The organism is Sphingosinicella sp. YJ22, assembly GCF_011320075.1.
In the GTDB taxonomy this organism is placed as follows: Bacteria; Pseudomonadota; Alphaproteobacteria; order Sphingomonadales; family Sphingomonadaceae; genus Allosphingosinicella.
In genome coordinates this window covers 1-40,764 of sequence record NZ_JAANPA010000031.1, presented here as the reverse complement: position 1 = coordinate 40,764, position 40,764 = coordinate 1, and the positions used below count along the sequence as shown (strand labels likewise).

The 40,764-nt window shown below is 67.0% G+C and carries 33 protein-coding genes, 1 tRNA gene and 2 pseudogenes; 13 read left to right on the top strand and 23 right to left on the bottom strand.

The genetic code is table 11. From position 1 onward, the window contains the following. Both G7B71_RS11530 and phhA read left to right on the top strand, forming a co-directional pair. On the top strand, positions 1-398 hold a 398-nt coding region (locus tag G7B71_RS11530), incomplete at its 5' end, for an energy transducer TonB (RefSeq protein WP_166041008.1). 226 nt (positions 399-624) lie between these two features. Beyond that, on the top strand, positions 625-1,470 hold the full coding sequence (phhA, locus tag G7B71_RS11525; protein WP_166041006.1) for a phenylalanine 4-monooxygenase: 846 nt from the start codon (positions 625-627) through the stop codon (positions 1,468-1,470). A 65-nt stretch (positions 1,471-1,535) separates the two neighbouring features. Here phhA and rpoC read toward each other — a convergent pair whose 3' ends face one another. Both rpoC and rpoB read right to left on the bottom strand, forming a co-directional pair. Beyond that, on the bottom strand, positions 1,536-5,810 hold the full coding sequence (rpoC, locus tag G7B71_RS11520) for a DNA-directed RNA polymerase subunit beta' (RefSeq protein ID WP_166041004.1): 4,275 nt from the start codon (positions 5,808-5,810) through the stop codon (positions 1,536-1,538). Positions 5,811-5,880: 70 nt separating this feature from the next. Next, positions 5,881-10,041, bottom strand: coding sequence for a DNA-directed RNA polymerase subunit beta (gene rpoB, locus G7B71_RS11515; protein ID WP_166041002.1), 4,161 nt, complete (start codon positions 10,039-10,041; stop codon positions 5,881-5,883). Between the two features lie 447 nt (positions 10,042-10,488). Here rpoB and G7B71_RS11510 point away from each other — a divergent pair, with 447 nt between their 5' ends. Beyond that, positions 10,489-15,156 carry a cadherin domain-containing protein gene (locus tag G7B71_RS11510; RefSeq protein ID WP_166041000.1) on the top strand — a complete coding sequence of 1,556 codons (4,668 nt, stop codon included), beginning with the start codon at positions 10,489-10,491 and terminating at the stop codon, positions 15,154-15,156. A gap of 129 nt (positions 15,157-15,285) precedes the next feature. Here the strand turns inward: G7B71_RS11510 and rplL are convergent, their stop codons facing one another. The 8 genes from rplL to G7B71_RS11470 form a co-directional block, all read right to left on the bottom strand. After that, entirely contained in the window at positions 15,286-15,666 is a 381-nt protein-coding gene (rplL, locus tag G7B71_RS11505) for a 50S ribosomal protein L7/L12 (protein WP_166040998.1), read from the bottom strand. A gap of 83 nt (positions 15,667-15,749) precedes the next feature. Next, positions 15,750-16,265: a 50S ribosomal protein L10 gene (rplJ, locus tag G7B71_RS11500; protein WP_166040997.1), complete on the bottom strand. Its 516-nt coding sequence runs from the start codon at positions 16,263-16,265 to the stop codon at positions 15,750-15,752. Positions 16,266-16,867: 602 nt separating this feature from the next. Further along, positions 16,868-19,168 (bottom strand): EAL domain-containing protein, encoded by a 2,301-nt coding sequence (locus G7B71_RS11495; RefSeq protein WP_166040996.1) that lies wholly within the window; start codon positions 19,166-19,168, stop codon positions 16,868-16,870. A gap of 203 nt (positions 19,169-19,371) precedes the next feature. Then, positions 19,372-19,701: a beta/gamma crystallin-related protein gene (locus G7B71_RS11490; RefSeq protein WP_166040995.1), complete on the bottom strand. Its 330-nt coding sequence runs from the start codon at positions 19,699-19,701 to the stop codon at positions 19,372-19,374. A gap of 150 nt (positions 19,702-19,851) precedes the next feature. After that, positions 19,852-20,460 (bottom strand): DUF1190 domain-containing protein, encoded by a 609-nt coding sequence (locus tag G7B71_RS11485; protein ID WP_166040993.1) that lies wholly within the window; start codon positions 20,458-20,460, stop codon positions 19,852-19,854. 13 nt (positions 20,461-20,473) lie between these two features. Further along, positions 20,474-20,890, bottom strand: a complete 417-nt coding sequence (locus G7B71_RS11480; protein ID WP_166040991.1) for a DUF350 domain-containing protein — start codon at positions 20,888-20,890, stop codon at positions 20,474-20,476. 20 nt (positions 20,891-20,910) lie between these two features. Beyond that, positions 20,911-21,519, bottom strand: a complete 609-nt coding sequence (locus tag G7B71_RS11475) for a DUF2491 family protein (RefSeq protein WP_166040989.1) — start codon at positions 21,517-21,519, stop codon at positions 20,911-20,913. Further along, on the bottom strand, positions 21,519-22,478 hold the full coding sequence (locus tag G7B71_RS11470; RefSeq protein WP_166040987.1) for a potassium channel family protein: 960 nt from the start codon (positions 22,476-22,478) through the stop codon (positions 21,519-21,521). Before G7B71_RS11470 ends, G7B71_RS11475 begins: the two co-directional genes overlap by 1 nt. Before the next feature lie 137 nt (positions 22,479-22,615). On the opposite strand from G7B71_RS11470, the gene G7B71_RS11465 reads away from it, so the two are divergent. Continuing rightward, positions 22,616-23,779 carry a glutathionylspermidine synthase family protein gene (locus G7B71_RS11465; RefSeq protein ID WP_166040985.1) on the top strand — a complete coding sequence of 388 codons (1,164 nt, stop codon included), beginning with the start codon at positions 22,616-22,618 and terminating at the stop codon, positions 23,777-23,779. Here the strand turns inward: G7B71_RS11465 and G7B71_RS11460 are convergent. After that, a complete protein-coding gene (locus tag G7B71_RS11460) occupies positions 23,776-24,087 on the bottom strand; it encodes a hypothetical protein (protein WP_166040982.1) in 312 nt (103 codons plus the stop codon). The two genes, G7B71_RS11465 and G7B71_RS11460, sit on opposite strands and share 4 nt — an antisense overlap. Before the next feature lie 225 nt (positions 24,088-24,312). On the opposite strand from G7B71_RS11460, the gene G7B71_RS11455 reads away from it, so the two are divergent. The 3 genes from G7B71_RS11455 to G7B71_RS11445 are packed head-to-tail and all read left to right on the top strand — an operon-like array spanning position 24,313 to position 27,420. After that, positions 24,313-25,053, top strand: coding sequence for a Crp/Fnr family transcriptional regulator (locus tag G7B71_RS11455; RefSeq protein WP_207774780.1), 741 nt, complete (start codon positions 24,313-24,315; stop codon positions 25,051-25,053). Positions 25,054-25,084: 31 nt separating this feature from the next. Next, on the top strand, positions 25,085-27,055 hold the full coding sequence (locus G7B71_RS11450) for a PAS domain-containing protein (RefSeq protein ID WP_166040981.1): 1,971 nt from the start codon (positions 25,085-25,087) through the stop codon (positions 27,053-27,055). A gap of 8 nt (positions 27,056-27,063) precedes the next feature. Beyond that, complete coding sequence (locus G7B71_RS11445) at positions 27,064-27,420, top strand: response regulator (protein ID WP_166040979.1); 357 nt, start codon at positions 27,064-27,066, stop codon at positions 27,418-27,420. A gap of 83 nt (positions 27,421-27,503) precedes the next feature. On the opposite strand, the gene rplA is transcribed toward G7B71_RS11445, so the two are convergent. From rplA to G7B71_RS11430, 3 genes are all read right to left on the bottom strand, one after another. Further along, positions 27,504-28,202 (bottom strand): 50S ribosomal protein L1, encoded by a 699-nt coding sequence (rplA, locus tag G7B71_RS11440; protein ID WP_166040977.1) that lies wholly within the window; start codon positions 28,200-28,202, stop codon positions 27,504-27,506. Between the two features lie 5 nt (positions 28,203-28,207). Further along, positions 28,208-28,636 (bottom strand): 50S ribosomal protein L11, encoded by a 429-nt coding sequence (gene rplK, locus G7B71_RS11435; RefSeq protein ID WP_166040975.1) that lies wholly within the window; start codon positions 28,634-28,636, stop codon positions 28,208-28,210. A 183-nt stretch (positions 28,637-28,819) separates the two neighbouring features. Continuing rightward, positions 28,820-29,839: a hypothetical protein gene (locus tag G7B71_RS11430; RefSeq protein ID WP_243406220.1), complete on the bottom strand. Its 1,020-nt coding sequence runs from the start codon at positions 29,837-29,839 to the stop codon at positions 28,820-28,822. 791 nt (positions 29,840-30,630) lie between these two features. Between G7B71_RS11430 and G7B71_RS11420 the strand changes: the two genes are divergently transcribed. Further along, the gene (locus tag G7B71_RS11420; protein ID WP_166040969.1) at positions 30,631-31,545 is read left to right on the top strand and encodes a hypothetical protein; all 915 of its coding nucleotides are present in this window, start codon (positions 30,631-30,633) and stop codon (positions 31,543-31,545) included. A gap of 213 nt (positions 31,546-31,758) precedes the next feature. Here G7B71_RS11420 and G7B71_RS11415 read toward each other — a convergent pair whose 3' ends face one another. Next, positions 31,759-32,154 (bottom strand): UrcA family protein, encoded by a 396-nt coding sequence (locus G7B71_RS11415; RefSeq protein WP_166040967.1) that lies wholly within the window; start codon positions 32,152-32,154, stop codon positions 31,759-31,761. A gap of 212 nt (positions 32,155-32,366) precedes the next feature. Here G7B71_RS11415 and G7B71_RS11410 point away from each other — a divergent pair, with 212 nt between their 5' ends. After that, positions 32,367-32,822, top strand: coding sequence for a hypothetical protein (locus G7B71_RS11410; protein WP_166040965.1), 456 nt, complete (start codon positions 32,367-32,369; stop codon positions 32,820-32,822). A gap of 37 nt (positions 32,823-32,859) precedes the next feature. On the opposite strand, the gene nusG is transcribed toward G7B71_RS11410, so the two are convergent. The 4 genes from nusG to G7B71_RS11390 form a co-directional block, all read right to left on the bottom strand. Continuing rightward, positions 32,860-33,396 (bottom strand): transcription termination/antitermination protein NusG, encoded by a 537-nt coding sequence (gene nusG, locus G7B71_RS11405; RefSeq protein ID WP_166040963.1) that lies wholly within the window; start codon positions 33,394-33,396, stop codon positions 32,860-32,862. A 20-nt stretch (positions 33,397-33,416) separates the two neighbouring features. Next, the gene (secE, locus tag G7B71_RS11400; protein ID WP_166040961.1) at positions 33,417-33,614 is read right to left on the bottom strand and encodes a preprotein translocase subunit SecE; all 198 of its coding nucleotides are present in this window, start codon (positions 33,612-33,614) and stop codon (positions 33,417-33,419) included. A 251-nt stretch (positions 33,615-33,865) separates the two neighbouring features. Then, positions 33,866-33,941, bottom strand: a tRNA-Trp gene (locus G7B71_RS11395). Positions 33,942-33,989: 48 nt separating this feature from the next. Next, positions 33,990-35,762, bottom strand: a complete 1,773-nt coding sequence (locus G7B71_RS11390; protein ID WP_166040959.1) for a fatty acyl-AMP ligase — start codon at positions 35,760-35,762, stop codon at positions 33,990-33,992. A 100-nt stretch (positions 35,763-35,862) separates the two neighbouring features. On the opposite strand from G7B71_RS11390, the gene G7B71_RS11385 reads away from it, so the two are divergent. The 4 genes and pseudogenes from G7B71_RS11385 to G7B71_RS15840 all read left to right on the top strand — a co-directional run. Continuing rightward, complete coding sequence (locus G7B71_RS11385) at positions 35,863-36,402, top strand: RecX family transcriptional regulator (RefSeq protein ID WP_166040957.1); 540 nt, start codon at positions 35,863-35,865, stop codon at positions 36,400-36,402. A gap of 68 nt (positions 36,403-36,470) precedes the next feature. Continuing rightward, positions 36,471-37,064: a cold shock domain-containing protein gene (locus tag G7B71_RS15790; RefSeq protein WP_279338404.1), complete on the top strand. Its 594-nt coding sequence runs from the start codon at positions 36,471-36,473 to the stop codon at positions 37,062-37,064. A gap of 41 nt (positions 37,065-37,105) precedes the next feature. Further along, a complete protein-coding gene (locus G7B71_RS11375; RefSeq protein WP_166040955.1) occupies positions 37,106-37,486 on the top strand; it encodes an NADH:ubiquinone oxidoreductase subunit NDUFA12 in 381 nt (126 codons plus the stop codon). Positions 37,487-37,503: 17 nt separating this feature from the next. Continuing rightward, positions 37,504-37,890 (top strand): annotated as a pseudogene (locus G7B71_RS15840) (DUF2155 domain-containing protein); the annotation flags it as partial. 35 nt (positions 37,891-37,925) lie between these two features. Here the strand turns inward: G7B71_RS15840 and aat are convergent. From aat to G7B71_RS11350, 4 genes and pseudogenes are all read right to left on the bottom strand, one after another. Beyond that, the gene (gene aat, locus G7B71_RS11365; RefSeq protein WP_166040953.1) at positions 37,926-38,654 is read right to left on the bottom strand and encodes a leucyl/phenylalanyl-tRNA--protein transferase; all 729 of its coding nucleotides are present in this window, start codon (positions 38,652-38,654) and stop codon (positions 37,926-37,928) included. A gap of 80 nt (positions 38,655-38,734) precedes the next feature. Beyond that, positions 38,735-39,070 (bottom strand): arsenate reductase (glutaredoxin), encoded by a 336-nt coding sequence (gene arsC, locus G7B71_RS11360; protein WP_166040951.1) that lies wholly within the window; start codon positions 39,068-39,070, stop codon positions 38,735-38,737. Positions 39,071-39,081: 11 nt separating this feature from the next. Next, on the bottom strand, positions 39,082-40,431 hold the full coding sequence (gene accC, locus G7B71_RS11355) for an acetyl-CoA carboxylase biotin carboxylase subunit (protein WP_166040949.1): 1,350 nt from the start codon (positions 40,429-40,431) through the stop codon (positions 39,082-39,084). A gap of 1 nt (position 40,432) precedes the next feature. After that, positions 40,433-40,684: pseudogene (locus tag G7B71_RS11350) on the bottom strand (acetyl-CoA carboxylase biotin carboxyl carrier protein subunit); the annotation flags it as partial. Positions 40,685-40,764 lie beyond the last annotated feature (80 nt).

The following is a 40,764-nucleotide window of genomic DNA, read 5'->3' as shown; positions in this document are numbered from 1 at the left end:
CCGGTGGCTCGGGCGCGGGCGGCAGCGGCGGCGGCGCCAGCCGGGCGCGGCACATGTCCGGGCAGATCGTCCGCCGCGACTATCCCCGCGCCGCGGTCGAGGCGCGCGCCGAGGGACGGGTGGAGACCCGCTTCACCGTCGGCACCGATGGGCGGGTCAGCAATTGCCGGGTCACGCGAAGCAGCGGCAACGCGGCGCTCGATCAGACCACCTGCCGGCTGATCGAGCAGCGCTTCCGCTGGACTCCGGCGCGTGACGCCCAGGGCCGGCCCGTCGCCGAGGAGCGCGGCTGGCAGCAGACCTGGTGGCTCGAGCGCCGCACCCCCGCCCCGGCGCGGCCGGCCGAGCCGGCGGACAAGGCCGAACCGCGCAGCGAGACTCCGCGGGACGTCGAATGATCCCGTTCATTGACAGGTCAGCCGGTCGCCCGCATCTTTAGGGCAATGGCGCACGATCTCACTCGCCAGGCCTCAGCCGCTCTGCCGCGCGTCGCCGCGGCCGCCCTCTATTACGCCTATGGCACCGCACGGGCGGGACCGGGCTGACGCGTCTTTAACAAGACCGTTTTCACCGACCCCGTCCGGACCCCGGGCGGGGTTTTTCTTTGCGCGAAAGGAAGACCCGATGTTCACCGAGTTCGAAGCAGCCCCGCCGCCGGACGGGCCGCAGCTCCCGCCGCACGTCCATCTCGTCCGCCCGCCGGGCACCGCCGAGGACTGGACGATGCCGCAGGACTGGGAGCGATTTACCGACGAGGAGCACCGCGTCTGGGACCTCCTGTTCGCGCGCCAGCAGGAGCGGCTCGCCGGCCGCGTGGTGCGGGCGTTCGCGGAAGGGCTCGAAATGCTGCGCCTGTCGCGGCCCGGCATCCCGGAGCTCGGCGAGCTCAACGACCGGCTGCACAGGCGGACGGGGTGGGAGGTCGTCGCGGTGCCCGGCCTGCTTCCGGACGACGTCTTCTTCGCTCATCTCGCAGCGCGGCGCTTCCCCGCCGGCAATTTCATCCGCCGCGCCGACCAGCTGGATTACATCGAGGAGCCGGACGTGTTCCACGACGTGTTCGGCCACGTGCCGATGCTCGCCAACGCGGCGGTCGCGGACTTCATGCAGGCGCTCGGCGGGGCGGGGCTGAGCGCGCTCGCCAGCGGCGACATCCACCGCCTGTCACGGCTTTACTGGTACAGTGTCGAGTTCGGCCTCGCCCGCGAGGACGGCGCGCTGAAGATCTACGGCGCCGGCCTCGCGTCCAGCTTCGAGGAAGCGGGCTATGCGCTCGACAGCCCGCTGCCGCGCCGCAAGCCGTTCGACCTGCGCACTGTGCTGCGCACCCGCTACCGCTCCGACGCGCTCCAGCAGGGCTATTTCATCGTCGACAGCTTCGACGGCCTGCTCGCCGAGATCGAAGCGGCGGATCTCGACGGGCTTTACGAAGAAGCGGAAGGCCAGCCGGACCTGTCGCCGGCCGACTGAGCCCAAACGAAAACGCCCCGCCGGTCTGCCGGCGGGGCGCTTCGTTGTCAGGACAAGGCCAGGCCTTACTCCTGGTTCAGATACTCGCCGGCATCCTCGTCGGTGCCGTGGCCCGAGGGGACCACGTCGCTCAGAGGATCGGCCTGGATCGCGGCTTCCGGACCCTGGGCGAGCTCCGCCTTGTGCTCCTCCTCGGCCGTGTTGGCGGCGATGAGGGCCTCCTGCATGCGACGCTGGGTCGCGCGCAGAGCGGCGTCGCGGCTCGAGGCGGCGATGCGCATGCGGTTCATGCCCGCGCCGGTGCCCGCCGGGATGAGGCGGCCGACGATGACGTTCTCCTTGAGACCGTCCAGCGTGTCGATCTTGCCCTGCACCGAAGCCTCGGTGAGGACCCGGGTCGTCTCCTGGAACGAGGCGGCCGAGATGAACGAGCGGGTCTGCAGGCTCGCCTTGGTGATTCCAAGGAGGACCGGCTTGCCCTGCGCCGGCTGCTTCTTCGCGGCGACGAGCTTGGCATTGGCCTCGCGCATCTCCGCGAGGTCGACCTGCTCGCCCTTGAGGAAGGTGGAATCGCCGTCCTCAGTGATCTCGACCTTCTGCAGCATCTGGCGAACGATCACCTCGATGTGCTTGTCGTTGATCTTCACGCCCTGCAGTCGATAGACCTCCTGGATCTCCGACACGAGATACTCGGCCAGCGCCTTGACGCCGAGCACTTCGAGGATGTCGTGCGGATCCGGGCTGCCGCCGATCAGATTGTCGCCGCGCTTGACGAAGTCGCCTTCCTGCACGTCGATGACCTTGGACTTGGGCACCAGATACTCGACCGGCTCGCCCCCGTCCTCGGGGATGATCGCGATCTTGCGCTTGGCCTTATAGTCCTTGCCGAAGGCGATTCGGCCGGAGACCTTCGCGATGATCGCGTTCTCCTTCGGCTTGCGCGCCTCGAACAGCTCCGCGACGCGCGGCAGACCGCCGGTGATGTCGCGGGTCTTGGCGGACTCGCGGCTGACACGGGCGATGACTTCACCCGCGGCCACCGTCTGGCCCTCCTCGACCGAGAGCATCGCGCCCGGAGCGAGCATGTAGCGCGCGGCCTCACCCGAGCCCTCGTCGAGCAGGGTGATGCGCGGACGCAGATCCTCCTTGCTCCGGCCGGTGGCGCGGAACTCGGTGACGACGCGCTGGGCGATGCCGGTGGCCTCGTCCGTCTGCTCCGCCAGGGTCTTGCCCTCGATCAGGTCCTGGAACGCGACCTTGCCGCCCTTTTCGGTGATCACCGGCATCATGAACGGATCCCACTCGGCCAGGCGATCGCCCTTGTTCACGATGTGACCATGCTCGACGATCAGGTGCGCGCCGTAGGGGATGCGGTGCGACGACAATTCGCGCCCGTCCATATCCTCGATCACCAGCTCGCCGTTGCGCGCCATCGCGACGTGACGGCCGCGCGGATCGGTGATGACCGGCAGGTCCTTCAGCTTGATCGTGCCGTCGACCGGGGCTTCAAGGCTCGACGTCTCGTTGAGCTGAGCGGCGCCGCCGATGTGGAAGGTCCGCATCGTCAGCTGGGTGCCCGGCTCGCCGATCGACTGCGCCGCGATGACGCCGACCGCCTCGCCGATGTTGACCGGCGTGCCGCGGGCGAGGTCACGCCCGTAGCACTTGGCGCAGACGCCGTTCTCGCTCTCGCAGACCAGCGGCGACCGGATGTGCACCGCCTGGACTCCGAGCTCGTCGATCATCCGCGCGCCGTTCTCGTCAATGAGCTCGCCTTCCTTGGCGATGACGGTGCCGGTCTTGCTGTCGACCACGTCCTCGATCGGCGTGCGGCCGAGGATGCGCTCGCCGAGCGAGGCGATGGTGGCGCCGCCCTGGACGATGGCGCGCATCTCCAGGTTGTTCTCGGTGCCGCAATCCGGCTCCACGACGACGCAGTCCTGCGACACGTCGACGAGACGGCGGGTCAGGTAGCCGGAATTCGCCGTCTTGAGCGCGGTGTCGGCGAGACCCTTGCGGGCGCCGTGGGTCGAGTTGAAGTACTCAAGGACGGTCAGGCCTTCCTTGAAGTTGGAGATGATCGGGGTCTCGATGATCTCGCCCGAGGGCTTGGCCATGAGGCCGCGCATGCCGGCGAGCTGCTTCATCTGGGCCTGCGAACCACGGGCGCCGGAGTGAGCCATCATGTAGATGGAGTTGATCGGGGCCATGCGCCCGGACTTGTCCTTCGGCTGCGCCTTGATCTTATCCATCATGGCGTTCGCGACCTGGTCGCCGCAACGGCTCCAGGCGTCGATCACCTTGTTGTACTTCTCCTGCTGCGTGATCAGGCCATCCTGATACTGCTGCTCGTAATCCTTCACGAGGCTACGGGTTTCGTCGACGAGGCCTTCCTTCTCGTGCGGGATGACCATGTCATCCTTGCCGAACGAGATGCCGGCGCGGAACGCGTGGCGGAAGCCGAGCTGCATGATCGCGTCGGCGAACAGCACCGTGTCCTTCTGGCCGGTGTGGCGATAGACCTCGTCGATGACGTCGCCGATGTCCTTCTTGGTGAGCAGTCGGTTGACGGTCTCGAACGGGACCTTGTGGCTCTTCGGCAGAGTCTCGGCGAGCAGCATTCGGCCCGGCGTCGTCTCGAAGCGCTTCATGTAGGTCTTGCCGCTCTCGTCCGTCTGCGGGACTCGGCTGACGATCTTCGAGTGCAGAGTCACCGCGCCGACGTGGAGGGCCTGGTGGACCTCCTGCATGTCGGCAAGCAGCATGCCCTCGCCGGGCTCGCCCTCACGCTCCATCGACAGATAGTAGAGGCCCAGCACCATATCCTGCGACGGCACGATGATCGGCTTGCCGTTGGCGGGCGACAGGATGTTGTTGGTCGACATCATCAGGACGCGCGCTTCCAGCTGCGCCTCGAGGCTCAGCGGGACGTGCACGGCCATCTGGTCGCCGTCGAAGTCGGCGTTGAACGCGGCGCAGACCAGCGGGTGAAGCTGGATCGCCTTGCCCTCGATCAGCACCGGCTCGAACGCCTGGATGCCGAGACGGTGGAGCGTCGGCGCGCGGTTGAGAAGGACCGGGTGCTCGCGAATGACTTCGTCGAGGATGTCCCAGACTTCCTTGCGCTCCTTCTCGACCCACTTCTTCGCCTGCTTGAGGGTCATCGACAGACCCTTGGCGTCGAGGCGCGAGTAGATGAACGGCTTGAACAGCTCGAGCGCCATCTTCTTCGGAAGGCCGCACTGGTGGAGCTTCAGCTCCGGACCGGTGACGATGACCGAGCGGCCCGAATAGTCGACGCGCTTGCCGAGCAGGTTCTGGCGGAAGCGGCCCTGCTTGCCCTTGAGCATGTCGGACAGCGACTTCAGCGGACGCTTGTTAGCGCCGGTGATGGTGCGGCCGCGGCGGCCGTTGTCGAACAGGGCGTCGACCGCCTCCTGAAGCATGCGCTTCTCGTTGCGGACGATGATGTCCGGAGCGCGAAGCTCCATCAGCCGCTTCAGTCGGTTGTTGCGGTTGATGACCCGGCGGTAGAGGTCGTTGAGGTCCGAGGTCGCGAAGCGGCCGCCGTCCAGCGGGACGAGCGGGCGCAGCTCGGGCGGGATGACCGGCACGACGTCGAGGATCATCCACTCCGGGCGGTTGCCGGACTCGAGGAAGCTCTCGACGACTTTCAGGCGCTTGATGATCTTCTTGGGCTTCAGCTCCGACTTGGTCTCGGCCAGCTCCTTCAGCAGCTCTTCCTTCTCGCCCTCGAGGTCGAGGTCGATGAGCATCTGCTTGACCGCCTCGGCGCCGATGCCGGCGGTGAAGGCGTCCTCGCCATATTCATCCTGCGCGTCGAGCAGCTCGTCCTCGGTGAGGAGCTGGAACTTCTCGAGCGGGGTGAGGCCGGGCTCGGTGACGATGTAGCTCTCGAAGTAAAGGACACGCTCGAGCTGCTTCAGCTGCATGTCGAGCAGAAGGCCGATGCGGCTCGGAAGCGACTTCAGGAACCAGATGTGGGCGACCGGCGCGGCCAGCTCGATATGGCCCATGCGCTCGCGGCGGACCTTCGAGACAGTGACCTCGACGCCGCACTTCTCGCAGACGATGCCCTTGTACTTCATGCGCTTGTACTTCCCGCACAGGCACTCGTAATCCTTGATCGGACCGAAGATGCGCGCGCAGAACAGGCCGTCGCGCTCGGGCTTGAACGTGCGGTAGTTGATCGTCTCAGGCTTCTTGATCTCGCCGAACGACCAGGAGCGGATCCGCTCGGGCGAGGCGATGCCGATCTTGATCTGGTCGAACGTCTCCGGCTTGGCGACCGGGTTCGCGAAATTGGTCAGTTCGTTCATTTCTTTTTCCCTCTAAGGGGTCAATTTCTCTGGAGCGGAGGTGAGGGGCGCCCGAAGGCGCCCCGTCAGATCACTCCGCCGCCTCGGCCAGCCCACCGTCCTCGTCGGTATCGACAAGGCTGTTGAGCTCCACGTTGAGGCCCAGCGAGCGCATCTCCTTGACGAGCACGTTGAAGCTCTCGGGGATGCCGGCCTCGAAGGTGTCGTCGCCCTTGACGATCGCCTCATAGACCTTGGTGCGGCCGATCACGTCGTCCGACTTCACCGTCAGCATCTCCTGCAGGGTGTAGGCGGCGCCGTAAGCCTGAAGCGCCCACACCTCCATCTCACCGAAGCGCTGGCCGCCGAACTGCGCCTTGCCGCCCAGCGGCTGCTGGGTGACGAGGCTGTACGGGCCGATCGAGCGCGCGTGGATCTTGTCGTCCACGAGGTGGTGGAGCTTCAGCATGTAGATGTAGCCCACCGTCACCTTGCGGTCGAAGGCGTCGCCGGTGCGGCCGTCGAACAGGGTGACCTGGCCCGACGGGTCGAGACCCGCCTTCTCCAGCATCGCCGCGACGTCGGCTTCCTTGGCGCCGTCGAACACCGGAGTGCCCATCGGCAGGCCGCCGGTGAGGTTGGAGGCGAGCTCCATCACGTCCTCGTCGGTACGGGCGTCGATGTCCGCGTCGTAATTGGGGCCGTACATGTCCTTGAGCTTGGCGCGGACGGCTTCGACACCCTTGCCTTCGAACTCCTGGCCGTTGTCGTGCATCTGCTCGAGCATGGCCTTGATCTGCTGGCCGAGGCCGCGGGCGGCCCAACCGAGATGAGTCTCGAAGATCTGCCCGACGTTCATGCGCGACGGCACGCCCAGCGGGTTGAGCACGATGTCGGCATGGGTCCCGTCCTCGAGGAACGGCATGTCCTCGATCGGCAAGATGCGCGAGATGACGCCTTTGTTGCCGTGACGGCCGGCCATCTTGTCGCCCGGCTGAAGCTTGCGCTTCACCGCGACGAACACCTTGACCATCTTGAGCACGCCCGGCGGCAGCTCGTCGCCACGCTCCAGCTTCTCGACCCGGTCGTCGAGGCGCCGCTTGATGGCGCCTTCGGCCTCGTCATACTGAGCCTTGACCGCCTCGAGGTCGGCCTGGACGGAGTCGTCCTTCACCGCGAACTTCCACCATTCGTGCGGCTCGACGCTGTCGAGAGCGGCGGAGTCGATCTCGGCTCCCTTCTTGACGCCCTTCGGCGCCGCGGTGGCGACCTGACCGACCAGCATCTCGCGCAGGCGGGCATAGGTCGACCGCTTGAGGATCGAGCGCTCGTCGTCCGCGTCCTTGCGGAGACGATCCTTCTCCTCGGTCTGGATCGCGCGGGTACGGTCGTCGATGTCGATGCCGTGACGGTTGAACACGCGCACCTCGACCACCGTGCCGGACACGCCCGGCGGCAGGCGGAGCGAGGTGTCGCGAACGTCCGACGCCTTCTCGCCGAAGATGGCGCGGAGGAGCTTCTCCTCCGGAGTCATCGGGCTTTCGCCCTTCGGCGTGATCTTGCCGCACAGAATGTCGCCCGGCTCGACCTCGGCGCCGATGTAGACGATGCCGGCCTCGTCGAGGTTCCTGAGCGCCTCTTCACCGACGTTCGGGATGTCGCGGGTGATGTCCTCCGGACCCAGCTTGGTGTCGCGGGCCATCACCTCGAACTCCTCGATGTGGATCGAGGTGAAGACGTCGTCCTTCACGATCCGCTCGGAGATCAGGATCGAGTCCTCATAGTTGTAGCCGTTCCACGGCATGAACGCGACGAGCACGTTCCGGCCGAGGGCGAGCTCGCCCATCTCGGTCGAGGGACCGTCGGCGATGACGTCGCCCTTGCGGACCAGGTCGCCCTTCTTCACCAGCGGGCGCTGGTTGATGCAGGTGTTCTGGTTCGAGCGCTGGAACTTCATCAGCGTGTAGATGTCGACGCCCGACTTGCCGGCCTCGACGTCCTCGGTCGCGCGGATGACGATGCGGGCCGCATCGACCTGGTCGACCACGCCGGTGCGGCGCGCCGAGATGGCCGCGCCGGAATCGCGCGCCACCGTTTCTTCCATGCCGGTGCCGACGAACGGCGCCTCGGCCTGGACCAGCGGCACCGCCTGGCGCTGCATGTTCGAGCCCATCAGCGCGCGGTTGGCGTCGTCATTCTCGAGGAACGGAATGAGCGAGGCGGCAACCGAGACCAGCTGCTTCGGCGACACGTCCATCAGGGTGATCTGGTCGCGCGGCGCCATGAGGAAGTCGCCGGCCTGGCGGCTGGAGACGATTTCCTCGACGAAGCGGCCCTCGTCGTCGAGCTCAGCGTTCGCCTGGGCGACGGTGTGCTTCTGCTCCTCCATCGCGGAGAGGTAGATGACCTCGTTGGTGACCTTGCCGTCGATGATCTTGCGATACGGAGTCTCGATGAAGCCGTACTTGTTGACCCGCGCGAAGGTGGCGAGCGAGTTGATCAGGCCGATGTTCGGGCCTTCCGGAGTCTCGATCGGGCAGATTCGGCCATAGTGGGTCGGATGGACGTCGCGGACCTCGAAGCCCGCGCGCTCGCGGGTGAGGCCGCCCGGCCCGAGCGCCGAGACGCGACGCTTGTGCGTCACTTCGGAGAGCGGGTTGGTCTGGTCCATGAACTGCGACAGCTGCGACGAACCGAAGAACTCGCGCACCGCGGCGACCGCGGGCTTGGCGTTGATCAGGTCGTTCGGCATCACGGTCGACACGTCGACCGAGCTCATGCGCTCCTTCACGGCGCGCTCCATGCGGAGCAGGCCGACGCGATACTGGTTCTCGAGCAGCTCGCCGACCGAACGCACGCGGCGGTTACCGAGATTGTCGATGTCGTCGATCTCGCCCTTGCCGTCCTTCAGGTTCACCAGCTCCTGGACGACCGCGACGATGTCCTCGGTGCGCAGGGTGGTGACGGTGTCCTCGGCGTCGAGGCCGAGGCGCATGTTGAGCTTCACGCGGCCGACGGCCGAGAGGTCATAGCGCTCGGAATCGAAGAACAGGCCGTAGAAGAGCGCCTCGGCGGTCTCCTTGGTCGGCGGCTCGCCCGGACGCATGACGCGGTAGATGTCGGCGAGCGCGCTGTCGCGGTCCTCCGACTTGTCCGCCTTCAGCGTGTTGCGCATCCACGCGCCGGTGTTGACGTGATCGATGTCGAGCAGCTCGATGCGGTCGATGCCGGCCTTGTCGAGCTTCTCGAGATTCTCGGGGGAGACCTCGTCGCCGGCCTCGATGTAAATCTCGCCGGTCGACTCGTTGATGAGGTCGTAGGCCGAATAGCGGCCGAAAATCTCTTCGGTCGGGATGAGGAGGTTCTGGAGGCCGTCCTTCTCCGCCTTGTTGGCGGCGCGCGGCGTGATCTTGGTGCCGGCGGGGAAGACGACCTCGCCGGTGTCGGCATTGACCACGTCGTAGAGCGGCTTCTGGCCCCGCCAATTGTCCTTCACATAAGGAACCTGCCAGCCGTTCGGGCCGCGGACGTAGGTCACGCGGTTGTAGAAGGTGTTGAGGATTTCCTCGCTGGTGAGGCCCAGCGCGTGCAGGAGGGCGGTGACCGGCAGCTTGCGCTTGCGGTCGATTCGGACGTTGACGATGTCCTTGGCGTCGAACTCGAAGTCGAGCCACGAGCCGCGATAGGGGATGACGCGGGCGGCGAAGAGATACTTGCCCGAGGCGTGGGTCTTGCCGCGGTCATGGTCGAAGAGCACGCCCGGCGAGCGGTGCATCTGCGAAACGATTACGCGCTCGGTGCCGTTGACGATGAACGTGCCGTTCTTCGTCATCAGCGGCATGTCGCCCATGTAGACGTCCTGCTCCTTGATATCGAGCACTGAGCGGGTTTCGGTATCGGGATCGACCTCGAATACGATCAGGCGAAGGGTGACGCGCATCGGCGCGGCATAGGTCATGCCCCGCTGGCGGCACTCGTCGGTGTCGTACTTGGGATCCTCGAGCTCGTAATTGACGAAGTCGAGCTCGGCGGTGCCGGCGAAGTCGCGGATCGGGAAGACCGAGCGAAGGGTCTTCTCGAGGCCGGACACATAGCCGTCCGCGGGCCGCGAACGGAGGAATTGCTCATAGCTTTCGCGCTGAACCTCGATGAGGTTCGGCATCTCGCTGACTTCGTGGATGTTGCCGAAAATCTTGCGGATGCGCTTGGACGCGGAAGAGCGCGTCTCGGTCGCCGGAGCTGCAGTCGCCATAAATGTGTATCTCGCCTTCCCAGAACAGGAGCGCTCCAGACGCAAAAAGCCGCGGCTCCGAGGGGTGTGGAGACGCAGCTGATAGCGGCCTGGCAATCCCTTCCAGCCAATGCGTGCGATGCGCTGCGCGACGGCGCATCCTGTTCCGGCGGGAAAGGGTGAGAGCGCCATGTAGGTAAAGAGGGTGGCGATGTCAAACCGCGTGGCAAAAGAAAATGGGCTTTTCGCCGCGCCCCGCGTCTCGTCCCGAAATGGGCTCTTGCCGCTGAATTGTCACGGAAACTTCTTGCACGCCGGCTAGTGCGGCGGGCGCGGCTTGCTTACGGATAGCAACAACTCGGATTGGGCCGATTCGCGGGAATCGGCCTTGCCGACCTGACCGACGGGGGGACGGGTTCGCGGATGGGCGCGAGACGGCTTCCTGCAACTCTTGCCGGAGACGCCTCGATGACCTGGACTCCTCACGCCCTTCGCAACAGCAAGTTCATGCAGAACTGGACCGGGACCGCGGGCCAGCTCACGACCGACAATTGGGGCGTTCCGAGCATCGTCGGCTATCGCGGCGACGGCCTCAGCAGCAGCACGTCGACCGACCCGCAGAACGTCCGCGCCGACGGCAGCGCCACTCCGGTCAACCTGATCAACGGCAGCAGCGCGACGAGCTCCACGGGCGGCGTCCACGAGATCAGCGACGACGTGGTCGCGCTGCAGGGCTCCGGCACCGCCGATGCGCCGCACCTGGTCATCTATCTCGACACGACCGACGTCCAGAACGTGCGCTTCACAGCGATTCTGCGCGAGCTCGACAATTCCACCACCGACCAGAAGTTCGCGGTCCAGTATCGGATCGGCGGCACCGGCGACTTCATCAACCTGCCGGGCGGGGCGGTCAGCGGCGTGTTCAACGCCGCGGGCAACCAGACCGTCGACCTCGACGTGCTGCTGCCGGCCGCAGCCAACAACCAGTCGCTGGTCGAGATCCGAATCATCACCAACGACGCGCCGGGCAGCGACGCGATGGTCGGAATCGACGACATCGTCGTGTCCAGCGAGCCGCTGGCCGGCGACACGCCGGGCGTATTGGCGATCGCCGACGCTCAGGTCGTCGAGGGCGATGCCGGCTTCACCACGATGAGCTTCGAGGTCAGCCGCCAGGGCGGCACGGACGGCGCCGTCTCGGCGACCTGGACGGTGACGTTCCCGGGCAGCGCCAATTCGGCCGACCTCGCCGGGCCGCTGACCGGGACGGTCAGCTTCGCCGACGGCGACTCGACGACCCAGATCGTCACCATCCAGGTCGCCGGCGACCTCGACTTCGAGGCCGACGAGACCTTTACCGTCACCCTGTCGGCGCCGACCGGCGGCGCCGCGCTGACCGACGCGGTCGCGACCGGCACGATCGTCAACGACGACGTGCCACCGCCCGCCCAGGGCGGCGTGTTCGTCAACGAGATCCATTACGACAATCAGGGCAATCCGGACGTCGGCGAGCGCATCGAAGTCGCCGCGGCCGCGGGGACGAACCTCAGCGGCTGGACCATCGTCCTCTACAACGGCAGCAATGGCGCCTCCTACGCGCCGCTCATCGCCCTGAGTGGCGTCGTGCCCGACCAGGACGACGGCTACGGCACGCTCTCCTTCAACGTCGGCGGCAACGGCATCCAGAACGGCTCGCCCGACGGCTTCGCGCTCGTCGATCCGTTCGGCCGCGTCGTCCAGTTCCTGTCCTACGAGGGCACCATCACCGCGACCAACGGCCCGGCGGCGGGCATGACCAGCACCGACATCGGCGTGTCCGAAGCCGGCGGCGATCAGCCCGGCCTGTCGCTTCAGCTGACCGGCACCGGCGCGAGCTACGAGGATTTCAGCTGGACCAGCGTCCGCGCCGACAATTTCGGCGCGGTCAACACAGGCCAGGACTTCATCGGCGGCGACGCCACCGGCCTCATCAGCATCGTCGACGCGCGAGTCGTCGAGGGCAATGACGGCGAGCGCGACATGGTGTTCACCGTGCGCCGCGCCGGCGGCCTCAACCAGAGTGCCACCGCCGATTACGAGATCGGCCACGGCACCACCGATACGGCCGACCTCGGCGCCGGCCAGGCGCTGACCGGAAGCGTGTCGTTCGCGGTCGGAGTCGCAAGCGTCGAAATCCGGGTCCGGATCAGCGGCGATACCGCGCCCGAGTTCAACGAGAGCCTGACCGTCACCTTGACCGGCACCACCGGCAACGTCGCCATCGCCGACGGCAGCGCGACCGGCGTCATCGTCAACGACGACCCGCTCAACCTGCGCATCTACGAGATCCAGGGCGAGCAGCACCGTTCGCCGTTCGAGGGCCAGCCGGTGACCACCACCGGAATCGTCACCGCGCTCGCGTCCAACGGCTTCTACCTCCAGGACGCCGCCGGCGACGGCAATTCACGCACCTCCGACGCGATCTTCGTCTTCACCCGCACCGCCCCGACCGTCGCGATCGGCGACGGCGTCCTGGTCAGCGGCACGGTGACCGAGTTCGGCGGCGGCGCCGGCCTCACCACCACCGAGATCGAGGCGTCGACCGTGACCGTCCAGTCGAGCGGCAATGCGCTGCCCGACGCGGTGGTGATCGGCACCGGCGGAATCCTGCCCCCGTCCGAGATCATCGACGACGACGGCTTCAGCGTGTTCGATCCCGAGAATGACGGGATCGATTTCTACGAAGCGCTGGAAGGCATGCGCGTCACCGTCGAGGCGCCGCTCGTGGTCGCCAACGGCCGCGACGGCGGAGTCCATGTCGTCGCGTCGGGCGGGGAGGGCGCCACCGGCACCAACAGCCGCGGCGGAATCACCATTTCCGACGGCGACTTCAATCCCGAGCGGATCCGCCTGACCGGCGACGCGCAGCTCGAGAATCTGACTCAAGGCGACCGCCTCGGCGACGTCACCGGCGTCGTTTCCTATGGCGACGGCAATTTCCGCGTCGTGCTCGGCGAGACCGCGACCGTCACCCATGACGAGGGCCCGCTGGAGCGCGAGACGACCGACCTCGTCGGCGGCCGCAACCATCTCACCGTCGCAAGCTTCAACGTCGAGAATCTGAGCCTCGCCGACGAGGATGCGAAGTTCGAGATCCTCGCCGACAATATCCGGCTCAACCTGCAGGCGCCCGACATCATCGGCCTCCAGGAGATGCAGGACGCCAATGGCGCCAACGGCAGCCATCCCTTGTCCGCCGCCGAGACGGCCCAGCGCCTGATCGACGAAATCCTCGAGGATGGCGGGCCGCAATATATCTATGTCGAGATCGCGCCGGCGACCGCGAACAGCACTGGCGGCGAGGCCGGCGGCAACATCCGCAACGGCTTCCTCTACCGCGCCGACCGGGTCGACTATGTCGAAGGCAGCGCTCAGCTGCTCACCGGCGGGCCGGGCAGCACCGTCTTCGCCAATAGCCGCAATCCGCTGGTCGCCGACTTCATCTTCAACGGCGAGACGGTGCGGGTGGTCAACGTCCACGCTCCGGCTCGAATCAACAGCGACCCGTTGATGGGCGCCAACCAGCCGCCGTTCAACGCCGGCGAGGCCGGCCGCAACGCGCAGAGCGCGGTGGTGCGCCAGTTCCTCGAGGAATCGCTGGCGACCAACCCGAACTTGCGCCTGGGCGTGCTCGGCGACTTCAACGGTTTCTGGTTCGAGGAATCGCTGACCAGCCTCGAGGCGGGCGGGGTCGTCACCAATCTCCACCGGCTCAATCCGGAGGAGGAGCGCTACGGCTACATCTTCGACGGCAATAGCCAGGCCATCGACCATCTGCTGGTCAGCGGCAACATGATGCCAGGCGCTCTGTTCGACATCGTCCACCTCAACAGCGAGCAGCCGCGCACCGTGTTCCGCGGCACCGACCATGACGCGATCGTCGGCCGCCTGTTCATTGAGCATCCCAACGAGGCGCCGACCGACCTCGCGATCGACGATTCCGTGGTGGTCGAGAACGCGCCGGCGGGCACCCTCGTCGGAACGCTCAGCGCCGAGGATCCGGACGAGGACATGCTGTCCTTCCAGCTGGTCGACGACGCCGGCGGCCTGTTCGATCTCGACTCCGCGACTGGCGCGCTGACCACGACCGCGCCGCTCGATTTCGAGGCGCAGTCGAGCTACACGATCGTCGCCGAGGCGGTCGATCCCGACGGCCTTCGCGTGGCCCGCGAGTTCGTCATCACCGTCGCCGACATCAACGAGGCGCCGGTCGCCGAGGGCGACGCGGTCGCGGTCGACGAGGACGCCACGACCGCCAACCTGTGGGCCACCCTGCTCGCCAACGACAGCGATCCGGATGCCGGTACGACGCTGACGATCCAGTCGGTCGACACCTCCGCCACCAACGGCAGCGTCATCTTCGACGCCGCGACTCAGACCCTGCGCTACGTCGCCGACGCCGACTCCTACGACCTGCTGTTGCCGGGCCAGACCGCGACGGATCGCTTCACCTACACGGTGACCGACGGCAGCGGCCTGACCAGCACCGCGACGGTCGAAGTAACCGTCACCGGCCGCTTCGACACCGAGGTCCGCTTCGGTGGCAACGGCAATGACGTGATCGCCACCGGCGCCGGCGAGGACTTCCTCTACGGCGGCAACGGCAACGACGCGCTGTCGGGCGGCGACGGCCACGACCTGCTGGCCGGCGACAACGGCAATGACAGCCTGTCCGGCGGCTCCGGCAACGATGTCCTGCTCGGCGGCAACGGCAACGACCTGCTCGACGGCGGCGCCGGCCGCGACAATCTCCACGGCGGCAACGGCAACGACCGGATGTCGGGCGGGGAGGGGCCGGATTCCTTCTGGTTCGCGCGGGGCGGGGGCAACGACACGATCCTCGATTTCGACGTCGCCGAGGACCGCCTCGTGCTGAACGGCGTGGGCGTGCAAAGCCACCGCGTCGGCGACGTCGACGGGGACGGCATCGCCGACCTCTCGATCGCGTTCAGCCACGGCGGCGGCTCGGTGGTGCTGCTCGGCGTCGACGATTTCGCGGCGGTCGAGATCGAAGACGGCCCGTCGGCCTCGCTCGGCGGCATCCTGCAACCGGCGCCCTACGGACTCGGCGTCGCGCCGCTCGAATTCCAGTTCTGACGGTCTGGAGGGGAGAGCCACTCCCCTCCGATCGCTGCCGCGCGGCCAAAGAAAAAGGGCGGCCCGTCTCCGGACCGCCCTCTCCCTCCACGGGCGCTTCAAGACACCCGCAAAGCTCGTTCGAGAAGCTTACTTAAGCTCGACGGTGCCGCCGGCTTCCTCGATCTGCTTCTTGATCTTCTCGGCTTCGTCCTTGGCGACGCCTTCCTTGATCGGCTTCGGCGCGCCTTCGACCAGCGCCTTGGCTTCGCCGAGGCCCAGGCCGGTGATCGCACGGACTTCCTTGATCACGTTGATCTTCTTGCCACCGTCGCCGGTGAGGATCACGTCGAACTCGGTCTGCTCTTCAGCAGCCGGGGCGCCAGCGCCGCCACCGGCGGCCGGACCGGCAACCGCGACAGCCGCGGCGGCCGAAACGCCCCACTTCTCTTCGAGGGCCTTGGCGAGGTCAGCCGCTTCGAGGACGGTCAGTTCGGAAAGCTGGTCAACCAGCGCGTTGATGTCTGCCATTTTCAATTCTCCAGTTCATTTCGTCATGCCAGCGCAGGCTGGCATCTACGGTGGGCCCCAGCTTGCGCTGGGGTGACGGGTAATCAGGCCTCTTCTTTGGCCGCATAGGCGCCGAACACGCGGGCGAGCTTGGCCGCAGGCGCATTGGCGAGCTGGGCGAGCTTGGTCGCGGGCGCCTGGACGAGGCCCACGATCTTGGCACGCAGTTCGTCAAGCGACGGCAGCTCGGCGAGCGCCTTCACTCCGTTCGCATCGAGGAGCGTATCGCCCATCGCGCCGCCGACGATCTCGAACTTGTCGGTCGTCTTGGCGAAATCCACGGCGACCTTGGCGGCCGCGACGGGATCGGACGATGTGGCGAGCGCCGTCGGGCCGGTCAGCATGTCGCTGATCGGCGCGTAAGGCGTTCCCTCGACGGCGATGAGAGCGAGCGTGTTCTTGGACACCTTGTAGCTGGCGCCAGCGTCGCGCATCCGGATCCGCAGGGCGGTGGACTGGGCCACCGACATGCCGAGATTGCGGGTGATGACCACCACGCCGGTCTCGTTGAACGTCTGCTTCAGCTGTGCGACCTGCTCTCTCTTTTGAGCTCGATCCATGCCTCTTCCTTTCGCGCTCCCGCTGGGCGGGAACGCACACGAAACCCGACGGGACATCCGCCGGGGTAGTTGTCCGAGGGGATTGGTCGCGCGTCCGCGGGCACTTGAGGCCGTGGCAGACTCAGCCGCGGCTTAGCCGGGCTGGTGAAACTCTTCCCCGTCTAGGCTGGAGATTAAGGGCCTGGGCCCACCAGCTGTCTCGGACGGCGACCGGCGGGCGAACCCACGGTCAGGGGCGGCCCCATAACAGATCGGGCAGCGCGGTCAAGGGGAGGACGTGCGGCTTCGCGCCGATTCGAATTGGTTAATTTCTTCGCGCGCGCACAGAAGCGGAGACTCCAGGCAAAGAAAAAGCCCCGCCGAAACGGGGCTTTATGGTTGTGCTGAGATCAGCGGATCAGCGGTAGCTTCCACCGCCCCAAAGCCATGCCCAGATACTCATGCCGACCTCCCTTAGGTTTTTGGCTACGGAGGTATTAACCTTAATTGGTATCCTTAACAAGTAAAAAGCCAGCACAGTATGAGCACGGTCTCCTGTTTCGAGACAGCGCGTCGCAAAAGAGCGAAATTCTGCTTGTTAGGATTGCCGCAAGGGCGGCAGGTCAGGCGGCTTGCCGGCCAGCCTTTACGTTGAGACGACTGAGGAAGGCCTCGAACGCAACCGGGCGGCCGGTGTGGTAGCCCTGCACGAAATCGCACCGCATGTGCCGGAGATGATCGAGGATCTCCTGGCTTTCGACGCCTTCGGCGACAACCTTGCGGCCGAGCGAATGGGCGAGCTGGATGGTCGAGTTGACCATGATGCGGTCGCTTTGCGAGGTGTGCAGCATGGTGACGAAGCTGCGGTCGATCTTGATCTCCGACGCCGGAATCCGACGCAGATATTCCAGCGTCGAGAAGCCGGTGCCGTAATCGTCGATCGACAGCTCGATGCCGATGTCGTTGAGGCGGCGCAGGTTGGCGATCGCCCGCGCCTCGCTGCCCATGGTCGAGGTCTCGGTCACTTCGAGGGTGAGCAGGTTGGGCCGCAGCTTGTGCTTGCGCAGCAGCCCCTCGACGAGCGGCACGAGGCTGTCATTGCCGAGCAGCACCGCCGAGAGGTTGACCGCGATGCTCAACGGGCGTCCGCGTGCGTTGATGCTGGCCACGTCGCCGATGGCGGTGTCGAGCACGAATTCGGTCAGCCGCTCGATCCGGCCGCCTTGCTCGGCGGCACCGATAAATTGGTCGGGATAGACCTGGCCCTTTTCCGGATGAGTCCAGCGCACCAGCGCCTCGGCGCCCAGGATTTCGCCGGTCCGGCAATCGAGCTTGGGCTGGTAGGCGACCCACAGCTCGCCATTGTCGATGGCATGGTCGAGGCGGGCGAGGAGCGACATGCTCCATTCGGCGTCCTCGAGGCTGGCCGGATTGAAGCTCGCCCAGCGCCTGCCGTCGCGCGCCGCCTCGTCGGCCGCGACCAGCGAGCTCGACACGCGCTGGAGGATGGTCCGGTTCTCGTCGGCGTCCAGGCCGAAGGTGACCGCGAGGTCGATAATCCGCGTGGCGATGACAATCGGGCTGCGGAAGAGGGCGTGGAGGCCCTCGATCTGCTGGATGACGCTTTCCTCGCCGGCGTGGTGGGATAGCCAGACGAACACGCCTTCGTCGGCCTGGTAGATGACCGAGCTTCCGGTGCCGAATTTCAGCCGCGCGACGATCTGTTCGACCAGGTCCTTCTCGTGCTGGGGCGGCAGCGTCGTCGCGATGTGGGCGTAATTCTTCACCCGGGCGGTGACGACGATCGCATCGGATTCGTCGGTCGTGTTCCTCAGCGCCTGGAGGTTCGGCATCCCGGTGACGATGTTGATCGTGCCGCGGGTCTGATAGGAGCGCCGCAGGCTGCGGATCAACCGGGCCGTCGCGGCGACGCAGACTGCGGCGAGCGCTGCGGTCACCTCGATATGGATGTGCCGGGTCTCGAGCAGGAGCGGCCCGACGAGGAACGCGACCGCGGCAAAGGCGAGCGCGCCCAGGGCGACGGAGCGCCTTCGCGAGCCCAGGATGAGGCAGGCGAGGATCATCGCCAGGACGAGCGGCGGGAACCAGCCGGCGTTGGTCGGCGCCCCCTCGATCAGGGTCTCGGCGGCCAGGATGTGGATCATGGCCGCGGGCACATGGCCGCTGCCCGGCGCGACGAAATGATCCGCGCCGATATCGGTCCGTGCTATGACGACCGACTTGCCCGCGAGCAGGGTCGCACGCGCGCGGTTGCCGAGGAGGTCGCCTGCGCTCACCACGGGGATGGTGCGCACGTTGAGCGCGTGGTCGATCGGGAAATGCCTCGACGACCGGTCGTCGCGCCCGGCCAGGAACGCCGCGAGCGAAGGCAAATATCGCTCTCCCACGACGGCGCCATTGAGGTGGGCCCAGATGCGCCCGTCCCATTCCTCGTAGAGGTTGGTGTTGACCAGCCGCGCATGGCGCGTGAAGCGCGCGGGCGGCTCGATCGCGCGCCGCTCCGACAGCCGGTCGATCGAGAAGCGCGCCGGCAATGTGACCGGCGTCCGGAAGGCGGCGAGCGACGCCTCGAGGCGCGTGGCGTCGAGCGACGGCCCTTGCCCGGGAAGCGCGGCGTCGAGATGGACGCTGTCGGGGTTGGCGGCCCGGACGCGATCGAGCAGCTCCGCGATTCGGCTGCCGCTCCACGGCGCCGAGCCGAATTCGGCAAGGCTTCTGTCGTCGATGGCGACGAGCACGACCTGCCCGCTTACCGCATGGTCGCGCAGCTTGTTGCGCGCGAGTTTCATTGCGTTTTCAAGCGGCTCGGCGACGATGAACTGACCGAAGACAAGCCCGATCAGCAGCGCCGCGAGCAGCGCTTTCAGCGGGAATGATCCGGATCGGATGCGGGTCAAAGTCAACGGCCGGGCTCAATTCGGTTGATCGCCCGGAAACGCTATCGCCAAAACGTTAATTATCTTGCAGCAAGCATGGCCCAATCGAGCTCGTTACGGTGAGCGTCGGATCGGCCCATTCATTAACTCCTTCCGATTTCCTCCATTTCGGACTCGCGCCCATATCCTCTTCCGGAAAATCGCCCGGGGCCGGGGGCTCCGACGCGAGGTCAGCCGCGCTCGCCGATCGGTGCGGCGGGGCGGACGCTGCGGACCTGGCGAACCATGCCGCGGACGTCGGCGTCGCCGCTCGAGAAACGGGCGCAGCGGCCTTGGTAATTGGCCTGCTCGCACAGCTCCCAGGCGCCGCCGGCGACGCGGATCGAGCGGAGCTGCACAGTGCGGCCGAGATCGGGCTGGGCGCCCGTGACGACGATCGGAGTCCCGGCATAGCTGCGCTGCTCGTAGATGCTGACCTGGGCGGGCGCGTCCTGCGCAAGAGCGGCGCCGGCGGGCACGGCCAGGGTGGCAACGGCGGCAACCAGTGAAACGAACCTCATCGCGATCTCCATTCGGGCCAAGCGGCGCAGGCGACCCTAGCGCCGCCGCCACGAACCAAGTCTGAACGGAGTGGCAAGCTCCGTCTGAGACCCAGATGGGGACTCCGCCGCCCTTTCGAAAGGGGCGAAAGGCCGAACGGAGTCAGGCGCTTAGCTGCCTCGGCTGCCGCCCCAGCTGCTCGCTCCGCCGGAGCGTCCCCCAAAGCCGCCGCGCGAGGCGACGTCGCTTCGGCTGTAGGTTCGCGGCGCGCCGACCGGCCGGTCGAAGCCCGAGCGGCTGAATCCGTAGCCGCCCCCGCTGCGCCGGGTCAGTGGCCCGTAGCCGGCGCCGCCATGGTACCAGGTGCCGCCCGCGCTTCGGTAGAGCGGCGCGTAACGGCGGCGTCTGCGGTCAATGTCGACGTCGCCGATGACGTTGCCGATCACGAAGCCGGCGAGAAGCGGGACCCAGAAGCTGTTGCCGCCGCTGGTGCGCTGCTCGCACTGGTTGGCGCCGAACTCCTGCTCGCACACGTCGCGGCTGTCGAAGCGCGGCGCGCTGTCGCTGTCGTCGATGCGCGCCTGGGAATAGGCGTTCTCGCATTCGGCGCGGGTCTCGCCGGCGGCGACGCATTCGGAGACGCTGGCATAGACCTGCCCCTCGGCGTCGGCGTCGGACCAGTCGGAGCTGCCGCAGCCGCTCACCGCGACCGCGCCGGCCGCGGTAAGGGTGGTCAGAACCACCCGCCGCGAGCGCTTGGATTTGCGAAACTCGGTCATTTGGCCTCGCTCCTCACTCGGTCATGCTGGCGGCGTTGAGCAGGCCGACCGCGATGGAGATGGAAGCGAGATAGATCGCGACCGAGAATTCGCCGCGCTCGATGCGGGCGGCGAGGTCCTTCACCACCAGCGTACGGACGATGATGAAGGTGATGATCTGGATGATTCCGGCGAGCACCGCCCAAGCGACGAACTCGGCGAGGCTGTGCGCCTGGCTGAGCGACATCGACACAGGGATGGCGAAGCCGATCAGCGCGCCGCCCAGAGTCACCGCGGCGCACTGATTGCCGTCGCGGATGAGCTTCAGCTCATTGTAGGGCGTCGCCAGCTGGTAGAGATATTTGAACGCGATGAGGACCAGCCCCGCCGAGCCGAAGGCGAGCAGGAAGGCGAGCGCGCCTTGCTGGAAAGCCTGGATGTCGAAATTCATGCGTGTTCCCCTTTATCCTGTCACGCGTTGAACTGCGCCGGCGTCAGCGGGACGCCGATCATGATTTCCTGCGAGCTATATCCCAGCGTTCCACCCTGAATGTCGAGCGCGAGCAGAAGCTCGGCGCCGTCGGGCGGAAGCGGCCGGCTGTAGAGCATGCAGACCTGGCTGACCTGGCGCACCGGCCGGCCGCCATGGTCCTCGAAGACGTCCTCGATCAGCCTGAGCGGCGGCTGGTCGAGATCGTTGCCCTCGAACCAGAAGCGGCGATAGGCGGGCATCCCGGTGTCCTGCCACCAGGCGCGGCGCATCCGGTCGATGAACGCCTCGCTCTGCCGGCCGTCCAGCGGTTGAGTGCTCGACCACGGCTGGAACAGTGTGAAGTCATAGGCGTCGCGACCGTCCGGGCTGCGCGACAGCGCCTGAAGCATGATCTCTTCGTCAGTGTAGAAGCGGTGGACCGAGGTGCCGTCGTCGAGGCGGATCAGGCCCTGCGCGGTGATCGGCAGCTCGTAACGGTCCAGCGCGAAATAGGTCTCCTCGCCGTAGCGCTGCCAGGCGCGCGGATCGAGCGACACGGTGCGGCCGATGGTCATGCCTTCGACGCCGGGGAGGGAATAGCCGGCCATCAGGCTGCGGCGCCGATCGTCTCGGGCCGAAGTCGTTGTCCGGCCACGTAGAAGAAGCGGTCGCCCGGTGTCACCTCGCCGGCGTAGCGAAACGCGCCCCGGCCGCCGGACCGATATGCGACCAGCACGGCATCGCGGTCGAGCAAGCGTGCGGACAGGTCGCGGAAGGGCAGGCCGGCGGCACGCCAGTCCATGCTGAACAGGGTCATGCCCTCATCGGTCGCGCTGACCAGGTCGGCGAGCAGGTGGCTCGCGCCCGGATCCTTCACCGCCTTCACGACCAGCTCGACCGCCGGCGCCAGCACCGCGTCGACATTGGGGCAATGCGAGGTGAGCAGCCGAGCCACCGCCTCGTCCCCGAAATAGGCGACGATGTGACCACGCTCGTTGAGGTCGGCGATGGCGAGGCCGGCGGCGAGCGTGTCGTTGTCGCTTCCGGCGAAGATGATCACCCGGTCGGCGTCCGCCACCCCGGCGCGCTCGAGGTCGGAGCGCGAGGTCAGGCTCGCCGCCCGCACGTAGCGCACCCGGATGTCGGCATTCTCGAACGCATCGGTGGTGAGCAGGATCAGCTCCTGTCCCGGCTCGGCATCGGCGCACAATTCCTCGATCATCCGCGGCGTGCGGGCCGGGTCGTGGCCGACCAGGACGATGGCGTGCGTCATCTCGCTATAATCGCCCATGCCCGTCCGCGCGCGTCGCAGCCGGTCCGAACCGCTGGCGATCGCCTTGGTGATGATGCCGGTGAAGATGGCGATGGCGCCGGGGTAGACGATGAAGGCGTTGATCAGGCGGCCCGCGTCGGTCTTGGGCGAGAGGTCGCCATAGCCGATCGTCGAGGCGGTCGTCGCATACCAGTAGACGAAGGTCGGCAGCCGCTGGAGCTCGCGCTCCTCGCCGACGAAGTACATCATCAGCCAGACCAGCACCATGTGGCCGACGAGCAAGGCGAGCAGCACCGGCCACCGCAGATCGGTGATCGCGTGGTAGACCCGGAGCAGCCATTGCTTGAGATGAATTGCGCATGCCCCCCTTCACGCTTCCCCGGCCGAAATGCTGCGGCTAAGCCTGAGGCGAGTCAAGCAGGGGAGGGCGGATGCGCCGCATCGCGATCGGCGAACGGCCGGACTGGCGTGAGATTGCACAGGCCGAGGGGTTCACCTTCCACTATCTCGACGGCGAGCAATATTGGGACGAGAGGGCCTGCTACGCCTTCACCCTGAACGAGATCGAGCGGGGCATCGAGGAGCCGACCGAGGAGCTCCACCAGATGTGCCTCGCGCTCGTCGACGATGTGGTGCGCAGCGAGGAGCTGATGGAGCGCATCGCGATCCCGGCCGAGCAGCGCAACTTCATCGCCGAGACCTGGCGGTGGAAGTCGCCCTCGCTCTACGGCCGCTTCGATTTCGCCTATGACGGCAGCGGGTCGGCCAAGCTGCTGGAATATAACGCCGACACGCCGACCAGCATCTACGAGACCGGCTATTATCAATGGTCGTGGCTCGAAGCGCGGATCCGCGACGGCGCGCTGCCCAGCGACGCCGACCAGTTCAACTCGCTCCACGAAAAGCTGATCGACCGCCTCGCCGCGATCTTCCAGCGCGGCAGCTTCGTCCACTTCGCCAGCATCGAGGACCATGTCGAGGACCGGCAGACCGTCCGCTACCTCGAGGACCTCGCCTCCCAGGCGGGGCTCCAGCCCAAATTCGTCGCGATCGACAAGCTCGGCGTCGACGGCAATGGCCGCTTCGTCGACGACGACCGGGCGATCGTCACCGCGATCTTCAAGCTCTACCCCTGGGAGGACATGTTCCGCGAGCCCTATGCGGACGCCCTGATGCGCAGCGGCGCCCTGTTCATCGAGCCGCCGTGGAAGGCGATCCTGTCCAACAAGGCGATGTTGCCGCTACTTTGGGAACGCCACCCCGGCCACCCCAATCTGCTGCCGGCCTGGTTCGACGGCGACCCCCGCGCCGCGGGGCTTGGCGACCGCTACGTCCGCAAGCCTTTCTTCTCGCGCGAGGGCTGGGACATCGAGCTGGTCGACGGCGCCGATCGGCAGGAGGGGCCCAAAGGTGGCTATGGCGAGGAAGGCCATATCCGCCAGGGCCTCGCCACCCTATCGCGCCTCGACGGCCATTATGCGGTGATCGGCAGCTGGATCGTCGGCGAAGAAGCGGCCGGCCTGTCGGTGCGCGAGGACCGGAGCCGCATCACCCGCAACGTGTCGCGCTTTCTCCCCCATTATATCGAGGGCTAGCGCAGCAGCAGCGACAGCGCGTCATTGCGGCCGATATTGGCCTGGGCGAGCATCGCGGCGAGGGCGTCTTTCATGATCGCCGCGGCGGTCAGCGCAGGTTCGGCGCTGTCCGCGGCCGGCGCATGCTCCGCGGCGGCGTCGTCCACCACATTCCAGCCGGCCGGGACGGCCTGTTGCTGGCGGATGCTGTTGAACAGGGTGCCGGCCGGATAGCTCGACCCGGACCCCACCTCCGGCTCGAGACGCGTTGCGGTGGGCGCGGGGCTGGGGCCCCAGATGGGCGAAAACTCGATCGGACCGATCGCCATGGGCGGGCCTCCCGGGATGCAATCTCCCGCGCCTATGTCGGCAAAAAGCTTAACCGTCAGAACAACGGCTCGGTTTGCGGGGAATTAAGCATCGAACAAGCCGGTGGTCGTCGATTTGCCGGGCGCGGGGCTGCCTTGGGAGCGGCACTGCGCTATACTTCTAACCCATGTAAGAGGTGAGTTGCGGCGCGCACGGTAACGTCCAGGCATTGAAGGACCTTTCCGGTGGTGGCCCCTCTGGCGATACGGTTGCAGAATTATGCGCGGCTTTCCAGCGAAGACCGTGCCGCCCTTGAATCCGCCAGCCGCGCCTCCGTTCACGAAGCGCCGCCGCGCCGGGACATCGTCCGCGAAGGGGACGATCCCAAGGTCGTGCGCCTGATCCTGAGCGGCTGGGCGTGTCGCTACAAGGGACTGCCGGACGGCCGCCGCCAGATCGTCGGTTTCTTCATTCCCGGCGACTTCTGCGATCTGAACGTCTACATCCTCAAGGAAATGGACCACACGATCGGCGCGATCACGCGCGTCCAATATGCGGCGATCACTCCCGAGGAGATGGACCGCCTGACGGAGAAGCGCCCGCGCATTACGCAGGCCCTGTGGTGGCACGAGCTGGTCGACTCCGCCGTCCAGCGCGAATGGCTGCTCAACATCGGCCAGCGCAGCGCATATGAACGGATCGCCCACCTGCTCGTCGAGCTCTATCTGCGCTTGCGCTCGGTCGGCCTTGCCAAGAACAGCTGCTGCGATTTCCCGATTACCCAGAACGACCTTGCCGAGGCGACCGGGCTCACGCCCGTTCACGTCAACCGGACGCTGCAGGAGCTGCGCCGCGACGGCCTTATCGAGCTGTCCCACAAGCGCCTCACCTTTCCCAACCTCGACAAGCTGATGAGCGCGGCGATGTTCAATCCGAACTATCTCCACCTGAGTCACGAGGGCGCCCACCTGGACGCGAATGAGTGATCAGCCTCCCTGGCCGCAGGGAGGGGGAGAGATGGGAGCGCGAATCCGCGCCCACGATTGGGCGGCGACTCCGCTGGGACCGATCGAGGGATGGCCGCCGGAGCTGAGGCTGGCGACGTCGCTGGTGCTGGAAAGCGGCTTTCCGGCCGTCCTCGTCTGGGGTCCGGAGCTCGTCACCCTTTACAATGACGCGTTCCGGCCGATTCTCGGGGCAAAGCCGGAGGCGCTCGGCCGCTCCTTCGCCGACATCTGGAGCGAGGTCTGGGAAGAGGTCAGCCCCATCGTCGAGCGCGCCTTCGCCGGCAAATCGACGTTCAACAAGGATTATCCCGTCGTCGTCGAACGCTCGGGCGGGACCGAGCAGGCCTATTTCAGCTTTTCCTACAGCCCGGTCCGCGCGGCCGACGGGTCGGTCGCCGGGATGATCGGCATGGTCGTCGAGACGACCGAGCGCCTGATCACCGAATCCAGGATCGGAGTCAGCGAGGAGCGGCAGGCCTTCCTGCTCAAGCTCAGCGACGCGCTGAGGCCGCTGAGCGACCCATTGGAGATCAAGGCGACCGCCTGCCGGGTGGTCGGCGAGCATCTCAACGCCGACAGGAGCTACTATGTCGAGTTCGATGCCGCCCGAGAGGTCTTCGTCGTCGAGCAGGACTATCACCGGGCCGGCGACACGCCGCTGGCCGGCGTGTATCCGTTCGCGGACTACGGTCAGCCGCTCGAGATCTTCAATGCGGGCAATCCGCTCCTCGTCGAGGACGTGGCGACCTTGCCTGTCATGCAGGGCGAGATCAGCGCTCATTACGAGTGCCTCGGGATAAAGTCCTTCGTAAGCGTGCCGCTCCACAAGGAAGGCGGCCTCGTGGCGGCGGTCGCGGCAACGAGCGCCCGGCCGCGCCTGTGGACTCCCGCCGAGGCGAGTCTGCTCGTGGCGGTCGCCGAGCGCATTTGGGAAGCGGTCGAACGCGCTCGCGCCGAGGAAGCGCTGGAGGCGAGCGAGCGGCGCATGCGCAGCCTCGCCACGGGCATTCCCCAACTCGTCTTCCGCTCCCTGGGCGACGGCTGCCGGATCTGGGGCAGTCCGCAGTGGATCGAGTTCACCGGCCTGTCCTTTGAGGAGAGCCTCGGCCACGGCTGGCTTGACGCGGTCCATCCCGACGAGCGCGCGGAGACGCTCGCCGCCTGGGACGGCGTCGAGGAACGCGGCGAATATCATGTCGAGCACCGCATTCTTCGCGCGGCGAGCGCGGAATATCGCTGGCACCAGACCCGCGCGTCGCCGCTGCGCGACGATGACGGGCGGATTGTCGAATGGCTGGGGACCTCGACCGACGTCGAGGAGCTGCGCGCGCTGCAGCGCCGCCAGGAGCTGCTCGTCGCCGAGCTCCAGCATCGGGTGCGCAACCTGTTGGCGATGATCCGGTCGATCGGCCGGCGGACCGCCGCGAGCGCGGGCAGCGTCGACGACTATGCCCAGCATCTCGAAGGGCGGATCAGCGCGCTGGCGCGGACCCAGGCGCTGCTCACCCGCGAGATCGGCCGCGGCGTCGATCTCCAGAATCTCGTCCTTGACGAGCTGGAGGCGCAGGCGGCGCCGCCCGGACGCTATCTGGTAAGGGGCGACGACGTGTCGCTGCCCCCCAAGGCCGCGGAAGTGCTGACGCTCGCCGTCCACGAGCTTGCCACCAACGCGGTCAAATATGGCGCGCTCGCGCAGGGCGACGGGCGCATCGAGATCGGCTGGTCGCTCGACAAGGGCGATGGCGAGGGACCGCCCTGGTTGTGTTTCACCTGGACCGAGTTCGGCGTGACGATGGACAGCGGGCCTCGCCGCGAGGGGTTCGGCACCGAGCTCGTCACCGGCCGCGTGCCCTACGAGCTCAAGGGGGAGGGACGGCTGGACTTCCGCAACACCGGCGTGGCGGCGACGATCCGCTTCCCGCTCGTCGCCGGCGCGAGCGTCCTCCAGACCGACGCGCACGCCGGGCCAAGCGGTCCATGACCGCGGCGATGCCCCTTGACGGCCTCTGCGTGCTGGTCGTCGAGGACGATTTCTACCTCGCCTCGGACGCGAAAGCGGCGCTGGAAAGCGCCGGAGCGCGGGTGCTCGGCCCGTGCCGCGACGCCGACGAAGCCGCGGGCCTGGCCGCCGCCGAGCGGATCGATTGCGCGGTTGTCGACGTCAATCTCGGTGACGGGCCGAACTTCGGCTTTGCGCGGGCCCTGCGGCAACGGAACGTGCCGTTCGTGTTTGTGACCGGCTACGACCAGGCGCTGATCCCGGCCGAGCTGGAGCCGGCGCAGCGGCTGGAGAAGCCGATCCGCGACCGCGACCTCGTCGCCGCGGTGGCGCGGGCCTGCCGCTAGCCGGGACGGTCTTACGCCGCCATATGAAAAGGGCCGAGGCATTGCTGCCCCGGCCCCTCTCAATTTCGTCCTGAAGCTCAGGCTCAGACGGCCGCGACTTCCGCAACGTCGAGCTTGAGGCCCGGGCCCATGGTCGAGCTCAGCGCCGCCTTCTTGACGTATTTGCCTTTGGCGCCGGTGGGCTTGGCCTTGACGATGGCGTCGACGAAGGCGTCGAAGTTCTTCCTGAGGTCGGCGTTCGAGAAGCTCGCCTTGCCGATGCCGGAGTGGATGATTCCGGCCTTTTCGACGCGGAACTCGACCTGGCCGCCCTTCGCGGCCTTGACCGCCTCGGCGACGTTCGGGGTGACGGTGCCGAGCTTCGGGTTCGGCATCAGGCCCTTGGGGCCCAGAACCTTACCGAGGCGGCCGACGATGCCCATCATGTCGGGCGTCGCGATGACGCGGTCGAAATCGATCTGACCGTTCTGGATCTGCTCCATCAAATCCTCGGCGCCGACGACCTCGGCCCCCGCCTCGCGGGCCTCGTCGGCCTTGCCGGCGCGGGCGAAGACGGCGACGCGGACGTCCTTGCCGGTGCCCGCGGGCAGCGACACGACTCCGCGGACCATCTGGTCGGCGTGGCGCGGATCGACGCCCAGGTTGAGCGCGATCTCGATCGTCTCGTCGAACTTCTTCGACACGTTGGCCTTCAACGTCTCGATCGCCTCGTCGATCGCGTAGAAGCGCTCGGTATCGACCTTGTCGGCGAGCGCCTTCTGCTTCTTGGTCAGCTTAGCCATTGCGCTTACCCCACCACCTGGAGGCCCATGGCGCGAGCCGAGCCTTCGATAATCTTCGCCGCGGACTGAACGTCGTTCGCGTTCAAATCCTTCATCTTCGCCGTCGCGATCTCCTCGAGCTGGGCCCGGGTGACCTTGCCCGCGGTCACCTTGCCCGGCTCCTTGGAGCCCGAGTTAATCTTGGCGGCCTTCTTGAGATAGTAGGAGGCCGGCGGGGTCTTGGTCTCGAACGAGAAGGACCGGTCGGCATAGACGGTGATGACGGTGGGCAGCGGAGTGCCCTTGTCCTCGCCGGAGGTCTGGGCGTTGAACGCCTTGCAGAACTCCATGATGTTGACTCCGCGCTGACCCAGCGCGGGGCCGATCGGCGGCGCAGGCTTGGCGTCGCCCGCCGGCACCTGCAGCTTGATATAGCCGGTAATTTTCTTGGCCATGTGTCTCACTCTGTAATGGGCCTGGCGCCCCCGCGAGGGAGCGTTTCGGCCCGTTCAAGTTTAGCGGTTCAGACGGCGCGCCGAAGCGTGCCTCCCGCAGGTTTTCCATTGCTGGTGCTTTGGAAGGGGGCGCACATAGCGCCGGGTGTTGGATTTGGCAAGGCGGACGGCGCTCATCCCAAGCTACGTAACCAGGTCTTGCACCGAAAATGGCCGATCCGGCTGAATTCGATTCAGGCCTTCGTTCAGCCGCAACCACTCCATCCCCCCGTCTCCCTCGGAGGTCCACTTCACGTCGAGATAGAGCCGGTGGCGCGACCTTATTTTGATCAGATTCAGGTCCGCGTGCAGCCGCCCATCAGTGCCATCGTCCTTCACCTCGATAAGGCCGATGTGGTCCTCGGTCCGTCGCCCGTGAATGCCCACCACGAAGTCGGGAAAGAACTGCCTGCCATTAGGCAGAATGATGCGCGTTGCCCAGGTCATGTTCTCGACATTGCGCAGCCACCACAGCACCGTGCCGCTCTCGTCTCCGTCGAGCAGTTCAGCTACCTTGCGCTCGGGCCCGTTCATGCGGGAGGGGAACACGCCGTAGGCCGATCTCCGGGCCGTCGGCAGATCGCTCAGGTCCGGGAAAGCCAGCGGCAGCGGCTCGTCGTTCGTCGTGGTCACCCGTCGACCCTGCGCTTCCTTGACCGCATCCTTAAGGGCATCCGGACTCAACATTGCCTCAAGATCGATGGCCCGACGCAAGTCACGATCGATTGCCTCTATGCCGTTCGCAGTCGCCACGCGGCGAAGCTCTCGGACCAACGCCGCCTTAAGCTTACGAGGATCGATGGAGTCGTTAAACTGGAACGCATGCTGAGCCTGTTCGGCAACGCGCGCGTCGGAAAGCCGCACATTCACGCCTTCCTCGCCTCTGGTTTCCAAGAACAGGTCGCGTAACGAAACGGTCGCCCGTCGCAGTGTCTGGTTGATCCGCACCAATATCTGGCGGTCCGCGCAGAAGCTGCGCGCTACGTCGTCTAGGAATGCATCCGAATCCAGCTCGTGGGGTAATAGCGGTCGCTCCCGCCAGAGGGCTTCCGGTAGTCCCAGCGCCCTGTTGAGTGGATAGCCGCGATAGGCCCTCGGCTGGGCTGGAGCTTGGTGCACCGGCAGGCCTTCGAATAGCGAGCCGCCCAGCAGTTGTTCGCCCACGGCTACCGGGCATCGCTTCATCGGCTAGTAATTCCAGCCTTGCTCGCTGCTCATCGTTGATAGAAATCAGCAGCACGCCGTCATTCGACAATAAGTCACGGGCCAGCGTCAAGCGACGATATAGAAACTCCAACCAAGTTGAGTGACGCCACCGGTTATTCTTGTCGATATAATGATCGTTATAGACCCAGTCCTTATTGCCGGTGTTGTAAGGCGGATCTATATAGACGCATTTGATGCGTTTCGCGTGCGTCATCCTCAGCCAGCGAAGCGCGTCGAAATTATCACCCTCGATGAGCATGTTGGGCCAAGGTGCTGCCTTGTCCGAGAGCATCGGGTCGATCACGCAAGCGACGAAATTGGCGTCAGTCGCGCGGTCCGCCTCGATCTCGTCGCGTTCCCATACAAGTCCGAGCTTCTTCTGGCCGTCCCGCTTCCGCAGCAGGGCAATCAAGTTCTCTTTGCTCAGACCCTCGTATTGATCGCTCACGCGTGAACCGTCCCTTTTGAACCGAAGTGCTCTCCTAGCAATCCAGTCGCAGGCCGCCACCCCCGCGGATACCAGAAAATCATCCTGAAGGCGGGAGGAGCCGTCACGAGAGTAAATCCCGTGACGTCAGTCCTGTCGCCCGGCTCAAGGCCGGGCGCAGGCTGGCCGGCCCCTTCGACAGGCTCAGGACAGGCTTGCGTGCCTTCGGCACCGGCGCGCTACTCCGGCGGCGGCTTTGCCGCCGGCGTCGCTACGCGCCTCGCTCCTTGCAAAATAGGATTTCGCCTGCGCTAAGATCGGCATGGCACGCCCCTTCAATCGCCGCCAGGCGCGCGAGAATGCCGCATTCCTCCGCCTGCTGGCCGAGACCGGGAATGTCATGCTCGCCGCTCGCGAATGTGGGCTGCGCACCCAGACGCTCTATGCGCGGCGGACGACTCATGCCGCATTCGCCGCCGAGTGGGATGCGGCGCTGACCGCTGCCCAGGCGGCGATGCGGGCGGATCCGGCTCGGGCGGCCCGGGCGGGGAAGGGGCGGTGGCCGGACAGTCCCAATGCGCCGGCCCGGTTCAAGACCGGCGGCGGGGAGCCGGCGGTGACTCGGCTCAAGGACGGGCGGCTTCAGCTTCGGCGGGCGAAGGCGGGCGGGATCGGCTTTCGCGGCGAGCAGGCGTTCCTCCGCGCGCTGGCGACGTGCGGCAACATCTCGATGGCGGCCCAGGCGGTCGGGGTGGCGGCGACCAACATCTATGCGCGGCGGGGGCGCAATCCCGTGTTCAAGGCGGAGATGGACAAGGCGCTGGAGGTCGCCACCGAGCGGCTGGAGGCGGCGCTGATGGAGCGCGCGCTCGCGTCCCAGTGCTCCGACGGGGCCGACGACCTGTGGCTCGAGGAGGCGCTCGGGCCGCTGCCGGCGATGACGTTCGAGCAGGCGATCATGCTCCTGGAGCTTCACGGCCGGCGCCAGGCGCTGGGCGACGAGTTCGGCCGCTACGCCACGCGCAAGCGGCGCGGGCCGCTGAGCAGCGCCGAGATCCAGACGGAGCGGCGCATCTGGTTCACCCTCGAAAAGGAGCGGCGCGCGCTGGACCTGGTCCGGCGCGAGCGGGCGGCGCTTCGGGCCGACGAATATGAGGCGACGGGCAACTGGTTCCTGCCGGGGGAGGAGGTGCCGGACGCGCTTCGGGTGAGGGGGAAGGGGAGGAAGCGTGGGTGAGGGGTTCGGGTGGCCGTCACGGAAGTGAATTCCGTGACGTCAGTCCTGTCGCCTTTCAGGCGCAGGCTGGCCGGCCCTTCGACAAGCTCAGGACAGGCCCTGCGCGCTCTCTCCGCGCTGCTCGGCGATCGCTGCGCGATTGCCTCCCTGCGCTCGGGCATTCGGGCGCTCCGGCAGGGTCGGCAGCTGACCCTGACGGTTTCGGCGAGCCGCTCACCGCGCGGCGCGGACCACCAGCGACGCGGCGGCGAGGCGGTTGGGATTGCCATGGCCGGCGATCGCCGCGGCGACCTGGTCGCGGGCGCCCGCGATGGCGCCGTCGCGGCAGGTGAGGCCGGCCTGGCGCAACTCCAGCGGCTGCGGGTTGGGATCGACGCAGATCCGGGTCGCCGCGCGATGGACCCGCCGGTGCAGCGAGTCGATTCCGGCCGCGCTTGCCAGGTTGAGATCGGAATAGCGCACGACGGTGCTGACCAGCTCCGCGTCGTCGCGAAGCGGCGCCTGCTCGATCTCGCCGGTGACGACGGTCTCCGGCACCGGCTGGGCCGCGGCGGCGGTGCCCCACAATGCGGCCAGGCACGCGGCCGCGGACATCATCTTGCTTCTCATGTGAACCTCCAAAGGTGGACGGGAAAGCGTCACTCGCCCCGCGCGGCTCGCGGGACAGGGGGAGGTTACGGCGCGCGCGGAGTCGGGCGGAGGCGATTTCGGCGAAGCGGAGCGCGGTTTCGACCAGGCGCGCCCGGCCTCGCGGCGAGAAGGGGTTTCGCTTTTTTAAGCCGCTCGGGCTAGCAAGGCGGGAGAGGAGAGAGCAGCCCGCCGTGAAGCCGACCGAGCCCTTGCCGTTGCACCACAGCTGGCCGCTGTTCGAGCGCGAGCGGCGGTTCGCGCTCGGCCATGCCTTCGCCTGGCCGGACTCGGCGGCGATGCTGTCGGTCGGGCCGCTGCCGCGCGAGCTTGCGGCGCAGGGCGTCGGCCTGTGGTCGTGCAACCTTGCCGACAACAAGCTGACCTGGTCGGCGGGGGTGTACGACATCTTCGGCCTGCCGCGCGGCGCGCGGGTGCGCCGCGACGAGGCGGTCGCGCTCTACGCCGAGGAGTCGCGCGCGGCGATGGAGAGCCTGCGCGCCTACGCGATCAAGCACCGCCGCGGCTTCACCTTGGACGCCGAGCTGCGCCCGGCCCAGGGCGGCGCGCGCTGGATGCGGCTGGTCGCGGTGCCGGTGTGCGACGGCCGCCGGGTGGTCGGCCTGCACGGGGTCAAGAAGCTGATCTGAGCCGCCCGGAGGGGGGCGGCCGGCCGGGCGCGCCGGCTTACTTCATCCGTTCGACCTGCTCGAACTCGAGCTCGACCGGGGTGGCGCGGCCGAAGATCGACACGCTGACCTTGACCCGGCTGCGGTCGAAATCGAGCTCCTCGACGACTCCGTTGAAGCTCGCGAACGGGCCCTCGAGCACCTTGATCTGGTCGCCGATCTCATAGTCGACGTTGATCCTGGTCTTCGGCGCGGCGGCGGCTTCCTCCTTGGTGTTGAGGATTCGGTTGGCCTCGGCGTCGCTGATCGGCTGCGGCTTGCCGCTGGCGCCGAGGAAGCCGGTCACCTTCGGCGTGTTCTTGATGAGGTGGTAGACGTCGTCGGTCATGCTGAGCTTGGCCAGCACATAGCCGGGGAAGAACTTGCGGTCGGAGGTGACCTTCTTGCCGCGGCGGACCTCGGTGATCTTCTCGGTCGGGACCTCGACCGCCTCGACGAGCGGAGTCAGCCCGAGCCGGGTCGCCTCGGCCTGGATCGCGTCGCGGACCTTGTTCTCGAAGCCCGAATAAGCGTGGATGATGTACCAGCGGGACATGGGGGGCTCTTGTGCTCCGATTAGCTGATGAGGGCGATGAGATTGCGCACGATCGCGCTGAACGCCGAATCGACCCCGAAGAAGAACAGGCCGAGGATCGTGGTCATGATCACCACCAGGACCGCGGTCATCATCACTTCCTTGCGCGTCGGCCACACCACCTTCGCGGTCTCGGCCCGGACCTGCCGGAAGAATTCGCCTGGGGAGGTTTTCGCCACCTGTGCCTGTTCCTTGTGAAAATCTGCCGTCTTCGGACAGCCGCCCGGGACCGGTGGGCCGGTCAGCCAGGGGATTTCCGATGCACGGGAGATAGGCCGAATAACGGCGGGGTAAAGGGAAAGCAAGGTGGGTACTTTGCTTGAAGCGGGCGTCACGGGAGTAAATCCCGCGACGTCAGTCCTTGCTCGGCAAGACTGACCGGCGGTGCGCTCCGGCCTTGCAGACCGGCGCTACGCGCCTCGCTTCGGCTTGGCAGGAGTGGAGGGACTCGAACCCACGGCCCTCGGTTTTGGAGACCGATGCTCTACCAGCTGAGCTACACTCCTGTGCCGGACGGGCCAGATAGCGGGACTATCCGGCCTCCGCAAGGCGGACTAGGCAGCGATGTCGTAAGTCGGGATCTCGCCGCTGAGATAAAGATTGCGGGCTTTGGCGCGGGACAGCTTGCCCGAGCTGGTGCGCGGCAGCGAGCGGGGCGGGACCAGCTCGATCACGCAGTTGATGCCGGTGATCGCGCGGACCCGCTCGCGGATCAGCTCGCGGAGCTTGGCGCGCTCGTCGAGGTCCGAGGTGCGGCACTGGACGAGCACCGCGGGGGTTTCCTCGCCGCCCTGGGTGGTGACCGAGAAAGCGGCGATGTCGCCAGCCTTGAAGCCCGGCAGCTGCTCCACCGCCCATTCGATGTCCTGGGGCCAGTGGTTCTTGCCGTTGATGATGATCATGTCCTTGGCGCGGCCGACGATGTAGATGTAGCCGTCGCTGAGATAGCCCATGTCGCCGGTGTCGAGCCAGCCGTCCTCGGAGAGACAGGCCTGGGTCGCTTCCTCGTCGCGGAAATAGCCGGTCATGACCGACGAGCCGCGGCACCAGACCTTGCCGACCTCGCGCTCGGAGAGCGGGTTGCCGCTCTCGTCGCGAATCTCGATCTCCATGCCGAGCGCGGGCTTGCCGCAATTGACCACCGACCGATAGCGCTGCGGGCGGTCGCGCTCGCCGGTGGTGCCGCCGGCGAGCAGGGTCTCCTCGACCAGCTCGACGACGATTCCTTCGCCCGGGGGCATGATCGACACCGCGAGGGTGGCTTCGGCGAGTCCGTAGCTGGGTAGGAACGCCTTGGCGTTGAAGCCGGCCGGCGCGAAGGCGTCGACGAAGGCCTGCATCACGTCCGGGCGGATCATGTCGGCGCCGTTGCCGGCGACCCGCCAGCGCGAAAGGTCGAAGCGCTCGGCGACGTTGACCTGGCTCGACACGCGGCGCGCGCAGATGTCGTAGCCGAAGCTCGGCGAATAGCTCATCGTCGTGCCCTTGTGGCGGCTGATGAGGTCGAGCCAGGCGAGCGGACGGCGCGCGAAATCCTCGGTCTTCAGATAGTCGGCCGACATCTGGTTGGCGACCGGCGACAGGAGGCAGCCGACCAGGCCCATGTCATGGTAGAAAGGCAGCCAGGCGACGCCGCGGTCGCCGTCGCCCAGCTTCATTCCGTGGCTGTGGGCGGCGAGATTGCTCATCAGCGCGCGGTGGGTGATGATGACGCCGTGCGGGAAGCGGGTCGAGCCGCTCGAATATTGCAGATAGGCGATATCGTCGGGGCTGGCGGGCGGAAGATCGACCGCGGGCGCGTCCTCGGCGCCGAAGCTGGCCCAGTCGAGGCCGGGAACTCCGGCCGCCTCGGCGGCGGCGCCGGCGAGGTTGGCCAGCATCGGCGGATAGACCAGCATCAGCGGGTCCGCGCTCTTCAGCTGGACTCCGAGCTGATCGATATAGGATTGCGCGCCGCCGAACGAGGTCGGCAGCGGCAGCGGGATCGGCCAGGCGCCGGCATAGACGGTGCCGAAGAAGAGCGAGCAGAATTCAGGCGCGGTCTCGGCGATCAGGGCGATGCGGTCGCCCGGCTTGACGCCGCGCGCGATCAGGCGGTGCGCCCAGGCCAGGGCGTCGCTGCGCAGGTCGCTGAACGGATAGACCCGCTCGAGGCGCGCTCGGGCATCGTGGAAATTGAGGCCGCGCTGGCCGAGCGCCGCATAATCGAGGGCCTCGCCGAGCGTCGCAAAGTCCGCCAGGCGGCGGACCGTGCCATCGTCGGTGGGGGTCGGCTCGGCAGTGCCGGCGCCTGCACCATTCTCAATCACGTCTGGCTGAATCCTCATTGCTAAGCTTGCCTGGTCGCCGCGCCTCGGCAGCACAGGGCACCGAGCCTGCCCTAAGGCGGCGAGCGCGTTCATAATCCGGCTCCACTGTGGCACAATCATGGCCGTGCAACAGGAACGTCACAAACGCGCGGTGCCGCCGCTCGACGGCGAGGGGCTCGAACGGCTCGCCGTCAACTATGCGGGCCGCTACGCCGTTACGCGGGCGAAACTCAAGGCCTATCTGGCGCGCAAGCTGCGCGAGCGGGGCTGGGGCGGCGAGGGCGAGGCCCCAGTGGACGGCCTGGTCGAGCGCTGTGCCAGGCTCGGCTATGTCGACGACGCCGCCTTCGCGACGGCGCGGGCGGAGTCGCTGTCGCGGCGCGGCTACGGCGCTCGGCGGGTCGACACCGCGCTGAAGGTCGCCGGCGTCGACGAAGCCGACGGCGCCGCGGCGCGCGCCCATGCCGAGTCCGAAGCGTGGAATGCGGCGCTGCGCTTCGCCGAGCGGCGGCGGATCGGGCCCTATGCCGATGCCTGGCCGGAGCGTCCGGAACGGGAGAAAAAGCTGGCGGCGATGCTGCGCGCCGGCCACCCGCTCGGTGTCGCCCGCAAGATCGTCGCCGCCCGGCCCGGCGAATTCCCGGAAGCGGACGATTAATCGCCTGCGACAGTTCACAAAATGCAAAACCATGGTACTTCTACGGTGCCGTGGTTGATAGGCCGTTGATGATGTCGCGCAGCGAGAGTGGGGAAGGCGGGGCCGTCAGCGGCACCGGAGGCGGTCATCCCGCGGCGGCGGATGGCGACGCCCTGCAGCGGGTCACCGGCTCGGTCAAATGGTTCGACGCCACGCGCGGCTTCGGCTTCGTCGTCAGCGAGGAGGTCGAGGGCGACGTCCTCATCCATTTCACCGTGCTTCGCGAGCATGACCGGCGCAGCCTGCCCGAGGGCGCGATCGTCGAATGCCTGGTCGCCCATCAGGAGCGCGGGCTGCAGGCGCGCAAGGTGATCAGCATCGACCTCAGCCAGGCGCTGGTGCCGGAATTGAACCGCACCCAGGCGGAACAGAGTGAGCGGGTCAACCCCGCCGCCTTGCTCGACTCCGCCGGCGCGTTCGAGGCGGTCAAGGTCAAATGGTTCAATCGCCTGCGCGGCTACGGCTTCCTGGTCCGCGACGAGGGCGACGACGAGGACATCTTCGTGCACATGGAGACGGTGCGCCGCGGCGGCCTCACCGACCTGTTCCCCGACCAGCCGCTGCGGGCGCGCATCGCGACCGGCAAGAAGGGCCCGCTCGCGGTCGAGGTCGAAGCGCGCTGAAGGGATTGCGCCGGAGCCGCGAACGAGGCTAGGCGCGACCCATGGGTTTCCTCGGCAAGATCTTCACCTGGTGGAACGGCGCTACGATCGGCGCCGGCCTGCACATCCGCGGCTCGGGCCGCGAGGTGGGCCGCGATGCCGCCGGCAACATCTATTACCAGTCCAAGAAGGCCGACCGCCGCTACGTCATCTACAACGGCGAGAATGACGCGAGCCGAATCCCGCCCGAGTGGTATTCGTGGATGCACAAGCAGATCGACGACGTGCCGGACAAGGCGCTTCCGCCGGCGCCCAAATTCCTCAGGGACCCGACTCCGAACCTGACCGGGACTCCCCATGCCTACCGTCCGACCGGCGCGCTCGCCAGCGGCGGCCATCGCCAAGCGGCGAGCGGCGACTACCAGGCGTGGACTCCGGAATAGGCATCGGCCGCTTTCCCATGCGCCGCACTTTCCTCACCGCCGCCGCCCTTGCCGGCCTGACCGCGCTCGCCGCCTGCGGCGACGGTGCGGACAACCAGGCGACCAACGGCCAGGTCGAGTCGGAGCCGGTGCGCGCGTCGGCCGACACGCTGGCGCCGGGAACCACGCCGATGGCCGAGCGAGTCGCGGTGATCGGCCTGGTCAACAAGCGCAACGGCATCGCCCGCGACCTCACCCTGCGGCCGGGCCAGGCGGTGCGCGACAACGACATCATCATCCGCCTGCGCGCCTGCGAGACGACCGCGCCGCACGAGCCGCAACAGCTCACCGGGGCCTTCATCCAGGTCGACACGGCTGACCGCCAGGGCCAGTTTCGCAGGATCTTCTCGGGCTGGGTCTACAAGGAAAGCCCGTCGCTCAACGTCGTCGAGCACCCGGTCTACGACGTCTGGGTCAAGAGCTGCGCGATGACGCATCCCGGCGCGCCGGCCGCCCCGGAAGCGCCCGCCGCGTCCTCGAGCAACCGGTCGAGCTTGCCGAAGTCGGCCTCCTCGACGCCGCCGCGGCGGACCGAGGACACCGGCGGCGAGTCGAACGAGCCGGCGGCCTCCAACTCGGCGGTCAACATCTCCAGGTAGCGCTGCTGGGTGACCTCGATCGCCCCGAGGCTCTTGAGGTGATCGGTCATGAACTGGCAGTCGAGCAGGCGGTAGCCGCCGGCGATCAGCCGAGCAACCAGCCAGGCGAGCGCGACCTTGGAGGCGTCGGTGGCGCGGCTGAACATGCTCTCGCCGAAGAAAGCAGGGCCGAGGCGCACTCCGTAGAGGCCGCCGACCAGCTCCCCATCGAACCATGTCTCGATCGAATGCGCCTGCCCCAATGCGTGGAGCGTCGTGTAGCTCTGCTCGATGGCGGGGTTGATCCACGTCTCGTCGCGTTCGGCGCAGGCGCGGATGACCTCGGCGAAGGCGGTGTCGCGGGTGACGGTGAAGCGGTCCGAACGGATCGTCTTCTTGAGCGACCTCGACAGATGGAAACCGTCGAGCGGCAGGATGGCGCGGCGCCGCGGCTCGACCCAGTAGACGTCCTTGGCCTCGCGGCCATCGGACATTGGGAACACGCCGATCGCATAGGCGCGAAGCAACAGGTCGGGATCGATCGCCGCCATGGCGGGCAGGTTAGAACAAGTTCGGCCGATCTGGAATTACCTGGATCGTGTCGTCGCCGACTCCCGGCGAACGCTCTTGCCTAGAGGATGTCCTTGACCGTCTCCGACGGGCGGGCGAGGCGGACGCCTTTGTCGGTCTCGACGAGCGGGCGGTTGATGAGGATCGGGTCGCGCATCATCGCGTCGAGGATCTCGTCGTCGCTGGCGTCGGCGAGGCCGGCCGCGGCCTCCTCCTTGGCGCGAAGGCCCTCGCGCGGCGTGATTCCGGCGCGCTCGTAGAGGCGCTTCAGCTCGTCGCGGCTCGGCGGGGCCTTAAGATATTCGATCACGGTGACGTCGGCGCCGGCCTCCTCGATCATGGCGAGAGCGTTGCGCGACGTGCCGCAGCGCGGATTGTGGTAGATCGTCGCCTTCATGCCGCCGGTCCTCATTGCTGCTTCTGCAGCCACTCCTCGAGCCACTTGATCGTATAGTCGCCCGAAAGGAATTCGGGATCCTCGATCACCGCCTGGTGGAGCGGGATGGTGGTCCTGATGCCTTCGATGACGAACTCCTCCAGCGCGCGGCGGAGACGGCGCATCGCGCCGTCGCGGGTGGTGCCGTAGACGATCAGCTTGGCGACCATCGAGTCGTAATAAGGCGGCACTCGGTAGCCCGAATAGAGGCCGCTATCGACCCGGACGTTCATTCCGCCCGGCGCGTGGAAATTCTTCACCAGGCCGGGGGAGGGGGCGAAGGTCGCCGGGTCCTCGGCGTTGATTCGCACCTCGATGGCGTGGCCGCGAAACTGAACGTCATCCTGGCGGAGAGTCAGGCCCTTGCCCTCGGCGATCCGGATCTGCTCGCGGACGAGGTCGAGGCCGGTGATCATCTCGGTCACCGGATGCTCGACCTGGAGCCGGGTGTTCATCTCGATGAAGTAGAACTCGCCGTTCTCGTAGAGGAACTCGATCGTGCCGGCGCCGCGATAGCCCATCTCGGCCATCGCCTTGGCGACGATCCCGCCCATCTCGGCGCGCTGCTCGGCGCTGATGACCGGGGAGGGGGCTTCCTCGAGCACCTTCTGGTGGCGACGCTGGAGCGAGCAGTCGCGCTCGCCGAGATGGATGGCGTTGCCCTCGCCGTCCCCGAACACCTGGAACTCGATGTGGCGCGGGTCGCCGAGATATTTCTCCATGTAGACGGTGGCGTCGCCGAAGGCGGCCTTCGCCTCGCTGCCGGCCTGGGCCATCAGGGTCTTGAGCTGGTCCTCGCTCGCGCACACCTTCATGCCACGGCCGCCGCCGCCCGACGCGGCCTTGATGATCACCGGATAGCCGATGTCGCGGGCGAGACGCTTGGCTTCGGCGACGTCCTCGATCGCCCCGTCGGAGCCGGGCACGAGCGGCAGGCCGAGCGCGCCGGCGGTGCGCTTCGCCTCGACCTTGTCGCCCATCGTTCGGATATGCTCGGGCTTCGGGCCGATCCAGATGAGGTTGTGGGCCTCGACGATCTCGGCGAACTGCGCGTTCTCGGATAGGAAGCCGTAGCCGGGATGGATCGCGTCGGCATGGGCGATCTCGGCGGCCGAGATGATGTTGGGGATGTTGAGGTAGGAGTCGGTCGCGCTCGGCGGGCCGATGCACACCGCCTCGTCGGCGAGGCGGACGTGCATCGCGTCGGCGTCGGCGGTCGAATGGACCGCGACCGTGCGGATGCCCATCTCGTGGCAGGCGCGGTGGATTCGGAGCGCGATCTCGCCGCGATTGGCGATCAGGACTTTCTGGATATCCGGCATCTTACTCGATCACGACCAGCGGCTGGCCGAACTCGACGGGCTCGGCATTCTGGACGCAGATTCGGGTGACCGTGCCGGCGCGCGGCGCCTGGATCTGGTTCATCACTTTCATCGCCTCGATGATCAGAAGGGTCTGGCCCTCCGACACCGAGTCGCCGACGGCGACGAACGGCTTCGAGCCGGGTTCGGCCGAGAGATAAACGGTGCCGACCATCGGCGAGGGCACCGAGCCCGGATGCGGGCCGGAGTCGGCAGATCGGTGGACCACACGCCTGATCTCCAGCCACGTGAAACGATCCCGCTTGCGTTCTCCTTCTCCAGGGAGGGGGGGGG

Excerpts from the sequence above, each read along its gene's own strand:
- phhA (WP_166041006.1), top strand. The coding sequence starts at position 625 with ATGTTCACCGAGTTCGAAGCAGCCCCGCCGCCGGACGGGCCGCAGCTC.
- rpoC (WP_166041004.1), bottom strand. The coding sequence starts at position 5,810 with ATGAACGAACTGACCAATTTCGCGAACCCGGTCGCCAAGCCGGAGACG.
- rpoB (WP_166041002.1), bottom strand. The coding sequence starts at position 10,041 with ATGGCGACTGCAGCTCCGGCGACCGAGACGCGCTCTTCCGCGTCCAAG.
- G7B71_RS11510 (WP_166041000.1), top strand. The coding sequence starts at position 10,489 with ATGACCTGGACTCCTCACGCCCTTCGCAACAGCAAGTTCATGCAGAAC.
- rplL (WP_166040998.1), bottom strand. The coding sequence starts at position 15,666 with ATGGCAGACATCAACGCGCTGGTTGACCAGCTTTCCGAACTGACCGTC.
- rplJ (WP_166040997.1), bottom strand. The coding sequence starts at position 16,265 with ATGGATCGAGCTCAAAAGAGAGAGCAGGTCGCACAGCTGAAGCAGACG.
- G7B71_RS11490 (WP_166040995.1), bottom strand. The coding sequence starts at position 19,701 with ATGAGGTTCGTTTCACTGGTTGCCGCCGTTGCCACCCTGGCCGTGCCC.
- G7B71_RS11485 (WP_166040993.1), bottom strand. The coding sequence starts at position 20,460 with ATGACCGAGTTTCGCAAATCCAAGCGCTCGCGGCGGGTGGTTCTGACC.
- G7B71_RS11480 (WP_166040991.1), bottom strand. The coding sequence starts at position 20,890 with ATGAATTTCGACATCCAGGCTTTCCAGCAAGGCGCGCTCGCCTTCCTG.
- G7B71_RS11475 (WP_166040989.1), bottom strand. The coding sequence starts at position 21,519 with ATGGCCGGCTATTCCCTCCCCGGCGTCGAAGGCATGACCATCGGCCGC.
- G7B71_RS11465 (WP_166040985.1), top strand. The coding sequence starts at position 22,616 with ATGCGCCGCATCGCGATCGGCGAACGGCCGGACTGGCGTGAGATTGCA.
- G7B71_RS11460 (WP_166040982.1), bottom strand. The coding sequence starts at position 24,087 with ATGGCGATCGGTCCGATCGAGTTTTCGCCCATCTGGGGCCCCAGCCCC.
- G7B71_RS11450 (WP_166040981.1), top strand. The coding sequence starts at position 25,085 with ATGGGAGCGCGAATCCGCGCCCACGATTGGGCGGCGACTCCGCTGGGA.
- G7B71_RS11445 (WP_166040979.1), top strand. The coding sequence starts at position 27,064 with ATGCCCCTTGACGGCCTCTGCGTGCTGGTCGTCGAGGACGATTTCTAC.
- rplA (WP_166040977.1), bottom strand. The coding sequence starts at position 28,202 with ATGGCTAAGCTGACCAAGAAGCAGAAGGCGCTCGCCGACAAGGTCGAT.
- rplK (WP_166040975.1), bottom strand. The coding sequence starts at position 28,636 with ATGGCCAAGAAAATTACCGGCTATATCAAGCTGCAGGTGCCGGCGGGC.
- G7B71_RS11420 (WP_166040969.1), top strand. The coding sequence starts at position 30,631 with ATGGCACGCCCCTTCAATCGCCGCCAGGCGCGCGAGAATGCCGCATTC.
- G7B71_RS11415 (WP_166040967.1), bottom strand. The coding sequence starts at position 32,154 with ATGAGAAGCAAGATGATGTCCGCGGCCGCGTGCCTGGCCGCATTGTGG.
- nusG (WP_166040963.1), bottom strand. The coding sequence starts at position 33,396 with ATGTCCCGCTGGTACATCATCCACGCTTATTCGGGCTTCGAGAACAAG.
- G7B71_RS11390 (WP_166040959.1), bottom strand. The coding sequence starts at position 35,762 with ATGAGGATTCAGCCAGACGTGATTGAGAATGGTGCAGGCGCCGGCACT.
- G7B71_RS11385 (WP_166040957.1), top strand. The coding sequence starts at position 35,863 with ATGGCCGTGCAACAGGAACGTCACAAACGCGCGGTGCCGCCGCTCGAC.
- G7B71_RS15790 (WP_279338404.1), top strand. The coding sequence starts at position 36,471 with ATGATGTCGCGCAGCGAGAGTGGGGAAGGCGGGGCCGTCAGCGGCACC.
- G7B71_RS11375 (WP_166040955.1), top strand. The coding sequence starts at position 37,106 with ATGGGTTTCCTCGGCAAGATCTTCACCTGGTGGAACGGCGCTACGATC.
- aat (WP_166040953.1), bottom strand. The coding sequence starts at position 38,654 with ATGGCGGCGATCGATCCCGACCTGTTGCTTCGCGCCTATGCGATCGGC.
- arsC (WP_166040951.1), bottom strand. The coding sequence starts at position 39,070 with ATGAAGGCGACGATCTACCACAATCCGCGCTGCGGCACGTCGCGCAAC.
- accC (WP_166040949.1), bottom strand. The coding sequence starts at position 40,431 with ATGCCGGATATCCAGAAAGTCCTGATCGCCAATCGCGGCGAGATCGCG.